This is a genomic window from Pantoea sp. BS_8, assembly GCF_041954965.1.
Lineage (GTDB): Bacteria > Pseudomonadota > Gammaproteobacteria > Enterobacterales > Enterobacteriaceae > Pantoea > Pantoea stewartii.
In genome coordinates this window covers 1-57671 of sequence record NZ_JAVAXU010000004.1, presented here as the reverse complement: position 1 = coordinate 57671, position 57671 = coordinate 1, and the positions used below count along the sequence as shown (strand labels likewise).

50 protein-coding genes (1 of these 50 running past the window's edge) are annotated in these 57671 nt (G+C 54.6%); 34 read left to right on the top strand and 16 right to left on the bottom strand.

Annotation, left to right across the window (positions count from 1 at the left end):
* The 6 genes from hrpB to fhuB all read left to right on the top strand — a co-directional run.
* A protein-coding gene (gene hrpB, locus RAC65_RS10665) for an ATP-dependent helicase HrpB (protein ID WP_375096678.1) crosses the window boundary here: on the top strand, positions 1-2469 show its 3' portion. 27 nt of this gene lie to the left of the window's left edge; the window shows 2469 of its 2496 coding nt (coding positions 28-2496); its start codon lies beyond the left edge, outside the window; its stop codon occupies positions 2467-2469.
* 83 nt (positions 2470-2552) lie between these two features.
* The gene (mrcB, locus tag RAC65_RS10660) at positions 2553-5084 is read left to right on the top strand and encodes a bifunctional glycosyl transferase/transpeptidase (protein WP_039338694.1); all 2532 of its coding nucleotides are present in this window, start codon (positions 2553-2555) and stop codon (positions 5082-5084) included.
* Between the two features lie 197 nt (positions 5085-5281).
* On the top strand, positions 5282-7483 hold the full coding sequence (gene fhuA, locus RAC65_RS10655) for a ferrichrome porin FhuA (RefSeq protein ID WP_375096677.1): 2202 nt from the start codon (positions 5282-5284) through the stop codon (positions 7481-7483).
* A gap of 39 nt (positions 7484-7522) precedes the next feature.
* The gene (gene fhuC, locus RAC65_RS10650) at positions 7523-8317 is read left to right on the top strand and encodes a Fe3+-hydroxamate ABC transporter ATP-binding protein FhuC (RefSeq protein WP_039338691.1); all 795 of its coding nucleotides are present in this window, start codon (positions 7523-7525) and stop codon (positions 8315-8317) included.
* Positions 8318-8327: 10 nt separating this feature from the next.
* The gene (gene fhuD / locus RAC65_RS10645) at positions 8328-9206 is read left to right on the top strand and encodes a Fe(3+)-hydroxamate ABC transporter substrate-binding protein FhuD (protein ID WP_039338689.1); all 879 of its coding nucleotides are present in this window, start codon (positions 8328-8330) and stop codon (positions 9204-9206) included.
* Positions 9206-11185: a Fe(3+)-hydroxamate ABC transporter permease FhuB gene (gene fhuB / locus RAC65_RS10640; RefSeq protein WP_110267837.1), complete on the top strand. Its 1980-nt coding sequence runs from the start codon at positions 9206-9208 to the stop codon at positions 11183-11185. The genes fhuD and fhuB overlap by 1 nt, the downstream gene beginning before the upstream one ends.
* Positions 11186-11216: 31 nt before the next feature.
* On the opposite strand, the gene hemL is transcribed toward fhuB, so the two are convergent.
* The gene (gene hemL, locus RAC65_RS10635) at positions 11217-12497 is read right to left on the bottom strand and encodes a glutamate-1-semialdehyde 2,1-aminomutase (protein ID WP_033740299.1); all 1281 of its coding nucleotides are present in this window, start codon (positions 12495-12497) and stop codon (positions 11217-11219) included.
* A gap of 200 nt (positions 12498-12697) precedes the next feature.
* On the opposite strand from hemL, the gene erpA reads away from it, so the two are divergent.
* A complete protein-coding gene (gene erpA / locus RAC65_RS10630; RefSeq protein ID WP_006117744.1) occupies positions 12698-13045 on the top strand; it encodes an iron-sulfur cluster insertion protein ErpA in 348 nt (115 codons plus the stop codon).
* Between the two features lie 29 nt (positions 13046-13074).
* Here the strand turns inward: erpA and RAC65_RS10625 are convergent, their stop codons facing one another.
* The 3 genes from RAC65_RS10625 to mtnN all read right to left on the bottom strand — a co-directional run bounded on the left by RAC65_RS10625 (position 13075) and on the right by mtnN (position 14951).
* Entirely contained in the window at positions 13075-13326 is a 252-nt protein-coding gene (locus tag RAC65_RS10625; RefSeq protein ID WP_006117745.1) for a hypothetical protein, read from the bottom strand.
* A gap of 121 nt (positions 13327-13447) precedes the next feature.
* Complete coding sequence (gene btuF, locus RAC65_RS10620; protein WP_375096676.1) at positions 13448-14260, bottom strand: vitamin B12 ABC transporter substrate-binding protein BtuF; 813 nt, start codon at positions 14258-14260, stop codon at positions 13448-13450.
* Positions 14253-14951: a 5'-methylthioadenosine/S-adenosylhomocysteine nucleosidase gene (mtnN, locus tag RAC65_RS10615; protein WP_006117747.1), complete on the bottom strand. Its 699-nt coding sequence runs from the start codon at positions 14949-14951 to the stop codon at positions 14253-14255. Before mtnN ends, btuF begins: the two co-directional genes overlap by 8 nt.
* Before the next feature lie 92 nt (positions 14952-15043).
* Between mtnN and dgt the strand changes: the two genes are divergently transcribed.
* From dgt to RAC65_RS10595, 4 genes are all read left to right on the top strand, one after another.
* The gene (dgt, locus tag RAC65_RS10610) at positions 15044-16534 is read left to right on the top strand and encodes a dGTPase (RefSeq protein WP_006117749.1); all 1491 of its coding nucleotides are present in this window, start codon (positions 15044-15046) and stop codon (positions 16532-16534) included.
* 133 nt (positions 16535-16667) lie between these two features.
* A complete protein-coding gene (gene degP, locus RAC65_RS10605) occupies positions 16668-18116 on the top strand; it encodes a serine endoprotease DegP (protein WP_033740303.1) in 1449 nt (482 codons plus the stop codon).
* Positions 18117-18295: 179 nt separating this feature from the next.
* A complete protein-coding gene (locus RAC65_RS10600; RefSeq protein ID WP_133745547.1) occupies positions 18296-19453 on the top strand; it encodes a CdaR family transcriptional regulator in 1158 nt (385 codons plus the stop codon).
* A gap of 31 nt (positions 19454-19484) precedes the next feature.
* On the top strand, positions 19485-20702 hold the full coding sequence (locus tag RAC65_RS10595; protein ID WP_375096675.1) for an alginate lyase family protein: 1218 nt from the start codon (positions 19485-19487) through the stop codon (positions 20700-20702).
* Between the two features lie 73 nt (positions 20703-20775).
* Here the strand turns inward: RAC65_RS10595 and RAC65_RS10590 are convergent, their stop codons facing one another.
* The 4 genes from RAC65_RS10590 to map all read right to left on the bottom strand — a co-directional run bounded on the left by RAC65_RS10590 (position 20776) and on the right by map (position 25799).
* Complete coding sequence (locus tag RAC65_RS10590; RefSeq protein WP_006117754.1) at positions 20776-21168, bottom strand: DUF3461 family protein; 393 nt, start codon at positions 21166-21168, stop codon at positions 20776-20778.
* Between the two features lie 217 nt (positions 21169-21385).
* Positions 21386-22210 (bottom strand): 2,3,4,5-tetrahydropyridine-2,6-dicarboxylate N-succinyltransferase, encoded by an 825-nt coding sequence (gene dapD / locus RAC65_RS10585; RefSeq protein ID WP_033740308.1) that lies wholly within the window; start codon positions 22208-22210, stop codon positions 21386-21388.
* 80 nt (positions 22211-22290) lie between these two features.
* Positions 22291-24939 (bottom strand): bifunctional uridylyltransferase/uridylyl-removing protein GlnD, encoded by a 2649-nt coding sequence (gene glnD / locus RAC65_RS10580; protein ID WP_039338672.1) that lies wholly within the window; start codon positions 24937-24939, stop codon positions 22291-22293.
* A gap of 65 nt (positions 24940-25004) precedes the next feature.
* Positions 25005-25799 (bottom strand): type I methionyl aminopeptidase, encoded by a 795-nt coding sequence (gene map / locus RAC65_RS10575; RefSeq protein WP_033740309.1) that lies wholly within the window; start codon positions 25797-25799, stop codon positions 25005-25007.
* A gap of 316 nt (positions 25800-26115) precedes the next feature.
* Here map and rpsB point away from each other — a divergent pair, with 316 nt between their 5' ends.
* The 21 genes from rpsB to RAC65_RS10470 all read left to right on the top strand — a co-directional run bounded on the left by rpsB (position 26116) and on the right by RAC65_RS10470 (position 50019).
* The gene (gene rpsB, locus RAC65_RS10570; protein ID WP_006117758.1) at positions 26116-26841 is read left to right on the top strand and encodes a 30S ribosomal protein S2; all 726 of its coding nucleotides are present in this window, start codon (positions 26116-26118) and stop codon (positions 26839-26841) included.
* A 183-nt stretch (positions 26842-27024) separates the two neighbouring features.
* Positions 27025-27876, top strand: coding sequence for a translation elongation factor Ts (gene tsf / locus RAC65_RS10565; protein WP_006117759.1), 852 nt, complete (start codon positions 27025-27027; stop codon positions 27874-27876).
* Between the two features lie 154 nt (positions 27877-28030).
* On the top strand, positions 28031-28756 hold the full coding sequence (pyrH, locus tag RAC65_RS10560; RefSeq protein WP_006117760.1) for a UMP kinase: 726 nt from the start codon (positions 28031-28033) through the stop codon (positions 28754-28756).
* A 143-nt stretch (positions 28757-28899) separates the two neighbouring features.
* Positions 28900-29457, top strand: a complete 558-nt coding sequence (gene frr / locus RAC65_RS10555) for a ribosome recycling factor (RefSeq protein ID WP_006117761.1) — start codon at positions 28900-28902, stop codon at positions 29455-29457.
* A gap of 110 nt (positions 29458-29567) precedes the next feature.
* Positions 29568-30764 (top strand): 1-deoxy-D-xylulose-5-phosphate reductoisomerase, encoded by a 1197-nt coding sequence (ispC, locus tag RAC65_RS10550; RefSeq protein ID WP_006117762.1) that lies wholly within the window; start codon positions 29568-29570, stop codon positions 30762-30764.
* A gap of 177 nt (positions 30765-30941) precedes the next feature.
* Complete coding sequence (ispU, locus tag RAC65_RS10545) at positions 30942-31694, top strand: (2E,6E)-farnesyl-diphosphate-specific ditrans,polycis-undecaprenyl-diphosphate synthase (RefSeq protein ID WP_006117763.1); 753 nt, start codon at positions 30942-30944, stop codon at positions 31692-31694.
* An 18-nt stretch (positions 31695-31712) separates the two neighbouring features.
* Positions 31713-32570, top strand: a complete 858-nt coding sequence (cdsA, locus tag RAC65_RS10540; protein WP_006117764.1) for a phosphatidate cytidylyltransferase — start codon at positions 31713-31715, stop codon at positions 32568-32570.
* A gap of 12 nt (positions 32571-32582) precedes the next feature.
* On the top strand, positions 32583-33932 hold the full coding sequence (rseP, locus tag RAC65_RS10535; RefSeq protein WP_033740312.1) for a sigma E protease regulator RseP: 1350 nt from the start codon (positions 32583-32585) through the stop codon (positions 33930-33932).
* A gap of 51 nt (positions 33933-33983) precedes the next feature.
* Complete coding sequence (gene bamA, locus RAC65_RS10530; RefSeq protein WP_033740313.1) at positions 33984-36395, top strand: outer membrane protein assembly factor BamA; 2412 nt, start codon at positions 33984-33986, stop codon at positions 36393-36395.
* 51 nt (positions 36396-36446) lie between these two features.
* Complete coding sequence (locus RAC65_RS10525; protein WP_191091151.1) at positions 36447-36992, top strand: OmpH family outer membrane protein; 546 nt, start codon at positions 36447-36449, stop codon at positions 36990-36992.
* Between the two features lie 3 nt (positions 36993-36995).
* Positions 36996-38021 carry a UDP-3-O-(3-hydroxymyristoyl)glucosamine N-acyltransferase gene (gene lpxD, locus RAC65_RS10520; protein ID WP_033740314.1) on the top strand — a complete coding sequence of 342 codons (1026 nt, stop codon included), beginning with the start codon at positions 36996-36998 and terminating at the stop codon, positions 38019-38021.
* 151 nt (positions 38022-38172) lie between these two features.
* A complete protein-coding gene (gene fabZ, locus RAC65_RS10515; RefSeq protein ID WP_006117769.1) occupies positions 38173-38628 on the top strand; it encodes a 3-hydroxyacyl-ACP dehydratase FabZ in 456 nt (151 codons plus the stop codon).
* 3 nt (positions 38629-38631) lie between these two features.
* A complete protein-coding gene (gene lpxA / locus RAC65_RS10510; protein WP_006117770.1) occupies positions 38632-39420 on the top strand; it encodes an acyl-ACP--UDP-N-acetylglucosamine O-acyltransferase in 789 nt (262 codons plus the stop codon).
* 3 nt (positions 39421-39423) lie between these two features.
* The gene (gene lpxB / locus RAC65_RS10505; RefSeq protein WP_058702031.1) at positions 39424-40572 is read left to right on the top strand and encodes a lipid-A-disaccharide synthase; all 1149 of its coding nucleotides are present in this window, start codon (positions 39424-39426) and stop codon (positions 40570-40572) included.
* A complete protein-coding gene (gene rnhB / locus RAC65_RS10500; protein WP_375096674.1) occupies positions 40565-41191 on the top strand; it encodes a ribonuclease HII in 627 nt (208 codons plus the stop codon). Before lpxB ends, rnhB begins: the two co-directional genes overlap by 8 nt.
* Positions 41192-41219: 28 nt before the next feature.
* Entirely contained in the window at positions 41220-44702 is a 3483-nt protein-coding gene (dnaE, locus tag RAC65_RS10495) for a DNA polymerase III subunit alpha (RefSeq protein WP_033740316.1), read from the top strand.
* A gap of 12 nt (positions 44703-44714) precedes the next feature.
* Entirely contained in the window at positions 44715-45671 is a 957-nt protein-coding gene (gene accA / locus RAC65_RS10490; protein WP_033740317.1) for an acetyl-CoA carboxylase carboxyl transferase subunit alpha, read from the top strand.
* Positions 45672-45792: 121 nt separating this feature from the next.
* Positions 45793-47949: a lysine decarboxylase LdcC gene (locus RAC65_RS10485; protein ID WP_054634462.1), complete on the top strand. Its 2157-nt coding sequence runs from the start codon at positions 45793-45795 to the stop codon at positions 47947-47949.
* A 20-nt stretch (positions 47950-47969) separates the two neighbouring features.
* Positions 47970-48359: a VOC family protein gene (locus RAC65_RS10480; RefSeq protein ID WP_033740319.1), complete on the top strand. Its 390-nt coding sequence runs from the start codon at positions 47970-47972 to the stop codon at positions 48357-48359.
* 47 nt (positions 48360-48406) lie between these two features.
* On the top strand, positions 48407-49714 hold the full coding sequence (gene tilS / locus RAC65_RS10475; RefSeq protein WP_058702029.1) for a tRNA lysidine(34) synthetase TilS: 1308 nt from the start codon (positions 48407-48409) through the stop codon (positions 49712-49714).
* Positions 49711-50019 carry a cytochrome c gene (locus RAC65_RS10470; protein WP_033740321.1) on the top strand — a complete coding sequence of 103 codons (309 nt, stop codon included), beginning with the start codon at positions 49711-49713 and terminating at the stop codon, positions 50017-50019. The genes tilS and RAC65_RS10470 overlap by 4 nt, the downstream gene beginning before the upstream one ends.
* Positions 50020-50059: 40 nt before the next feature.
* Here the strand turns inward: RAC65_RS10470 and rof are convergent, their stop codons facing one another.
* Positions 50060-50320, bottom strand: a complete 261-nt coding sequence (rof, locus tag RAC65_RS10465) for a Rho-binding antiterminator (protein WP_033740322.1) — start codon at positions 50318-50320, stop codon at positions 50060-50062.
* Positions 50307-50507: a YaeP family protein gene (locus RAC65_RS10460; protein ID WP_033740323.1), complete on the bottom strand. Its 201-nt coding sequence runs from the start codon at positions 50505-50507 to the stop codon at positions 50307-50309. The genes rof and RAC65_RS10460 overlap by 14 nt, the downstream gene beginning before the upstream one ends.
* Positions 50508-50724: 217 nt before the next feature.
* Between RAC65_RS10460 and arfB the strand changes: the two genes are divergently transcribed.
* Complete coding sequence (arfB, locus tag RAC65_RS10455) at positions 50725-51135, top strand: alternative ribosome rescue aminoacyl-tRNA hydrolase ArfB (RefSeq protein WP_058702028.1); 411 nt, start codon at positions 50725-50727, stop codon at positions 51133-51135.
* A gap of 90 nt (positions 51136-51225) precedes the next feature.
* Here arfB and proS read toward each other — a convergent pair whose 3' ends face one another.
* The 6 genes from proS to metN all read right to left on the bottom strand — a co-directional run bounded on the left by proS (position 51226) and on the right by metN (position 56782).
* On the bottom strand, positions 51226-52944 hold the full coding sequence (gene proS / locus RAC65_RS10450) for a proline--tRNA ligase (RefSeq protein WP_033740325.1): 1719 nt from the start codon (positions 52942-52944) through the stop codon (positions 51226-51228).
* 89 nt (positions 52945-53033) lie between these two features.
* Entirely contained in the window at positions 53034-53738 is a 705-nt protein-coding gene (tsaA, locus tag RAC65_RS10445) for a tRNA (N6-threonylcarbamoyladenosine(37)-N6)-methyltransferase TrmO (protein ID WP_033740326.1), read from the bottom strand.
* Positions 53735-54133 carry an Rcs stress response system protein RcsF gene (gene rcsF, locus RAC65_RS10440; RefSeq protein ID WP_006117786.1) on the bottom strand — a complete coding sequence of 133 codons (399 nt, stop codon included), beginning with the start codon at positions 54131-54133 and terminating at the stop codon, positions 53735-53737. Before rcsF ends, tsaA begins: the two co-directional genes overlap by 4 nt.
* Positions 54134-54259: 126 nt before the next feature.
* Positions 54260-55075, bottom strand: a complete 816-nt coding sequence (locus RAC65_RS10435; protein ID WP_033740328.1) for a MetQ/NlpA family lipoprotein — start codon at positions 55073-55075, stop codon at positions 54260-54262.
* 29 nt (positions 55076-55104) lie between these two features.
* Positions 55105-55758, bottom strand: a complete 654-nt coding sequence (locus tag RAC65_RS10430; protein ID WP_006117788.1) for a methionine ABC transporter permease MetI — start codon at positions 55756-55758, stop codon at positions 55105-55107.
* Entirely contained in the window at positions 55751-56782 is a 1032-nt protein-coding gene (gene metN, locus RAC65_RS10425; RefSeq protein ID WP_033740329.1) for a methionine ABC transporter ATP-binding protein MetN, read from the bottom strand. Before metN ends, RAC65_RS10430 begins: the two co-directional genes overlap by 8 nt.
* 188 nt (positions 56783-56970) lie before the next feature.
* Between metN and gmhB the strand changes: the two genes are divergently transcribed.
* The gene (gene gmhB / locus RAC65_RS10420; protein ID WP_058702025.1) at positions 56971-57531 is read left to right on the top strand and encodes a D-glycero-beta-D-manno-heptose 1,7-bisphosphate 7-phosphatase; all 561 of its coding nucleotides are present in this window, start codon (positions 56971-56973) and stop codon (positions 57529-57531) included.
* Positions 57532-57671: the final 140 nt, after the last annotated feature.

Sequence of the window (57671 nt, the reverse complement as noted above, 5' to 3'; positions counted from 1 at the left end):
GCGGAGTTTTTGGTGAGTGATCTCCCCGTCAGCGCGGTGTTGCCTGACCTGCTGAGCGCCCTTGATCAGGCCTCGAACGTCCTGCTGGCTGCGCCTACCGGCGCAGGTAAATCCACCTGGTTACCGCTTCAGCTGTTACAGCACAAGGCGCTGTCAGGGCGCATTATCATGCTGGAGCCACGCCGACTGGCCGCACGCAACGTGGCGCAGCGGCTGGCTGAGCTACTGGGCGAACAGCCCGGCGCCACGGTGGGTTACCGCATGCGCGGCGAAAACTGCAGCGGACCCATGACCCGGCTTGAGGTGGTGACCGAAGGTATTCTGACGCGCATGTTGCAGCAGGATCCGATGCTGGATGGCGTGTCGCTGGTGATTCTGGATGAATTTCATGAGCGCAGCCTGCAGGCGGATCTGGCGCTGGCGCTGTTACTGGATGTTCAGCAGGGATTGCGTGACGATCTGAAAATTTTGCTGATGTCAGCCACGCTCGATAATACTCGCCTGGCGACGCTGCTACCGGACGCGCCGCTGATCGCCTCAGAAGGTCGCAGCTATCCGGTCGAACGGCGTTATGCTCCGTTGAGTCCGAGCCTGCGTTTTGACGAGGCGGTAGCGCGTGAAGTCGCGCAGTTGCTTCGACAGGAAAGCGGCTCGCTGCTGCTTTTTCTGCCCGGCGTGGCAGAGATAGCGCGCGTAAAACGCGAGCTGGAAACCCGTGTCGATGAGGATGTCGATTTAACGCCGCTTTATGGCGCGCTTCCGCTGGCCGCTCAGCAGCAGGCTATTTTGCCTGCCGCCCCCGGACGCCGCAAAGTGGTGCTGGCGACCAATATTGCCGAAACCAGCTTAACGATCGAAGGTATTCGTCTGGTCGTGGACAGTGCCCAGGAGCGGCGCGCGCTGTTTGATGCACGCAGCGGCGTGACGCGGTTGCAGACTCAGCGCATCAGCCAGGCGTCGATGACGCAGCGCGCCGGACGTGCCGGACGACTGATGCCGGGCATCTGCCTGCACCTGACTTCACAGGAGCAGTCGGAACGGGCGCCTGCACAGGGCGAAGCCGAAATCCTGCACAGCGATCTCGCGTCATTGTGGCTGGAACTGCTGCAGTGGGGCTGTACAGACATCGACCAGCTACAGTGGATCGATCGGCCACCCGAAAAGCACTTACGGGCAGCGCAGCAGCAGCTGATGCGCCTTGGAGCGCTGGATGAATCAGGACGACTGAACACACAGGGCAGACGCATGGCGCAGCTCGGCAGTGATGCCAGGCTGAGCGCTATGTTATGTGCCGCAGGGCGTGATGCCGATGCGGTGGCCAGCGCGGCACTACTCGTCGCCGTGCTGGAGGATCCGCCCCGCGCGGGCAGTGTCGATCTACGTGATGTTCTCTGTCGGCCTTTACCGCACTGGTTGCGGCGCGCGCAGTACTGGCAAAAACGCCTTGGCGTCACAGGCGGACGGGTCGATGACGCGCATTTTCCCGCGTTGTTAACGGCGGGATTTCGCGATCGTCTGGCGCGCCGACGTGATAACAGCGGACGCTATCAGTTAGCCAACGGACTGGGGGCAGGGCTGGACGAACAGCAGGCGCTCACGCGTTACGAATGGCTCATTGCGCCTGTCTTATTACAGGGCAGCAGCGCCCCCGATGCACGTATCCTGCTGGCCCTTCCCGTCGACCTTGCGGCATTGACGCAGGCCTGTCCACAGCTTGTCGAACAGCGTACCGACGTGGAATGGGATGACGAGAAGGGCACGTTGCGCACCTTACGCCGTGAGCAGATTGGCGAACTGATACTGAAGACTCAGCCGCTTGCCCGACCAGATGCCGAGGCGTTACAGGCCGCGCTGCTACGCTGGGTCGCTAAAAAGGGGTTATCGGTACTGGGATGGACGCCGGAGGCTGAGCAACTGCGGTTACGTATCCAGTGTGCCGCCCAGTGGCTGCCCGAAGAGAACTGGCCCGCCGTCGATGAGGCCAGCCTGCTTGACTCGCTGGATCGCTGGCTGCAACCGCAGATGAGCGCCGTGCGGGATCTGAAGAGTCTGCAGTCGGTCAATCTGGTCACTGCGCTCTTACATTTGCTCACATGGTCACAACGTCAGCGGCTGGATACTGTGCTGCCAACTCATTACACTGTGCCCACCGGAAGTCGGCTGCCGATTCGCTATGATGCAGATAAACCGCCCGCGCTGGCGGTGCGTATTCAGGAAATGTTTGGCGAAGCCAGTAATCCTGCTGTCGCAGAAGGTCGCGTGCCGCTGGTGCTGGAGCTGTTATCGCCCGCCCAGCGTCCCTTACAGATCACCCGCGATCTGGCGGCGTTCTGGCGCGGTGCCTATAAAGATGTGCAAAAAGAAATGAAAGGGCGTTATCCCAAACATCCCTGGCCCGACGATCCGGCCTCCGCAATACCGACCCGGCGGACGAAAAAGAATACGTCACAGGGCGGGCCCGCTGTTTAATTCAGAGGGTTCTGCCATGCGACAGTGAAGAAAGCAGTTAGAGTAGCGGCGCAGCCGTAAGCTATGCCTGGAGAATGAAACCAATGTCTGGGAACGATCGCGAACCTATTGGGCGCAAAGGAAAACCGTTGCCACCGCGCAACAGCGCCCGCCGTGGGCGGCGCAGAGACATCGATAGTGATGTCGCTCAGGACGATTTTGATGATGATTACGAGGAGGAAGCGCCGGTGCCACGTAAAGGTAAAGGTGGAAAACCGCCGCGCGGCAAACGCCGTTGGCTGGGATGGTTTATTAAGCTGTTCCTGGTATTTGTAGTGGTCATGGCCGCGTGGGGCGTATACCTCGATTCGGAAATTCGCAGCCGCATTGACGGTAAAGTGTGGCAACTGCCCGCTGCTGTCTACGGTCGTATGGTCAGCCTCGAACCTGGCATGGCCTACAATAAAAGCGAAATGATTGCCCTGCTGGAAGGCACGCAGTACCGCGAAGTCTCGCGCATTACGCGTCCGGGAGAATTCTCGGTCAAAGGTAACACCATTGAACTGCTGCGTCGTCCGTTTGATTTCCCGGACAGCAAAGAAGGGCAGATTCATGCCCGAATGACATTCAGCAAAGATGAGCTGAGTGAGATTAAGAACGTCGAAACCGGGCGTGATTTTGGTTTCTTCCGGCTTGATCCTCGTCTGATTACGATGCTGCAGTCACCCAATGGTGAACAGCGCTTGTTCGTTCCCCGTGCCGGTTTCCCTGATCTGTTGGTGGATACCTTAATCGCAACGGAAGATCGCCACTTTTATGAGCACGACGGCATCAGCCCGTACTCCATTGGCCGTGCCTTCCTGGCGAACATCACCGCCGGAAAAGCGGTGCAGGGCGGCAGTACGCTTACCCAGCAACTGGTCAAAAACCTGTTCCTGACTAATGAGCGTTCGCTGTGGCGTAAAGCCCGTGAAGCCTATATGGCCGTGATCATGGATGCCCGTTACAGCAAAGATCGTATTCTGGAGCTTTACCTGAACGAGGTGTATCTCGGTCAGGCAGGTAACGATCAGATCCGCGGTTTCCCTCTGGCCAGCCTCTACTATTTTGGCCGCCCGGTTGACGAGCTGAGTCTCGATCAGCAGGCGATGCTGGTGGGCATGGTGAAAGGGGCGTCGCTCTATAACCCATGGCGTAACCCGAAACTGGCCCTGGAACGACGTAATCTGGTGCTGCGCCTGCTGCAGCAGCAGAAAGTGATCGATCAGGAACTGTACGACATGCTGTCGGCCCGTCCGTTGGGCGTGCAGCCGAAAGGCGGTGTGATTACGCCACAGCCTGCCTTTATGCAGATGGTGCGTAATGAGCTTCAGGCAAAACTGGGCGACAAAGTCAAAGATCTGTCGGGCGTGAAAATTTTCACCACCCTGGATCCGGTTTCTCAGGATGCGGCCGAAAAAGCCGTTGTAGACGGTATTCCCACCCTGAAAAAACAGCGCGGTCTGAAAGATCTGGAAACCGCAATGGTGGTCGTTGACCGCTTTACGGGTGAAGTTCGCGCGATGGTCGGTGGGGCTGATCCGCAGTTTGCCGGGTATAACCGCGCGTTGCAGGCGCGCCGATCCATCGGCTCGCTGGCGAAACCGGCCACCTATCTGACCGCGCTGAGTCAACCCAACACTTACCGCCTGAACAGCTGGATTGCGGATGAGCCTATCGCGCTGAAACAGCCGAATGGCAGCATCTGGAAACCCATGAACGACGACCGGCGCTTTAGTGGCAAAGTGATGCTGGTCGATGCGCTGACGAACTCCATGAACGTGCCAACGGTTAACCTGGGCATGACGCTGGGACTGAATGCGGTGGTGGACACCTGGACGAAGCTGGGTGTGCCTAAAGATCAGCTGAATCCGGTTCCGGCGATGTTACTGGGCGCACTCAACCTGACGCCTGTGGAAGTGGCTCAGGCCTTCCAGTCCATTGCCAGCGGCGGGAATCATGCAGAGCTGTCAGCCGTGCGTTCGGTCATCGCGGAAGACGGTACCGTGCTGTACCAGAGCTTCCCGCAGGCGCAGCGCGTAGAACCGGCACAGGCGGCTTACTTAACGCTGTATACCATGCAACAGGTCGTCGATCGCGGTACCGCCCGGGCGCTGGGGGCACGTTTCCCGAATGCGCACCTGGCAGGGAAAACCGGCACCACGAACGATCTGGTCGACAGCTGGTTTGCCGGGATTGATGGTAAAGAAGTGGCGATCACCTGGGTTGGCCGTGATAACAACCAGCCGACCAAACTCTATGGTGCCAGCGGGGCGATGCAGATTTACCGCCGCTACCTGGACAATCAGGCTCCGATGCCGCTGCAGCTTACTCCGCCGGAAGATGTGACGATGATGAACATCGATACTGCGGGTAACTTTGTTTGCGGTTCAGGAAGCAGCACATGGCGCACGCTGCCTGTCTGGACGCTGGATCCGAATGCGCTCTGCCAGCAGCAGCAACAGCAGGTTCAGCAAATGCAGCAACAGCAGCAGATGCAGGACCAGCAACAACAGCAGTTACAGCAGCAGCAACAGCAGGAACAAAAAGACAGCAACGGCGTTGCCGGCTGGATAAAAGATATGTTCGGCAAATAACCCGTCAAACGCGGATGAAAAAGGCACTTCGGTGCCTTTTTTATTCCACATCAAAACCCCTTGTTATCGCCCGTGACACGACGCCACGCCGGGGAATTCTGCTTGCAGAAATTGCGAGACTTCGCATATTATCCAATCGTTATAATAATCATTATCGTTTCGATTCGCTTAATCATCCCCATTTGAGAGACACCTTCATGACAGCGCGTGCTTTCCCTTTTGCTTCTCCATCCGGCGTATTTACGCGTCGGCCTCTGGCTTTGATGATTGCCCTGGTGACCAGCGGCGCAAGCGTAATGGCTTACGCTGAACAAACGGTGGTGGTATCTGCAAATGGCGGTGGTGCGGTAGCGCAGGAAAACGCGTGGGGCCCGGCGGCCACCATCGCCGCAAAACACAGCGCCACCGGCACCAAAACGGACACGCCGATTGAAAAGAATCCGCAGTCGGTTTCTGTGGTGACACGTGAAGAGATGGAGATGCGCAGCGTCACCAGCGTGAAGCAGGCCTTTAATTACACGCCGGGTGTGCTTACCGGTAACCGCGGCAGTTCAGGCGTCTATGATGCGTTGTCAATTCGCGGTTTTAGCGAAACCAACACCAACCAGTATCTCGATGGGTTGAAGCTGCAGGGCGACAACTACTCGGAATTCGCTATTGATCCCTATTTCCTGGAGCGGGCTGAGCTGCTGCGCGGGCCGGTGTCGGTGCTGTACGGTAAGAGCAACCCGGGCGGTGTGGTCGCACTGGTCAGTAAACGTCCCACCCAGGAAACGCTGCGTGAAGTGCAGTTTCAGATGGGCAATCACAATCTTTACTCCACCGGCTTTGATTTTGGCGGTGCGATCGATGACGCAGGCGTTTACAGCTACCGTCTGACAGGCCTGGCGAGCAGCCAGGATGCCCAGCAGGCGAACAACAAGCAAAAGCGCTACACCATCGCGCCGTCCTTCAGCTGGCGACCAGACGAAAACACCCGTCTGGATCTGCTGACCTACTTCCAGAATGAACCGGACACGGGTTATTACGGCTGGTTACCGCGTGAAGGCACTGTCGTGCCCATTACGCGTCCTGATGGCAGTCAGTACAAACTGCCCACCAACTTTGATGAAGGGGAGAAGAGCAATCGCATCTCCCGTAACACCAAAATGGTCGGCTACAGCTTTGAACACCGTTTTGATGAGACCTGGACGGTACGCCAGAACCTGCGTTATGCCGAGTTAACGACGGATTACCGCAGCATTTATGGCAATGGATTTAACGCCGCCACACAGGAAATCACGCGAGGTTATGCCACTTCAGACGAAAAACTGAATGAGTTCGCCGTCGATAACCAGGCACAGGCAAAATTTGCAACCGGTCAACTCGACCATACGCTTTTGCTTGGTGTGGATTATCAACGCATGCGTAATGATATCAACGCAGCGTTTGGTTCAGCATTTCCTTTGAATGCGGTTGCTCCTCAGTACGGTAATGATTCGCTTAACGGCACGCCTTTCCCCTATCGTTATCTGAACAAACAGGAACAAACCGGCCTTTACGCGCAGGATCAAATGGCGTGGGATCGTTGGGTGCTGACGTTAGGCAGCCGTTATGATTACGCGATGACATCTGCGTTAAATCGCGACACCAATACCGAAGTCAAAAATCATGATCAGGCCTTCACCTGGCGTGGCGGCGTAAACTACGTTTTCGATAACGGTATCGCGCCTTATTTCAGTTATAGCGAATCCTTTATCCCAACGGCCGGGACGACAGTGAGCGGGCAACCTTTCGACCCATCGCGCGCTAAGCAGTACGAAACGGGGGTGAAATATGTGCCGAAAGATCGTCCTGTCGTGGTTACGGCTGGGATTTATGAACTGACTAAGTCCAAAAATTTAACAGCCGATCCTGACCATACCCTTTTCCGCATCCAGAGCGGCGAAATCCGTTCTCGCGGTGTCGAACTGGAAGCCAAGGCGGCCCTCAATGCCAACGTCAACCTGACCGCGTCTTATACCTACACCGATGCTGAATATACGGAAGATACACAGCTCAAAGGCAAAACCCCGGTGCAGGTGCCTAAGCACATGGCCTCGCTGTGGAGCGACTATACCTTCCATGAAACGGCGCTGTCCGGCGTAACGTTGGGCGCGGGCATCCGTTATGTGGGCGAAACACAGGGATTATACAGTGCGGGTCCCGACGTGAACCAAAACTTCACCGTCGCGGGTTACACTACCGTCGATGCCGCGTTGAAATATGATTTAGGCCGTTTTGGTTTGCCTGGCTCAACGGTTGGCGTTAACGTTAACAACCTGTTTAACCGTGACTACGTTGCCAGTTGCTACCGTGAATACGCGTGCTACTGGGGCGCAGAGCGACAAATTGTCGGCACCGCCACGTTCCGGTTCTGATCGATGAGGGCGCTTCGGCGCCCGTTTACAGGGATAACCATGCAGCTTCCGCAGTACCAACAGACCGCCTTCCGACTGGATAACGCCAGCTTTCGCGTACCGGGCCGTACGCTCCTTCATCCCGTTTCTCTCGCTTTTACGCCAGGTAAAGTCACCGCGCTGATTGGGCACAATGGTTCAGGGAAATCCACGCTGTTAAAAATGCTGGGGCGGCATCACGCGGCCAGTGAAGGGCGGGTTCTGCTCAACGAACAGCCTGTTGATCGCTGGAGTAGCAAAGCGTTTGCCCGTGAGGTCGCCTATTTGCCGCAGCAGTTACCGGCTGCGGAAGGCATGACGGTACGTGAGTTGGTGGCCATTGGGCGTTATCCCTGGCATGGTGCGCTGGGGCGCTTTACGCAGGACGATCGCGAGCGGGTCGCGCAGGCAATCGCGCGGGTTGGACTAACGCCATTCGCCTCGCGGCTGGTCGACAGCCTCTCTGGTGGTGAGCGCCAGCGTGCATGGCTGGCAATGATGGTCGCTCAGAACAGCCGCTGCCTGTTGCTGGATGAACCTACCTCTGCGCTGGATATTGCCCACCAGGTGGATGTGCTGGCGCTGATTCAGACGCTGAGCCATGAACATGGCTTAACGGTCATTACCGTCTTACACGATATTAATATGGCGGCTCGCTATTGTGACCATCTGGTCGCCTTGCGCGGCGGCAAACTGATTGCAGAAGGTGGACCAGAACACATTATGCAGGCAGATGTGTTGCAGGCGATTTACGGTATCCCAATGGGCATCTTCCCCCATCCTGGCGGCGGCGCGCCGGTGAGTTTTGTGTGTTAAGGATACGATAATGCCGGATTTATATCGCCGTCGCCTGCTGATGGCAATGGCGTTGTCGCCTCTCATCCCGTCTTTCCCATCGCCTGCGGCACAGCCTGACAGCGACCGCGTTATTGCGCTGGAGTGGCTGCCCACCGAGTTACTCCTGGCGCTGGGCGTGAACCCGTTGGGTGTGGCGGACGTGCATAACTACAACGTCTGGGTCGGACAGCCGCCATTGCCTGCGGGCGTGGTGGATGTCGGGTTACGTACCGAGCCAAATCTTGAGCTGATGACCCAGATGCATCCCTCGCTGATTCTCTGCTCGAACGGTTACGGTCCACCGAAAGATAAGCTGCGGCGCATTGCGCCGATCATGGGGTTTGACCTGCACAATGGCGATGGCAAACCGCTGAGTCGCGCACGGGCCTCATTGCGGGCGTTGGCGGCCCGACTGGGACGGGAGGCGCAGGCTGAGGCGCATCTGCAACAGGTGGATGCGGAGATTGCGGCGGCGCGTCAGCGTCTGGCGCCGCACGCCGGTCGGGCCATTTTGCTGATGTCGCTACTCGACAGCCGCCACGCTATTACCTTCGGTAAAAACAGCTTATTCCTGGAAGTGATGGCGCTTTTGAATCTGAAAAATGCCTGGCAGGGCGAAACCAGTTTTTGGGGCAGCGCCGTGATTGGACTGGAACGGCTGGCCGTTTTCCATGACGTAGAGGCGATCTGCTTCGATCATGACAATGATGCCGTGATGCAGCAGCTGTCGCGAAGTCCGTTATGGCAGTCCATGCCGTTTGTTCACAGCGGCCATTTCCAGCGCGTTCCGGCGGTGTGGTACTACGGTGCGACCTTGTCAGCCCTGCACTTTATTCGCGTGCTGGAACGTGCGCTGGAGAAATCGTAATGCGTCATCGTTTTTTCCCGTTAGCCGTGACAGGTACGCTGTTCTTCCTGGCGCTGGTGTTAACCGCGATCAATCTGCAACAGGCGCTGCCCACGAACCAGTGGTTGCAGGCGCTGTGGACACCGGACAGCAGCAACATTGAGCAAATGGTCTTTCACTACAGCTTACTGCCGCGCTGGTCACTGGCGCTGCTGGTGGGGGCAGGGCTGGGGTTAGCCGGATTACTGTTTCAGCAGGTGTTGCGCAATCCGCTGGCCGAACCGGGCACGTTAGGCGTTTCATCCGGCGCGCAGTTAGGAATGACCGTCGCGACCTTATGGCACCTGCCGGGTGGGGCGCTGGCTCATCAGTTCGCCGCGTCGGGTGGCGCGCTGTTGGTCGGTGCGCTGGTGTTCAGCGTGGCCTGGCGCAAACGTCTGTCGCCCGTTACGCTGATTCTGGCAGGGCTGGTTCTCAGCCTGTACAGCGGCGCAGTGAACCAAATATTTGCCATCTTTAACCACGATCAACTGCAGAATATGTTTCTGTGGAGCACCGGCACGTTGAATCAGATGAGCTGGGACAGCGTTACCCAACTCTGGCCACGTCTGGTGCTGGCGCTGGTGCTGTCTCTGGCACTACTGAGACCGCTTACGCTGATGGGGCTGGACGATGGCGTCGCCAAAAATCTTGGGTTAGCGCTGTCTGCTACGCGGCTGGCCGTCCTGGTTCTGGCCATCTTGCTGAGCGCTCAGTTGGTGAGCGTAGCGGGGATCATTGGCTTCATTGGTTTATTTGCACCGCTGCTGGCAAGGCTGCTGGGTGGACGGCGGTTACTGAGCCGCATGCTGCTGGCACCTCTGATTGGTGCACTGCTGCTCTGGCTGGCGGATGCCTGCGTACTCTGGCTCACGGCGCACTGGCGCGAGGTCTCCACCGGAACCGTGACGGCGCTGCTGGGCGTGCCCATTCTGTTGGCGCTGTTACCTCGCCTGCGAACCGGATCCGTTCCGCCTGCGCTGGATCAGGGGGACAACGTGCCGGTCGAGCGATACCGTTACGGGCGCTGGACGCTGGTGGGATTGCTGATGCTGGGCGGGCTGACATGGCTGTGCCTGGCCTTTGGGCGCGATGCGCATGGCTGGGTTTGGACGTCTGGCGACATGCTGCAACAGTTATTACCCTGGCGCGCGCCGCGTGTGCTGGCGGCACTGGAGGTCGGCCTGATGCTCGGTGTGGCGGGCAGCCTGATCCAGCGCCTCACCGGTAATCCCATGGCCAGTCCTGAAGTGCTGGGCATCAGTTCCGGCGCGGCCTGCGGTGTGGTCGTGATGCTGTTCTTTGTTCCCGGCAACGCGCTGGCATTTCTGTTGCCGGCAGGTGCGCTGGGGGCGGCGATAACGCTGGCGGTTATTATGCTGGTCGCCAGTCGTGGTGGTTTCTCACCGGAACGTATGCTACTGGCGGGTATGGCACTCAACAGCGCCTTTGTCACCATTCTGATGCTGTTGATGGCAAGTGGCGATCCGCGCATGGCAGGGTTACTGACCTGGATATCCGGATCAACTTACAACATCAGTGCTACGCAGGCGCTGCAAAGTGCAGGCTGTGCGGCTGTTTTAGTGGCATTAGCGCCACTGGCCAGCCGCTGGTTAACCATTCTGCCACTTGGCAGCATGACCGCACGGTCTGTCGGTATGGCACTGACGGGTTCACGACTCGCCCTGTTGTTGTTAGCGGCGGCTTTAACGGCTTGCGCCACGCTGACGATTGGGCCGCTGAGCTTTGTCGGCTTAATGGCACCCCATATGGCCCGTATGTTGGGCTTTCGCCGCGCGCTGCCACAGGTTTTATTGTCTGGCGTGCTGGGGGCCGGGTTAATGGTGGCCGCAGACTGGTGCGGGCGCATGCTGGCCTTTCCCAGTCAGATTCCGGCGGGCCTGATGGCGACCTTTTTGGGCGCACCCTATTTTATCTGGCTACTGCGCCGTTCACGTTAAAAAAAAGACCGGCTCAGCCGGTCTTTTCTCATCAGAGCTTCGCGAAACAGCGCCGGGCCGCCTCGATGGTGTGCTGAATATCCTCATCAGTGTGTGCCAGCGACATAAACCCGGCCTCAAATGCGGACGGCGCAAAATACACGCCTTCTTCGAGCATCAGGTGGAAGAAGCGCTTGAAGCGTTCCACGTCGCACTGTGTCACGTCCTGATAGCAGGTGACGCTGTCGGCATCGGTAAAGAACAGGCCAAACATGCCGCCAACCTGATTCACCACCACGGGAATATTTTCCTGTCTGGCTGCCTCAACCAGCCCCTGAGCCAGTTGTTCAGTCAGACGGTTCAGCCTGTCATGCATACCTGGCTGCGCAATCTGCGTCAGGCAGGCATAACCGGCGGCCATGGCTACGGGATTACCGGACAACGTACCGGCCTGATAAACCGGCCCGGTCGGAGCCAGCGCGGACATGACCTCGCGACGGCCACCGAACGCACCCACTGGCATGCCACCGCCGATGATTTTGCCCAGGCAGGTGAGATCCGGCTTCACGTTATAGTGTGCCTGTGCGCCGCCCAGCGCCACACGGAAGCCTGTCATCACTTCATCAATAATCAGCAGCGCACCGAACTCATCGCACAGGGCACGCAGGCCCGGCAGGAAGTCAGGCTGCGGAGGGATACAGTTCATATTGCCGGCAACAGGCTCAACGATAATGGCAGCGACAGCCGCGGGATACTGTTCAAAGGCCGCACGAACAGAATCCAGATCGTTATAGGTGCAGGTCAGCGTATGCTTAGCAAAATCGGCGGGTACGCCCGGCGAGTTGGGTTGGCCCAGCGTCAGCGCACCTGATCCGGCTTTCACCAGCAGGTGGTCGGCATGGCCGTGATAGCACCCTTCGAACTTGATGATCTTATCGCGTCCGGTAAACCCGCGCGCCAGACGAATCGCACTCATGGTCGCTTCGGTGCCGGAGTTGACCATGCGCACCATTTCCATACTCGGTACCAGGTCACATACCAGCTGCGCCATGGTGACTTCCATTTCGGTCGGCGCACCAAAGCTCAGGCCGCGCTGGGCTGCCTCAATCACAGCCTGACGAATGCCTTCGTTGTTATGTCCCAGTACCATTGGCCCCCATGAGCCAACATAGTCGATATAGGCTTTGCCATCGGCGTCATACAGACAGGCGCCATCAGCATGCTCAATGAACAGCGGAACGCCGCCGACACCGGTAAACGCACGGACCGGCGAGTTCACACCGCCGGGGATCAGGCGTTGTGCTTCGGCGAACAGTTTTTCAGACTTACTCATTTTCGGCTCCAGCAGTTCATATAATTTCGGGCTATTCTACGGAAGAGGGGCGGCCGACGAAAGCCAGATATCCCTGCGTACGACTTCTCCGCGTCAATCCGGCACAGAGTGCGAAGCTGAGCGCTTGATTGCGGCGGGTCGCTGGCAGATAATAGCAACATTGAGGTCGTTTTCTGACCCGGACGTTTACGGAGTAACTCATGAGTGATGAAGTAGTAGCACTGCCGTTGCAGTTTACCGACGCAGCAGCCAACAAAGTGAAAAATCTGATTGCTGACGAAGATAACCCGGCGCTGAAGCTGCGTGTGTATATCACTGGTGGTGGTTGCAGCGGCTTTCAGTATGGTTTCACCTTCGACGATCAAATGAACGACGGTGATATGACCATTGAAAAGCAGGGCGTTTCGCTGGTGGTTGATCCAATGAGTCTGCAGTATCTGGTAGGCGGTTCGGTGGATTACACCGAAGGTCTGGAAGGGTCGCGCTTTATCGTAACCAACCCGAACGCCAAAACCACCTGCGGTTGCGGGTCTTCTTTCAGCATCTGATCATCAGGCCGCTCTCTCCGGGCGGCCTCTTACCATTCTATTGTCACCAGTCTGTCGTTCGTTGTGCGGCTTCCCTGACGCTTCAGCACCGTTTGCGTCACGCGCGGCTGTGCGCTGCTCTGGCGACCGCAGTCAACCTGTGGCGAAGACGGGCTTCGCACGCTGTTGACTTCGCAACGTGAATAGATAACAAGTCTGGCATTGATAGAGCCGGTCGTGGATCCCGCGAACGCCTGCTGCGCGATCACAAGCCCTATGGCCAGAAGCAGGGCTTTAGTCATAGTGAATTCCTGGTGTAGTCAAAAGCGCATCGCGCAGAAGGACGGCGGGCTTACATGGCACGCGTCTCTTAAATAACGTTAACGGCAGTGAAAATGATTACTTTAATTGGCAGGGCAATATTCAGTAGCCTGAAGATGCCTTCGGGGCGGGATGCAGTGCCTCACAGAGCTGCTCTGCGGCTAACAGGATACGCGGGCCCGGACGGCTGAGCCAGTCCTCGTTAATGGCAATGATGCGTACGTTGAGCTGCGGCCGCCAGAACTGCGCAAGCGTTTCAGCCTGTTGCGAACCGCCCGTTGTCACAATGACCTGAGGGTGGCGCATCAGGACCTGCTCCCGGCTCACCTGAGGCCAGCTCACCGGACTTGCGGCAAAAATATTTTGCCCGCCACACAGGCCGATAATGTCATTTTGCAGCGTCGCTTTAGCCGCCGTATAGATGGGGGAAAGACCAAACTGCACAAAAACGCGTACGGGGGGTTGCGGACGGTAGCGTTGGCGCAAGGCTGCGACCTGCTGGCGTAGTTGCGTAGCGGCCTGTGTAGCACGCTGGGGGGACGGGCTCCATCGGGCTAATCCAGCCAGCGAATGAATCATGTCATCCAGTGTCGAGGTGGCGACCCATTCCACATGAATCCCTGAGTGCACTAACTGCGCCACCTGACGGGATGAGGTGCCGCCGGGCCATGCCAGCACAACATCGGGCTTAAGCTGTAAAATGCGCTCAAGGTTCATCCCCTGCCAGGTCGCGACCTGCTCAATCTTTTGTGCTTCAGCGGGATAACCCGACCAGGCACTGACCGCAACCGGCGTGATGCCGGCGGCAAAAGCCAGTTCAGTCAGGTGAGGAGCCAGGGTGATGACGCGGGGCGGTGCAGCAGGCAGGCTGCTGCAAAACAGCAGCAGCCAGCAAAACAGCAGGGATTTAGCCATGTGCCAGGCGGGCCAGCAGATTTTCCACCATCAGGGAGGACTGCTTAGCGGCAACGCTCAGGAACTCATCGAAACTCAGGTGCGATTCCTGATCGGCCACATCGGAGATCGCGCGGACAACTACAAACGGCACGTTAAACTGGTGGCAGACATGGCCGATAGCGGTGGCTTCCATCTCAACGGCAATCGCCTGTGGGAACGTGGCGCGAATGCGGGCCAGAGGGGCTGCGCCATTGATAAACGCGTCACCGCTGACCACCAGGCCGCGAACCGCGTTGAGATTCAACTGCTGAATACAGGCTTCTGCGGCGGCGATCAGCTTACTGTCTGCGGTAAAGGCCGCAGGGCAGCCCGCCATCTGGCCCGGTTCATAACCAAAGGCTGTGACATCGGCATCGTGATAGCGCACTTCATCGGACACCACAATATCGCCTACCTTTAACGAAGAGGCTAAGCCGCCCGCTGAGCCGGTGTTAATCACCAAATCGGGTTTGCACAATTGCAGTAACAATGTGGTGCCCATAGCGGCCGAGGTCTTACCAATGCCGGATTTCAGCAACGCAACGTCCACACCATTCAGTGTGCCAGTGTAAATTTCACAACCAGCCAGAGACAGGGTCTGGCGATTTTCAATTTTGTCTCGCAGCAGGGTAACTTCCTGCTCCATTGCGCCAATGATGCCTGCTTTCATTTTACGTCTCGCTAATGTAATGGATGTCAATATCAGGCATAGTCTATCATGGCAGTGACGGGATTATTTCACGAAAAAATAAGGGGACAGCTATGGCGACGATCAATTTCAGGAAGAAGATCAGCTTCACTCGCCCTTATAGCAACCGTAAAGATCCACAGGGGGAATATTTTATTACCCGCCATTTCGAAAGCGATCGTGGGCGGATCATTAATTCAGCGGCAATTCGTCGACTGCAACAAAAAACCCAGGTATTCCCGCTTGAGCGCAACGCCGCCGTACGTTCCCGTCTGACGCATTCGCTTGAAGTGCAACAAACCGGCCGGTATATCAGCAAAGAAATTCTGCAGACGCTAAAGATGCAGGGTGGACTGGCAAAATATGGTCTGGATGACATGGAAGGGGCGTTCGAAAGCCTCGTCGAAATGGCCTGCCTGTTACATGATGTAGGTAACCCACCGTTTGGGCATTTTGGCGAAGCCGCCATTAATGACTGGTTTGAAGATAACCTGCCCGCTGAACTGGTCGATCCGCTGGTTGCGGGTGTTGAAAACGAGGCGCAGCGCGCGGACTTTGATCGCATGAACGCCATGATTCGTCAGGATTTGTGCCACTTCGAAGGGAATGCTCAGGCTATTCGCATGGTGCATTCGCTGCTGCAACTCAACCTGAGCTATTCTCAGGTAGCCTGCATCCTGAAATATACCGCGCCCGCATGGTGGCAGGGGGAAAAACCGGCTCAGTTTAGCGTATTAATGAAAAAGCCGGGCTTCTATTTATCTGAGCGGGAATATATCGATGAGCTTCGCACCGCCACAAATTTGACGGAACACCATCGCTTTCCGCTGACCTATATCATGGAAGCCGCTGACGACATCTCCTATTGTATTGCCGATTTAGACGATGCCGTTGAAAAAGCCATATTTAACGTGGACAGTCTGTATGAATATCTCAGCAAGGCCTGGGGAACAATAAATAATAACGATGCCTTCAGTCGTACAGTGGGGGAAGCGTGGCGCGAAGCGGGCAGTAAAAAACGCCGTAGCCGTAGCGATCAGTTTTTTATGTCGCTGCGGGTCAATGTTCAGAATGTTTTGGTCACCTACGCGGTGAAACGTTTTATTGATAATCTGCCTGCCATATTCGAGGGGCACTTCAACCATGCTTTATTAGAAGACGAAGGTGAAGAGGGCCGTTTATTACAGATTTTTAAAACCGTGGCGCGCCAGCAGGTGTTTAATCATTCCGAAGTTGAGCAACTGGAACTGCAGGGTTATCGGGTAATTAAGGGCTTGCTGGAAATATATCAGCCGCTGATGTCGCTCAATTATGAAGCGTTTACCACACTGATAAATGAAGACTTTTTACGCCATCATCCCATAGAGACCCGACTGTTCCATAAACTGTCTGGTAAACACCGAAAAGCCTATTTGTATAAAATGCGTACATTGGTTGTTGAGCATAAATATGAGCGTTTGTTATGGGAACGTTATTATCGTTTTCGCCTGATTCAGGATTACATTAGTGGCATGACGGATCTCTATGCCTGGGATGAGTATCGTCGCTTAATGGCGGTGGAATAACCCGAGAATTGTAAAGAGCGCGAATAAATTTTTACTTTTGCCTAAAACTTTTAGAGGAACTTCGCGCTAAAACATTTATCTCAACATTCGACCACAGCAATGGTCAGTATATCCATCATTGTGAGATACCAAAATGAAAAAAACCTCGTTAATGTTAAGCGCCCTGGCGCTTAGTCTTGGCATGGCACTGACCCCTGTGAGTGCTTTCGCTGCGGAAACGTCCTCTTCCGTGTCATCCACCAACAGCCAGCAGTTGCCGAGCCTTGCGCCAATGCTGGAAAAGGTTATGCCTTCAGTCGTGAGTATCAGCGTTGAAGGAAGTACGACGGTCAAAACGCCACGGATGCCGCAGCAGTTTCAGCAATTTTTTGGCGATAATTCGCCTTTCTGCCAGGACGGTTCGCCGTTCATGGGCTCACCGCTTTGCCAGGGCGGTGACGGTGGCGGTGCCCCTGCCGCGCCAGATACGCAGCAGCAAAAATTTAGAGCGCTGGGCTCTGGTGTCATCATTAACGCTGAAAAAGGCTATGTGGTCACCAATAACCATGTGGTAAACGACGCGACGAAAATTCAGGTAAAACTGAGCGATGGTCGCAGTTACGATGCCAAAGTGATTGGTAAAGATCCCAGCTCGGATATCGCATTAATTCAGCTGGAAGGTGCTAAAAATCTTACCGCGATTAAGATGGCCGACTCTGACAATTTACGGGTGGGCGATTACGCCGTGGCGATTGGTAACCCGTATGGTCTGGGTGAAACCGTTACGTCTGGTATCGTGTCCGCGCTGGGACGCAGTGGCCTGAATGTTGAAAACTATGAGAACTTTATTCAAACCGATGCGGCCATCAACCGGGGTAACTCGGGTGGCGCTCTGGTAAATCTCAACGGCGAGCTGATTGGCATCAACACCGCTATCCTGGCACCGGACGGCGGCAACATTGGTATTGGTTTCGCCATCCCGAGCAACATGGTGAAAAACCTGACGGCACAAATGGTGGAATACGGTCAGGTTAAACGCGGTGAGCTGGGCATTATGGGAACCGAGCTTAACTCTGAGCTGGCGAAGGCGATGAAAGTCGATGCGCAACGCGGTGCATTCGTCAGTCAGGTCGTACCGAACTCCGCGGCGGCGAAGGGCGGTATTAAAGCGGGTGACGTCATTGTGTCGATGAACGGTAAGCCGTTAACCAGCTTTGCTTCACTGCGTGCCGAAGTCGGCTCGTTGCCGGTAGGAACCACGCTGAAACTTGGCATACTGCGTGACGGTAAACCGCTGGATGTGACGGTTCAGCTGCAGCAGAGCACGCAGGACAAGGTGCAGTCCGCCACCATTTACACCGGTATTGAAGGCGCGGATCTGAGCAATAATTCAGGTAAAGAGAAAGGCGTTCGGGTTGACAGCGTGAAAGCGGGCAGCGCGGCGGCCAGAATTGGCCTGAAAAAAGGCGACCTGATTCTTGGCGTCAACCAGCAGGCCGTCAGCAATCTGGGCGAACTGCGTAAAATCCTCGATACCAAACCACCGGTACTGGCGTTGAACGTGCAGCGCGGAGACAGTTCACTGTATCTGCTGGCGCAGTAATCATAGGCAGGGGTTTATCACAGGCGGACTTCGGTCCGCCTTTTTTATGGCGACGCGCACAAATGTGATGGTCGCCGCATTTCTGTTAATGCCTGCCAGGCCTTGTGCAGATGCACAATGTTCTCCCGGTATCGCGCGTCTATGCTGTTTTCCCCCTCTTTATGACTCAGGAGTACAGGATGGCAACCTGTCATCTCGACGCACGACTGGCGCAGGAAATTGTCGCGCGCACTATGAAAATCATTGATGGCAATGTCAACGTTATGGATGCACGAGGACGGATTATTGGCAGCGGTGACCGGGAGCGCATCGGCGAATTACATGAGGGTGCATTGTTAGTGCTGTCTCAGGGACGTATTGTGGATATTGACGATGCGGTGGCCCGGCATCTGCATGGAGTCAGGCCGGGAATTAATCTGCCGTTGCGTATCGACGGGATGATTGTTGGAGTGATTGGTCTGACGGGCGAGCCGGGTGCGCTGCGTCACTATGGTGAATTAGTCTGTATGGCCGCAGAGATGATGCTGGAGCAGGCGCGGCTGTTGCACATGCTGGCGCAGGACAGCCGTCTGCGGGAAGAGTTGGTGCTCAATCTCATTCGCAGTGACGCGATCTCCCCGCAACTCACCGAATGGGCGCAGCGCCTCGGCATCGATCTTAATCAGCCCCGAATCGTGGCGGTGATCGAAGTGGACAGCGGGCAGCTTGGCGTTGACAGCGCGATGTCAGAATTACAGCAGTTGCAGACGTTATTGACGACACCGGCGCGGGATAACCTGATTGCCATCGTCTCACTAACCGAAATGGTCGTGCTGAAACCGGCATTAAATGCACACGGACGTTATGATCAACACGATCACCGCAGGCGGATCGAACAGCTCATGCAGCGCATGAAGGAAAGTGGTCATCTGCGCATGCGTATCGCGCTGGGCAATTTCTTTACGGGCATGGGCAGCATTGCACGTTCATATCGTACTGCGCGAACAACGATGGCGGTGGGAAAGCAGCGTATGCCCGAGGTTCGCAGCTATTTTTATCAGGATTTGATACTGCCGGTCCTGCTCGACAGCTTACGGGGTGGCTGGCAGTCAAATGAACTGGCGCGTCCGCTGGAAAAGCTAAAAAGCATGGACAGCAACGGTTTGCTGCGACGCACGCTGAGTGCCTGGTTCAGCAACAACGTGCAGCCCGGCGCGACGTCGCGTGCGCTTTTTATTCATCGAAATACCCTGGAATACCGTTTAAATCGTATCGCTGAATTGACGGGACTCAACCTGGGCAAGGTCGACGATCGCCTGCTGTTGTACATCGCGATCCAACTGGATGAGCAGGGCTGACAGGGCCCGAAAAAACGAAGAGGACAGACTGATGCGCGCACTGAGTTGGGGATGTGGCTTACTGATACTTGCGTTCACCTGCCAGGCGGCGGCGGCGGACACACTGATTTTTCTCTCGACAAAGACTTTGCTCACTACACGGCAGACCATCCAGAATCAGCAGGCAAGCCCACGTACGCAGCAAGCCTGGCAACAGCTGAAACAGCAGGCGGATAAGGCGCTTAAGCAGCCCGATCCCAGCGTCATGGACAAAGGTCTGGTGCCCCCCAGCGGCTCGCGACACGATTATCTCAGCCTGAGCGCGTACTGGTGGCCGGACGCCCGGCAGAAAACGGGGCTTCCGTGGAGGCGTCGGGATGGCGAGGTGAATCCCGACACAAAAAACAACCAAACAGACGGGCTGCGTTTTGCGCGTTTTAGTGCCGATGTGCAGGCACTGACGCTGGCCTGGTTCTTTTCGGGCGATGTACGCTATGCCAGTAAAGCCCAATCGATGATCCGTCACTGGTTTATCGATCCTGCCAGCCGCATGAACCCCAACCTTAACTTTGCGCAAGGCGTGCCGGGCATCAGCACGGGTCGGCATGATGGCGTACTGGATGGGCGTTATTTTGCCACCCGCATTGTTGATGCGTTGATATTGCTGCGTCAGTCACCTGGCTGGCGTGCAGGCGACGAGGCCGCGCTACAGCGCTGGTTCCACGACTACCTTACCTGGCTGCAAACCAGTAAGCTGGCGCGCCAGGAGCGGCATGCGGCCAACAATCACGGTAGCTGGTATTGTGTTCAGGTGGCCGGGATTGCCGCTTACCTGCATAACGACGCCGTTATGAGGGACATGATGGCGCTGGCTAAAACGAAGATCGGTGGGCAGATAGCGCGTGATGGCACGCAGCCGCTTGAACTGGCCCGCACCCGCTCTTTTCACTACAGTTTTTTTAATTTACAGGCGCTGACTGCGATAGCGGCCTTGTCGTCTCAGCGCGGTGAGGACGATCTCTGGCACTACTCTGACAAACAGGGCGGCTCGCTGCTGGCTGCGTTGGATTATATGGCACCGTTTAGTGATTCTGCGCGCCGCTGGCCGTGGAAGACGCGCGACCGTAACAGCGGGCGCGTCATTCCCCTGCTTATGCTGGCGGATAATGCGCTGGGTTCTGCACGCTATCAATCCTGGATTGACCGGTTTGACTGGCGTGAGGCGACTGAAGATGTCTTGCGTGAAGGGGCGTTGCTGCGGCAGGAGTAGCAGGGCATAAAAAAGGCCCGCCGCACAAAGTGACGCTCACTCAGGACGGCAGGCCGTAGTACGTTTGAAGGGATTAACGGCCGCTGCGGGTCAGTTTTTCCAGATCGGATTCAATTTCCGCGATCTTGTGTGACACCACGCCTTCCAGATGACGCAGATCGTCCAGAATTTTACGTTTCAGATCGACTTCAACCTGATCGCGCTGGCAAATTTGATCCAACTCATCGATGACATAGCGCAGGTTAGGGCTGATTTCCTGCACTTCACGGTAGCCCTGCGACGCATTATCGGCGACGACCGTTTTACGCTGACGAGGGTATTTAAATTTCACGCTTTTAGCGAAAAATTCGCCTTTATCTTTGCGGAAATAAATTTTCAAAATATCGTTATTCGCTTCCTGACGCAGGCTGTAGCGATCGATATCGTCGGGGTTACTAATGCCTAAGCTCTTAATATTGTCATACATAACGTTTTTTCCACCAAATGATAAGCGCGCAGAATTGTTCATGACTTAATGACTGTAGACATAAATAACATGAATCAGTGCGCAACAGGATTTAACTGGCGCGAATTATGACCTGGATGAAAAGTAAACGCACCCGTTGGTTCGCGTTGAAAAACAACATTACCCGTAACAGCTGTAAACAAAAGATGACGGGCTGTCAGGCAGCCCGTCCACAAGCTTAGTCGATCGTGCGCAGCAATTCATTAATGCCGGTTTTGGCCAGTGTTTTGGCATCCACTTTTTTCACGATAACCGCGCAATACAGGCTGTAGCTGCCATCTTTTGACGGCAGATTACCCGAGACGACGACCGATCCGGCAGGTACGCGTCCGTAATGAATTTCACCGGTTTCGCGGTCATAAATTTTGGTGCTTTGACCAATATAAACGCCCATTGAAATAACGGAACCTTCTTCAACAATCACGCCTTCAACAATTTCAGAACGTGCGCCGATGAAGCAGTTATCTTCAATAATGGTCGGATTAGCCTGCAGGGGCTCAAGCACCCCACCGATGCCTACGCCACCAGATAAGTGGACATTTTTACCAATTTGCGCACAGGAGCCCACGGTGGCCCAGGTGTCCACCATCGTTCCTTCGTCAACAAAGGCACCGATGTTCACATAGGAAGGCATCAACACGGTATTACGTGCAATAAAGGCACCTTTACGCACGGCGGCGGGCGGTACGACGCGGAAACCGGCGGCTTTGAAGCGCGCATCGTCCCAGTCAGCGAATTTCATTGGCACTTTGTCGTAAAAGCGTGTTTCTGCGCCTTCCATGACCTGATTGTCATTGATGCGGAAAGAGAGCAGAACGGCTTTTTTCAGCCACTGATGCGTTACCCATTCACCGTCGATTTTTTCAGAAACGCGCAGCTCACCACTGTCCAGTTTGGCGATAACCTGATTAATCGCGTCGCGGGTTTCAGTATCCACACTGGTCGGGGTGATATCAGCGCGACGTTCGAAGGCAGATTCAATAACACTCTGTAACTGTTGCATATTTTTTCCTGATCTGTCATTTGTGGTGCCGGTCAGCGACCAGCACAGGTAAAAAGTGAAAGTTCACAAATTGAAGCGGGTCACACTTTATCGTTTGGATTAAGGGCCTCTGTCAACCGTTGTTGCAGGGTCTGGCGCATTTCCTCATCCAGTGCCCGGCGTTCGCTATTGGCCAGAATAAACAAATCTTCGACACGTTCCCCAATGGTACTGATGCGCGCGCCATGCAGTGATACGCCGAGATCGGCAAACACCTCGCCGACGCGCGCCAGCAAGCCCGGCTGATCGAGCGCCACCAGTTCCAGATAACTCCGGCGATCGGTATGCGTCGGCAGAAAGTTTACTTCGGTATCCACGCTGAAATGGCGGAGTCGGGCAGCCTGACGGCGGGTACGTGGCGGCACCCAGTCTGACTGCGTAATCGCCTGTTCCAGCGCCTGAATGATCAGCGCATGACGATCGGGAGCCAGCGGGCTGCCATCCGGCTCCAGCACGATAAACGTATCCATCGCCATACCATCGCGGCTGGTAAAAATCTGCGCATCATGCACGCTGAGATTGCGGCGATCCAGCTCACCGGCCACGGCGGCAAACAGGTGGGGCCGGTCCGGGCTCCAGATAAAAATTTCTGTACCGCCTCGTGTAGCCTGTGGGCTTACCAGCACCAACGGTTTACGCAGATCGTGTTCCAGTAAATGGCGCGCATGCCAGGCGATCTGATTCGGCGTGTGACGCAGGAAGTAGTCGGCACGGCACCGGTTCCAGATGTGGTGCAGGCGGGCTTCATCGATGTTGTCCATGCGCAACAGTGCCAGCGCCTGTAAACGGTGATGGCGGACACGCTCACGCAGATCCGGGCTGTTCTCCATGCCGCGGCGCAGCTGTTTTTCAGTGGCAAAGAACAGTTCTCGTAGCAGACTTTGCTTCCAGCTGTTCCACAAGCTTTCATTAGTGGCGCAGATGTCGGCAACGGTCAGGCAAACCAGATAACGCAACCGGTTCTCGTTCTGCATGACTTCGGCAAACTGTTGAATGACCGTAGGATCCTGAATGTCGCGGCGCTGCGCGGTAACTGACATCAGCAGATGATGACGAACCAGCCAGGCCACTAACTGGGTTTCACGTGAGTTAAGACCGTGCATCTCCGCAAACGCCAGCGCGTCCTGCGCACCCAGCACGGAGTGATCGCCGTTACGCCCTTTCGCGATGTCGTGTAACAGCGCAGCCATTAACAGTAATTCCTGTTGTGGCAGGCGAGGCCAGAGTTCAACGCACAACGGATGTTGCGGGCGCGTTGCTTCATTGGCAAAGCTCTCCAGTTTCTGCAACACCCGGATAGTGTGCTCATCGACGGTATAAGCATGAAATAAATCAAACTGCATCTGCCCGACAATGTGGCCCCAGAGCGGCGTATAAGCCCAGAGCACGCTGTGGCGATGCATCGGGACCAGCGCGCGACTGACCGCACCGGGATGACGCAGAATCGACATAAACAGGCGACGCGCTTCAGGCAACTGGCATAAGGGTTGCTCAAGATGACGTCGTGTATGACGCAGGCGGCGCAGTGTAGTGGAGTAGATCCCTTTGATGTTTTCATTGCGTACCATGACATAGAACATACGCAAGATCGCCTGGGGTTCCCGATCAAACAGGGTTTCATCACGCAGATCGATCAGGTTACCGCGCAGCTGGAAATCGTCATCAATGGCATAGGGTTTTTCATTGGTGGAGAGCGCCAGAATGGCCTCATCGAACAGTTGCAACAGCATCTGGTTAAGCTCACCGATGCGCCGCGTGACGCGGTAAAAATCTTTCATCATGCGTTCGACCGGTTCGTTGCCTTCTCCCTCATAATTCAGGCGCCGGGCAACGCTGAGCTGGCGGTCAAACAGCAGGCGGTTATCGTACCGTGGCAGAGACAGGTGCAGGGCAAAGCGAATGCGCCAGAGAAACGCCTGGCACTCATTCAGCTCGCTGCGCTCTGCGTCCGTCAGGAAACCAAAGCCTGACATCTCATCCAGCGTGGTCGCGCCAAAGTGGCGACGGGCAACCCATTGTAAGGTATGAATGTCACGTAACCCGCCGGGGCTGCTTTTGATATCCGGTTCCAGGTTATAGCTGGTACCGTGATAACGTGTATGGCGTTCCTGCTGCTCGTCGATTTTGGCGGCAAAAAAGCGGGATGATGGCCAGAAGCCATCGCTGAAGACATTTTTTTGTAATTCCAGAAACAGCGCGACATCGCCGGTCAGCATTCGGGCTTCAATCAGATTGGTCGCCACGGTCAGATCGGACAGCCCTTCCAGCAGGCACTCTTCGAGGCTACGTACACTGTGGCCGACCTCCAGCTTGAGATCCCACATCAGCGTCAGTAGCGCGCTGGCGCTCTGCGCCGCCTGCTCATCCAGCGGCTGACGGCTGAGAATTAAGATATCGATATCGGAAAGGGGATGCAGTTCACCGCGACCGTAACCGCCGACGGCGACAAGCGTGATGGCTTTCATGCTGTCGAAGCCAAAAAAACGCCACAAACGGCGCAGCAGGCGATCGATAAACAGCGTTCGGGCGTGAATCAGATCTTCGACAGGCTCACCGGCATCAAACGCCGCCGCCAGGTGCTGCTGGAAGCCCTCCAGACGTTGCTTTAAGACGTCGCGTGTCAGCGTATCGTCTTGCCACTCGCCAGGGGAATCATTCAGGCCGTTTTTCACTTCTTGCGACAGGCTCATGCAACGCTCTCATCATTAACCATAAAAAAACCGGCAGAGCGCCGGCTTTTTTATTCGTGGTGGAATTACTCCTGGTTAACTAACACCGCAGGCAGGGTGTCGTCTTTTCGCAGGGTTAAAATCTCACAGCCGTTATCCGTCACCACAATAGTATGCTCGTACTGCGCCGACAAGCTGCGATCTTTGGTTTTCACCGTCCAGCCGTCTTTCATGGTACGAATGCGGTAATCACCGGCGTTCACCATCGGTTCAACGGTAAAGGTCATTCCTGCCTGCAGGACCACTCCGCCGTCATCCGCGTCGTAATGCAGCACCTGAGGCTCTTCATGGAAGCCTTTGCCAATGCCGTGACCGCAGTATTCCCGCACGACAGAGAAGTCATTCGCTTCGACGTATTTTTGAATCGCGCGGCCCAGCTCGCGCAGCCGAATGCCCGGCTTAACTAAACGCAGTGACAGATAAAGGCTTTCCTGCGTCACGCGGCACAGACGTTCGCCCTGAATGGTGGGTTTACCCACGATAAACATTTTGGACGTATCGCCATGGTAATCGTCTTTAATCACGGTCACGTCAATGTTAACGATATCCCCGTCTTTTAACGGGCGATCGTCACTGGGAATGCCATGGCAAACCACTTCATTCACTGAGATACAGACAGATTTAGGAAAACCGTGGTAACCCAGGCAGGCAGACACCGCCTGCTGCTTCTCGGTAATGTGCGCATGACAAAGGCGATCCAGTTCGCCCGTCGTCACGCCAGGCTGCACGTGCGGTTCGATCATTTCAAGCACTTCCGCAGCCAGCCGACCTGCGACGCGCATTTTTTCGATTTCTTCGGGAGTTTTTATTGAGATTGCCATTAAATTATTCCGCTGTTGCTGAAATTTTCAGCAATAATGAACGCTGTGCTGTCATGTTAACAGCAAGCCAAAAGGGCTGCCAAACGGAGAACGCATCGCGCGCCATAAGCGAACAATTATTGGCGTCCAGAGCCTGATTGTGGTATAAAGCGCGCCGACGATTCTCTGTGGGCTGCAAGGTCAACGGGAACCGCAATAATCTCACTATGTGTACTAAAACACACATGTATCGACACATACGCCGGGGTGCCTTGAAAGAGGTCGGTTGTATGGGATACATGGAGGCCCAACCCCAATTAAACTAGAGGTAGTAATCATGGCAACTGTTTCCATGCGCGATATGCTCAAGGCTGGTGTTCACTTCGGTCACCAGACCCGTTACTGGTGCCCAAAAATGAAGCCATTCATTTTCGGTGCGCGTAACAAAGTTCACATCATCAACCTTGAGAAAACCGTACCAATGTTCAACGAAGCTCTGGCTGAGTTGACCAAAATCTCTTCCCGTAAAGGTAAGATTCTGTTCGTTGGTACCAAGCGCGCTGCTGCCGAAGCGGTAAAAGAGTCTGCACTGAGCTGCGACCAGTTCTTCGTAAACCACCGCTGGTTGGGTGGTATGCTGACTAACTGGAAAACCGTTCGTCAGTCTATCAAACGTCTGAAAGAGCTTGAGACTCAGTCTCAGGACGGCACTTTCGACAAACTGACCAAGAAAGAAGCGCTGATGCGCGCTCGTGAGCTGGCCAAGCTGGAAAACAGCCTGGGCGGTATCAAAGACATGGGCGGTTTGCCGGATGCACTGTTTGTTGTCGATGCTGACCACGAACACATCGCAATCAAAGAAGCAAACAACCTGGGCATCCCAGTATTTGCTATCGTTGATACTAACTCTGATCCGGATGGCGTTGATTACGTTATCCCAGGTAACGACGATGCGATCCGTGCTATCAACCTGTACCTGACTGCCGTTGCGACTACCGTTCGCGAAGGCCGTTCTCAGGATCTGGCTGAGCAGGCTGAAGAAGCGTCTTTAGAAAACGCTTAATTAAGGTTTGCTCTGTAGAAGAGCCCTTAGCATTCAGATGTGATCTGTAAGGGGCCAAACATGGCCCCTTTATTTTATCCAAGTCTGTAACGCCCCTGTTCAGGTCGGCGGGACAGAGTAAATTTTCCGCAAATAAGTACCTGTTGATGCACCCGTGCTCAGGTACGAACCGAGGATTCTGGAATGGCTGAAATTACCGCTGCACTGGTAAAAGAACTGCGTGAGCGTACTGGCGCAGGCATGATGGACTGCAAAAAAGCGCTGACTGAAGCGAGCGGCGACATCGAGCTGGCGATTGAAAACATGCGTAAGTCTGGCGCAATCAAAGCAGCGAAAAAAGCAGGTAACGTTGCTGCTGACGGCGTGATCAAAACCAAAATCGTTGGTAACTACGGTGTGATTCTGGAAGTAAACTGCCAGACTGACTTCGTTGCAAAAGATGGCGGCTTCCAGGCATTTGCTGACAAAGTGCTGGACGCGGCTGCGGCTAACCGCATCACCGACGTTGAAGCGCTGAAAGCACAGTTTGAAGAAGAGCGCGTTGCACTGGTTGCCAAAATCGGTGAAAACATCAACATTCGTCGCGTTGCAGTGCTGGAAGGCGAAGAGCTGGGCAGCTACCTGCACGGCGCACGTATCGGCGTTCTGGTTTCAGCGAAAGGCGCTAACGAAGATCTGATCAAACAGATCGCGATGCACGTTGCGGCAAGCAAGCCTGAGTTTGTTAAGCCAGAAGACGTTTCTGCCGAAGTGGTTGAGAAAGAGTACCAGGTTCAGCTGGATATCGCGATGCAGTCTGGCAAGCCAAAAGAAATCGCAGAGAAAATGGTTGAAGGCCGCATGAAGAAATTCACCGGTGAAGTTTCTCTGACCGGTCAGGCATTCGTTATCGATCCAGCCAAAACCGTTGGCCAGGCGCTGAAAGAGCAGGGCGCTGACGTGATCAACTTCATCCGCTTCGAAGTGGGCGAAGGCATCGAGAAAGTTGAGACTGATTTTGCTGCTGAAGTTGCAGCGATGTCCAAACAGTCTTAATAATCTGAAAGAACCGCCAGATGGCGGTTCTTTTTTGTCTGCCACAGGCAAAAGATACGTTTTCAGTTTCATCCCAATAGCAATTCTTTTGCTGTAAGCGGATGATTGATCGGAATTACTTCTCACTCATCATATCTTCCAGGAAGAACTGACCATGGCGACCAACGCAAAACCTGTTTATCAACGTATCCTGCTAAAACTCAGCGGTGAAGCACTGCAAGGTGCAGAAGGTTTTGGTATCGACGCGAGTGTGCTTGACCGCATGGCTCAGGAAGTTAAAGAGCTGGTCGAACTGGGTATCCAGGTGGGCGTTGTGATTGGCGGGGGCAACCTGTTCCGTGGAGCGGGTCTGGCACAGGCGGGCATGAACCGCGTTGTCGGCGACCACATGGGGATGCTGGCCACCGTAATGAATGGCCTGGCAATGCGTGATGCGCTGCATCGTGCCTATGTTAACGCCCGTCTGATGTCGGCCATTCCCCTGAACGGCGTGTGCGACAACTACAGCTGGGCAGAAGCCATCAGCCTGTTACGCAATAACCGCGTTGTCATCTTCTCCGCAGGTACCGGTAACCCCTTCTTTACGACGGATTCTGCCGCCTGTCTGCGCGGTATCGAAATCGAAGCCGATGTGGTGTTGAAAGCCACCAAAGTTGACGGCGTTTATTCTGCGGACCCGGTGAAGCACCCCGATGCAACACTGTACGAAAAACTGACCTATGCGGAAGTGCTGGATCAAGAGCTAAAAGTGATGGATCTCGCCGCGTTTACGCTGGCGCGCGATCACAAACTGCCTATCCGCGTTTTCAACATGAACAAGCCTGGCGCATTGCGTCGCGTAGTGATGGGTGAAAAAGAAGGCACCCTGATTACGCATTAATACCCGAGGCGAGATAAAATAGGGTATATTCTGTCAGTGCGGCGCGGTATTGCCGCACGCCATTCAGGATTATCGATGCTTATCGATCCCGCTTCCGGTAATGCCGGAACTGGCCAGGTCAAACCGAATCCAAGGGTTTTAACGTGATTAACGACATTAAAAAAGATGCTGATACGCGCATGGATAAATGCGTGGAAGCATTCAAAACCACTATCAGCAAGGTGCGCACAGGTCGTGCTTCACCTTCACTGCTCGACGGCATCATCGTTGAATATTACGGCACGCCGACGCCACTGCGTCAGCTGGCTTCCGTCACTGTTGAAGATTCCCGCACGCTGAAAATCAACGTGTTTGATCGCTCTCTCGGCCCGGCCGTTGAAAAAGCGATTATGGCGTCTGATCTTGGGCTGAATCCCAGCTCTGCCGGTTCGGACATTCGTGTTCCGCTGCCTGCACTGACCGAAGAACGTCGTAAAGACCTGATTAAAATCGTGCGCGGCGAAGCCGAGCAGGGCCGTGTGTCGGTACGTAACGTCCGTCGCGATGCCAACGATAAGATCAAAGCGCTGCTGAAAGATAAAGAGATCAGCGAAGACGACGAACGTCGCGCGCAGGATGAAATCCAGAAAATGACCGATGCGCACATCAAGAAAGTCGATGCAGCATTGGCCGAAAAAGAAACGGAGCTGATGGATTTCTAATTCCATCTTCGCCGACGAAAACGCCGTACAGGGAGGCCTTCTGACTGAATGCCATCTCTGGCGGCGTTTTACGTTGTGCCCCACGCTTTTACCGATACAGGGACAGCATTATGAAGCGATTAACTCTGCTGGGTTCGACCGGATCAATCGGCACCAGCACGCTGGCCGTCGTTAAAGCCAATCCGGCGCTTTACCAGGTCACGGCGCTGGTGGCGGGCAAAAATGTAGCCCTGATGGCAGAACAGTGTGCACAGTTTCAACCGCGCTACGCCGCCATGGCAGATGAAGACGCTGCCGCCGCGCTACGTGAGCGACTGAGAGCATTGAAGATCAGGACTGAAGTGCTCTCCGGCGTTCAGGCAGCCTGTGAACTGGCCGCGCTGGATGAGGTTGACCAGGTGATGGCCGCGATTGTGGGTGCATCGGGGTTATTACCCACGCTGGCCGCCATTCGCGCCGGCAAAACGGTCTTGCTGGCGAACAAAGAATCGCTGGTCACCTGCGGCCGTTTATTTATGGAGGCGGTACGTCAACATAACGCGCAGTTGTTGCCGGTCGATAGCGAGCACAATGCCATTTTTCAGAGTTTGCCCGCTTCCATCCAGCATCAGTTAGGTTACGCTGACCTGCAGAATAACGGCATTGAGTCGATTATTCTTACGGGATCGGGTGGCCCTTTTCGTGACACAAATTTAGCAGATCTGAGCAATATGTCGCCAGATCAGGCTTGTGCACATCCGAACTGGACAATGGGGCGTAAAATCTCTGTTGATTCGGCCACCATGATGAATAAAGGTCTTGAATACATTGAAGCGCGCTGGCTGTTTAATGCCAGCGCAGCGCAGATGGAAGTGATTTTGCACCCACAATCGGTGATCCACTCCATGGTGCGGTATTGCGATGGCAGCGTGCTGGCCCAGTTAGGTTCGCCTGACATGCGGACACCAATCGCCCACAGTATGGCCTGGCCCGCACGTATTGAGGCTGGGGTCACACCGCTGGACTTTACCCGCATGTCGGCACTGACCTTCTCGGCACCTGATTTTGGTCGTTACCCCTGTCTCAAACTCGCGATTGATGCCTGCGAAGCCGGACAGGCAGCGACCACCACGCTCAATGCGGCCAATGAGATTGCCGTGGCGGCTTTCCTGGATAAGCAGATCCGTTTTACGGATATTGCCGCGTTGAACAGCGCAGTGCTGTCGGCGCATCACTGTCAGGAGCCGGACTCCGTGGATGCGGTCATTGACATTGACCGAAGCGCACGCGCGGCGGCAACAGAAATGTTGTCCCATTTCACGTCGTAATAACGATTACGCTGAGGCTATTTGTTCGCTTCGGGTGAAAATGTTATAGTCGCTGGCTCGCGTTTAACGGTCTGTCACCGAATTCGGTGTGGCCCGGCAGGCAATGTCGGGATTTGTACCGGGCGCAATGTATTCAGAAACCACAGCATTTCTGATGAAAGGAATTGATTACGCGTTATGTCGTCTGAAAATCACAACAACACCGATGACCAACAGGGTACCGGTCCGCGCCACGTCGCTATCATCATGGATGGCAATGGCCGCTGGGCTAAAAACCAGGGAAAACTGCGTATTTCCGGCCATAAAGCGGGCGTGAAATCAGTACGCCGCGCCGTTAGCTTTGCTGTCAATAATAATCTGGAAGCGTTAACGCTTTACGCCTTTAGCAGCGAAAACTGGAGCCGTCCTGCGCAGGAAGTGACAGCCTTAATGGAACTGTTTGTCTGGGCGCTGGATAGCGAAGTGAAGAGCCTGCATAAACACAATGTCCGCTTACGCATTATTGGCGATATCAGTCGATTCAGCCCGCGTATTCAGGAACGTGTCCGTCGGGCCGAGGCGCTGACGGAAAATAACGATCGCCTGACGTTAAACATCGCCGCTAACTACGGCGGACGTTGGGATATCATCGAAGGTGTTAAAAAGTTGGCTGAACAGGTACAGGAAGGCTTGTTACGCCCTGATCAGATAACCGAAGAGAGTCTGACGTCGCAGCTGTGTATGAACCAGCTGGCGCCAGTGGATTTAGTGATAAGGACCGGGGGAGAGCATCGGATTAGCAACTTCCTGTTGTGGCAGATTGCCTATGCGGAATTCTATTTTACTGATGTGCTCTGGCCGGATTTTGATGAACACGTTTTTGAAGGTGCACTGAATGCATTCTCTCTGCGGGAGCGACGCTTTGGCGGCGCTGCACCAGGCGGCGCCTGAGCAATCTGGGGGTAACCTTTGCTGAAGTCTCGTCTGATCACCGCGCTGATCCTTATTCCGCTGGTGATCGCTGCATTGTTCTGGTTACCGCCTGTTGGCTTTGCAATTGTTACGATTATCATCTGCATGCTTGCCGCCTGGGAATGGGGGCAGCTCTCCGGTATGGCATCGCGTCAGCAACGTATCTGGCTGGCCGTGATCTGTGGCCTTGTGCTGACGCTTATGCTCCTTACCCTTCCCCCTTACGAACATAACGCCTATCTGCCGCAGGTTACAGGCTGGCTGTGGGCTTCGCTGGCCTGGTGGACGGGCGCGCTGCTGTTGGTTCTGTTTTATCCAGCCTCTGCGACACTCTGGCGTCATTCCCGGCTTCTCCGCCTGCTGTTCGGTGTCTTAACCATTATTCCTTTCTTCTGGGGCATGATGGCGCTCCGCCAGTATCACTACGAATCTGATCATTTTGCCGGTGCATGGTGGCTGTTGTTTGTCATGTTTCTGGTCTGGGGGGCCGATTCAGGTGCTTATATGTTCGGTAAGCTGTTTGGCAGGCATAAGCTGGCCCCCAAAGTATCACCCGGTAAAACCTGGGAAGGATTTTTGGGCGGACTGGTCTCTTCCGCGCTTATTGCTGTGCTGTTTGCCAGCTTTGCGCCGCTGACCATCCCGACGGGCACGCTGGTCATGTGTGCGGTGATTTCGACGCTCGCATCAGTCCTGGGCGATCTCACGGAAAGCATGTTTAAACGTGAAGCCGGTATCAAAGACAGCGGTAACCTGATCCCGGGACATGGCGGCATCCTCGACCGCATTGACAGCCTGACAGCAGCCGTACCGGTCTTTGCCTGCCTGTTACTGTTGGTGTTTCAGACACTCTAAGGGCAAACGACGATGTTAAGCGTAATCTGGAGTTTTGCCGCATTCATCATTGCACTGGGCATATTAATTACGGTGCATGAATTTGGCCATTTTTGGGTGGCGCGGCGCTGCGGGGTCAGAGTCGAACGTTTTTCAATCGGTTTTGGTAAAGCGTTATGGCAACGCCGTGACCGCCATGGGACCGAATTTGTTCTTGCCCTCATTCCACTTGGCGGTTACGTCAAAATGCTGGATGAGCGGGTCGAAAGCGTCCCTGCGGAACTCCGGCACCAGGCGTTTAACAATAAAGCCATCTGGCAGCGCGCCTCCATTATCGCTGCTGGTCCTGTCGCCAATTTCCTGTTCGCCATCTTTGCCTACTGGGTCGTCTTCATTCATGGCGTGCCGGGTGTGAAACCTGTGGTTGGTGAAATTCTGAACGGTTCGGTAGCGGCGGAAGCGCAAATTACACCCGGAACGGAACTTAAGGCCGTCGACGGTATCGAAACGCCTGACTGGGAAGCTGTGCGCATGGCGCTGGTCGGTAAAATCGGTGACAGCAGCACGACGCTGACAGTGGGTCGCTTTGGCGAACAAGGGACGCAGCAAAAGCACGTTGATTTGCGGAACTGGCAGTTTGAGCCTGATAAGCAGGATCCGGTGGTGGCGCTGGGGATACGTCCTCGCGGTCCACAGATCGAAACGACACTGGCTGAAGTGCAAAAGAATTCACCCGCCAGTGAAGCCGGTTTGCAAGCGGGCGACAGGATCGTTAAAGTCGATGGTCAGTTATTAACGCAATGGCAGCTTTTTGCGACTCAGGTTCGGGATAACCCCGGAAAAAGTATGGCCCTTGAGGTCGATCGCAACGGTGAAGCGGTGAAGTTGACCCTGACGCCGGAAGCGAAACCTGGAAATAAAGCGGAAGGGTTTGCGGGCGTCATTCCGCGAGTTGTTCCTCTGCCAGACGAGTACAAAACGGTAAGACAATATGGCGCGTTCCCGGCCATTGGTGAGGCCAGTGTAAAAACCTGGCAACTGATGAAGCTGACCGTCTCCATGTTGGGCAAGTTAATAACCGGTGATGTGAAGTTGAACAACCTGAGCGGCCCAATCTCGATTGCGCAAGGTGCAGGTTTGTCAGCCGAGTACGGAATGATTTACTACCTGATGTTCCTGGCGTTGATTAGCGTCAACTTAGGAATCATCAATCTGTTCCCGCTGCCGGTTTTAGATGGTGGGCACTTGCTCTTCCTGGCGATCGAAAAGATCAAAGGGGGACCGGTGTCCGATCGAGTTCAAGACTTTAGTTATCGCATCGGCTCAATACTGCTGGTGATGTTAATGGGGCTTGCACTTTTCAATGATTTCTCACGCCTGTAACCGCTGGAACGCGAGCTTGCGTGGGATGTGTTAGGAAAACGCATAATAACGATGGCGATGAAAAAGTTGCTCATAGCGTCGCTGCTGTTTAGCAGCGCCACCGTTTACGGTGCAGACGATTTCGTGGTGAAGGACATTCATTTCGAAGGGCTGCAGCGAGTCGCCGTCGGCGCGGCTCTGCTGAGCATGCCAGTTCGGGTTGGCGATACGGTGAATGACGATGACGTCAGAAATACCATTCGCTCCCTGTTCGCGACTGGCAACTTTGAGGATGTTCAGGTCCTGCGAGATGGTAATACGCTGATTGTTCAGGTTAAAGAACGTCCTACCATCGCCAGCATTACCTTCAGCGGTAACAAAGCGGTTAAGGACGATCAGCTCAAACAGAACCTTGAAGCCTCAGGTGTGCGCGTCGGCGAAGCGCTGGACCGCACCACAATCTCTTCAATCGAGAAGGGACTGGAAGACTTCTACTACAGCGTGGGTAAATATACCGCCAGCGTAAAAGCCGTTGTCACACCGCTGCCGCGTAACCGCGTCGATCTGAAACTGGTCTTTACCGAAGGTGTTTCTGCCAAAATTCAGCAGATCAACATTGTAGGTAATAAAGCCTTCAGTTCAGACGAACTCATTTCCCGTTTCCAGCTGCGTGACGAAGTGCCGTGGTGGAACGTGGTGGCTGACCGTAAATACCAGAAACAGAAACTGGCGGGTGACCTTGAAACCCTGCGCAGCTTCTATCTGGATCGCGGTTATGCCCGTTTCAATATTGATTCGACGCAGGTGAGCCTGACGCCGGATAAGAAAGGCATCTACATCACCGTTAACATCACCGAAGGCGATCAGTACAAGATTGCCGGCGTTATTGTTAACGGCAGCATGGCCGGCCATTCGGCGGAAATCGAACACCTGACCAAAATCCCGGCGGGCGAGCTGTATAACGGCGCAAAAGTCACGTCGATGGAAGATGATATCAAGAAGCTGTTAGGCCGCTACGGTTATGCCTATCCGCGCGTCGTGACGCAGCCTGAAATTAACGATGCCGATAAAACCGTTAAGTTGCATATCAACGTGGATGCGGGCAACCGCTACTACGTGCGTAAAGTGCGCTTTGAAGGTAACGACACCTCGAAAGATGCCGTACTGCGTCGCGAAATGCGCCAGATGGAAGGTGCCTGGCTGGGCAGCGATCTGGTCGATCAGGGTAAAGAGCGCCTGAATCGTACAGGTTACTTCGAAACCGTTGACGTGGATACGCAGCGTGTACCGGGCTCACCGGATCAGGTTGACGTGGTTTACAAAGTTAAAGAGCGTAACACCGGTACCTTTAACTTCGGCGTCGGCTACGGTACGGAAAGTGGCGTCAGCTTCCAGGTCGGCGTGACCCAGGATAACTGGCTGGGTACCGGGAATACCGTCGGTATCAGCGGAACCAAAAACGACTACCAGACCTATGCAGAGTTCTCCCTGACCGATCCTTACTTTACCGTTGATGGTGTGAGTCTGGGCGGCCGGGTGTTCTACAACAACTTTAAGGCCAGCGACGCCGATCTCTCCGGCTATACCAACAGAAGTTACGGTACAGACGGGACATTGGGCTTCCCAATCAATGAGAACAACTCGCTGCGCGTCGGTCTGGGTTATGTACACAACGACCTGTCGGATATGCGTCCTCAGGTTGCGATGTGGCGCTATCTGGACTCGGTTGGTAAGCCACAGCAGTTAAACCGCAATGGCGATTTCTCGGCTGACGACTTCACCTTTAACTATGGCTGGACGTATAACACGCTGGACCGCGGTTTCTTCGCGACTTCGGGTAACCGTACCAACCTGAACGGTAAGGTGACGATCCCGGGTTCCGATAATGAGTTCTACAAAGTCACCCTGGACAGCCAACAGTATGTGCCGATCAATAAAGATCACACCTGGGTTGTGCTGGGCCGTGGCCGTGTCGGCTATGGTGACGGGCTGGGCGGTAAAGAGATGCCGTTCTATGAGAACTTCTACGCCGGTGGTTCCAGTACCGTGCGTGGCTTCCAGTCCAACACCATCGGTCCGAAAGCGGCCTACCTGAATGATGGCTCATCGTACTGTAACCTGAGCGATCCTAACGGTATCTGTAAATCGAGTGATGCGGTGGGCGGTAACGCGATGGCAATTGCCAGCCTTGAGCTGATTACGCCCACGCCGTTCCTGAGTGAGAAATATTCGAACTCGGTGCGTACGTCGCTGTTTGTCGACGCCGGTACCGTCTGGGATACCAAATGGCAGAACACCGCTGAAACGCGCGCTGCTGGTATTCCTGACTACAGCGATCCAAACAACATTCGCGTCTCGACCGGTGTGTCTTTACAGTGGATGTCACCGCTGGGGCCGTTAGTGTTCTCCTACGCCCAGCCGGTTAAGAAAGTGGACGGAGATAAGTCAGAGCAGTTCCAGTTTAACATTGGTAAAACCTGGTAACGTTCTGTACAGGGATGTGAAAAAAATAGCTTGCAGCTGTGGAGCATTGTTATGCTCCGCACTGCAAACATACATGTTGAGGGTAAGGAGTTTATAGTGAAAAAGTTGTTATGTGCAGTTACTCTGGGTGTTGCATTGGCTGCTTCTGCTGGCGCACAGGCGGCCGATAAAGTCGCAACTGTTGATCTGAGCCAGGTTTTCCAGAAATCACCTCAGCGCGCTGCTATCTCCAAACAGCTTGAGAGTGAGTTCCAGGGCCGCGCCACTGAACTCCGTTCTCAGCACGACAAAATTCAGCAGGAAATGCAGGATCTGCAGCGCAATGCGCCAACCATGAAGGCGAGCGAGCGCAACAAGAAAGAGAAGCAGATCGAATCTGAGCGTAATGCCTTCCAGGCGAAAGCAGACGCGTTTGAGAAAGACAACCAGACCCGTCAGGTTCAGGAACGTAACAAGCTGCTGGAAAAAATCCAGACTGCCGTTCAGTCAGTTGCCAAAAGCGGCGGATATGACCTGGTCCTGAATTCTCAGGCTGTGCTTTATTCTGGTTCTGATGTGAAAGACATCACTGATGAAGTTGCGAAGCAGGTTAAATAATCGATGTCATCAATTCGACTGGCTGATTTAGCCCAGCAGTTGGATGCAGAATTGCACGGAGATGGCGATATCGCCATCTCCGGCATTGCTTCTATGCAATCCGCCACAACTGGTCAAATCACATTTCTTGCCAACAGCCGCTACCGCGAGCAGCTCGCGCTGGTCCAGGCATCAGCCGTGGTGCTGACGGAAGCGGATCTGGAATGGTGTAAAACCGCCGCGCTGGTGGTGAAAAATCCTTATCTCACCTATGCGAGAATGGCGCAGCTGCTCGACACTACGCCACAGCCCGCGCAGGATATTGCGCCAAGTGCTGTGATTGATCCCAGCGCGAGACTCGGTGCCAATGTCTCTGTCGGGGCCAATGCGGTTATTGAATCTGACGTTGAGCTCGGTGATAACGTTGTCATTGGCGCAGGCTGTTTTGTGGGTAAAAAAACCCGTATCGGCAGCGGTACGCGTTTGTGGGCTAACGTCTCGGTTTACCATGAAGTAGTCATTGGTCAGCATTGCCTGATTCAGTCCGGCACCGTCATCGGTTCTGATGGCTTCGGCTACGCGAACGATCGGGGTAACTGGGTGAAAATACCGCAGTTGGGCTCGGTGATTATTGGCGATCGGGTAGAAATTGGTGCCTGTACGACCATTGATCGTGGCGCGCTGGATAACACTCTGATCGGCAATGGTGTTATCATAGATAACCAATGTCAGATTGCCCACAACGTAGTGATTGGCGACAATACTGCGGTTGCTGGCGGTGTGATCATGGCGGGTAGTTTAAAAATTGGTCGTTATTGTATGATTGGCGGTGCCAGCGTCATCAACGGCCATATGGAAATCTGTGACAAAGTAACCGTAACCGGTATGGGCATGGTTATGCGTCCGATAACAGAACCTGGTGTATACTCCTCAGGAATTCCATTACAGCCCAACAAAACCTGGCGCAAAACTGCAGCGTTGGTGATGAATATCGACGACATGAGCAAACGCTTAAAAGCAATCGAGCGCAAAGTCGGCAAAGACGACTAAACGCCATCCCATGACTGACCGGCTTTCATAATAACAGTGTAAGCAGGGAAGCCAGGCGCCACGGAAACTATTTGCGGCCTGCCAACGATCATGATGATCGGTGCAGGCCGTGTTATTGATGTCATCAGATTTTTAGGACAGGAAGAGTATTTTGACTACTGAAACTCATACTCTGCAAATTGAAGAGATTTTAGAGCTGCTGCCGCACCGTTATCCGTTTCTGCTGGTAGACCGCGTGCTGGATTTTGAAGAAAACAAATATCTGCGCGCGGTAAAGAACGTCTCCTTTAACGAACCGTTTTTCCAGGGGCATTTCCCTGGTAAACCGATTTTTCCCGGCGTTCTGATTCTGGAAGCGATGGCGCAGGCCACCGGTATTCTGGCATTCAAAAGCGTGGGGAAACTGGAGCCAGGCGAGCTCTATTATTTTGCAGGCATTGATAATGCCCGTTTCAAGCGTCCGGTCGTACCGGGCGATCAAATGATTATGGAAGTGACTTTCGAGAAAACCCGCCGTGGTCTGACGCGCTTTAACGGCGTAGCGACCGTGGACGGTAAAATCGTTTGTGAAGCGACCATGATGTGTGCCCGTAGCCGGGAGGCATAATTCGTGATTGATCCAACCGCCAACATCCATCCCAGTTCTGTCATTGAAGACGGGGCCATCATCGGCCCTGGCGTTCATATCGGCCCGTTCTGCTTTATCGGGGCGAATGTTGAAATTGGTGAAGGAACCGTACTCAAGTCACACGTTGTGGTGAATGGCCATACACGTATCGGTAAAGACAATCAGATCTATCAGTTCGCCTCCATTGGTGAAGTGAATCAGGATTTAAAATACGCGGGCGAACCTACCCGGGTTGAGATTGGCGATCGTAACCGAATCCGTGAAAGCGTCACCATTCATCGCGGCACGACGCAGGGCACGAATGTCACGGTTGTCGGCAGCGACAACCTGCTGATGGTTAACGTCCACATCGCCCATGACTGTGTGATCGGCAACCGCTGCATCATGGCCAACAACGCCACGCTGGGCGGCCATGTCACGGTGGATGATTTCGCCATCATTGGCGGTATGACCGCTGTGCACCAGTGGTGCACCATTGGCGCGCATGTGATGGTTGGCGGGTGTTCAGGCGTTGCTCAGGATGTGCCGCCCTATGTTATTGCACAGGGGAATCACGCGACGCCATTCGGAATCAATATTGAAGGCCTGAAACGTCGCGGCTTCAGCAAAGAGTCACTGCACGCGATTCGTAATGCCTATAAGTTGCTTTACCGCAGCGGCAGAACGCTGGATGAGGTTAAGCCAGAAATCGAAGCGATTGCTCAGCAACACAGTGAAGTGCAGCCTTTCTATGACTTTTTTGCCCGTTCAACTCGTGGATTAATTCGCTAATTCATGTCAGCGCGTCCCCTTACGATAGCCGTCGTCGCCGGAGAAACCTCTGGCGACATCCTTGGTGCAGGCCTGATTCGTGCCTTAAAAGCGCGTCATCCTGATGCCCGGTTTGTTGGCGTCGCAGGCCCATTGATGCAGGCCGAAGGCTGTGAAGCCTGGTACGAAATGGAAGAACTGGCGGTGATGGGCATTGTGGAAGTGCTGGGACGATTGCGCCGCTTGCTGGCTATTCGTCGCGATCTGACACAGCGCTTTATCTCGCTGAAACCCGATGTGTTTGTCGGTATTGACGCACCGGATTTCAATATCACGCTGGAAGGTAATCTTAAGCGCGCAGGCATTCGCACGATTCATTACGTCAGTCCCTCTGTCTGGGCCTGGCGGCAAAAACGGGTGTTCAAAATCGGTCGCAACACCGATCTGGTGCTGGCATTTCTGCCGTTTGAAAAAGCCTTTTACGATCGTTTCGGTGTCCCGTGCCGTTTTATCGGCCACACCATGGCGGATGCTATGCCGCTACAGCCCGACAAAGCCGCCGCCCGTCGCCATCTGGGCATTGACGACAATGCCCAGTGTCTGGCGTTATTGCCCGGCAGTCGCGGTGCCGAAGTTGACATGCTGAGTGCTGACTTTCTTAAAACGGCGCAGATACTTCGTAAGCGCTATCCGGCGCTGGAAATTGTGGTACCGCTGGTTAACCCGAAGCGCCGCGAGCAGTTTGAGCAAATCAAAGCGCAGGTTGCGCCGGAGCTGCCCGTGCATCTGCTGGACGGGCAGGGCCGTGAAGCGATGGTGGCCAGTGATGCTGCGCTGCTGGCGTCCGGCACCGCGGCGCTTGAATGCATGCTGGCGAAATGCCCCATGGTCGTGGGCTACCGAATGAAGCCGTTTACCTTCTGGCTGGCAAAACGACTGGTCAAAACTGACTACGTTTCGTTGCCTAACCTGCTGGCCGGGCGAGAGCTGGTCAAAGAACTGCTGCAGGATGAGTGCCAACCTGAAGCGCTGGCTGCGGCGCTGGATCCGCTGTTACATGCCAGTCATGAACGCGAAACGTTATTGCAGACCTTCTACGAACTGCACCAGCAGATTCGCTGGAATGCGGACGAACAAGCCGCAAATGCGGTACTGGAGCTCGCCAATGGCTGATTTTATCTATCCCAACGCCCGACTGATTGCCGGTGTGGATGAAGTGGGGCGCGGCCCGCTGGTTGGTGCGGTGGTGACTGCGGCGGTAATTCTCGATCCGGCGAAACCCATTCCGGGCCTGGCCGATTCGAAAAAGCTCTCAGAGAAACGTCGCCTGGCGCTGTTTGATCAGATTAAAGAGCATGCGCTGGCCTGGAGTCTTGGCCGTGCCGAACCGGAAGAGATCGACAGCCTGAATATTCTGCATGCCACGATGCTGGCGATGCAGCGCGCGGTGGCCGGCCTGGCGATCACGCCTGATTATGTGCTGATTGACGGCAATCGCTGTCCGGTCTTGCCTGTACCATCACTGGCCGTAGTAAAAGGCGACAGCCTGGTTGCTGAAATCAGTGCGGCCTCGATCATCGCCAAAGTCACGCGCGATCGTGAAATGGCAGAGCTGGATTTGTTGTTTCAGCAGTATGGTTTTGCGCAACATAAAGGTTATCCTACGGCGTTACATATGGAAAAGTTAACGCAGTATGGCGCAACACCACATCACCGCCGCAGCTTTGCGCCGGTGCGTAATGCGCTCATCGATGCCGAAGTGCTGGCGAGCAGCGCCTCCACGCTGCGCTAATCCGCCCCTGTTTTAACCGGAAACTGATATGGCCGAACCCCGTTTTATACATCTGCATGTTCACAGCGACTATTCCATGATCGACGGCCTGGCGAAAACCGGCCCGCTGATTAAGAAAGCGGCTGCGTTAGGCATGCCAGCCATGGCGATTACCGACTTCACCAACCTGTGTGGTCTGGTGAAATTTTACGGTGGTGCGCATGGGGCGGGGATCAAACCGATTATCGGGGCGGATTTTAACGTTGCCAGTGAGCTGATGGGGGATGAACTGACCCAGATTACGGTGCTGGCGGCCAACAACACCGGCTATCAAAACCTCACGTTACTCATTTCCCGCGCGTATCAACGCGGTTACGGTGTGGCCGGTCCGATAATCGATCGTGACTGGCTGGCTGAATTACAGGAAGGTCTGATCCTGCTGTCAGGTGGCCGTCGTGGAGATGTGGGGCGCAGTCTGCTGCGCGGTAACAGCGCACTGGTTTCAGAGTGCCTTGCGTTTTATCAGCAACATTTTGCCGATCGCTATTACCTGGAACTGGTACGTACCGGACGACCCGACGAAGAAACCTATCTGCACGCCGCCGTTGAGCTGGCGATTGCCGAAGGCATCCCGGTTGTGGCCACGAACGAGGTCTGCTTCCTGAATGAAGAGGACTTTGATGCGCATGAAATTCGCGTCGCCATTCATGATGGTTATACGCTGGACGATCCTAAACGGCCCCGTAATTACAGTCCTCAGCAATATATGCGCAGCGAAGACGAGATGTGCGAGTTGTTCGCAGACATCCCTGAAGCGCTCGAAAACAGCGTAGAGATTGCTAAGCGTTGTAACGTCACCGTCAGACTGGGTGAGTACTTTCTGCCGCAGTTCCCGACGGGCGACATGACCACCGAGGATTTCCTGGTAATGAAATCCCGTGAGGGGCTGGAAGAACGTCTGGCGATGCTGTTCCCGGATGAAGCCGTGCGGGCGGAAAAACGGCCGGAATACGATGAACGTCTGGACGTTGAACTGAACGTAATCAACCAGATGGGATTCCCCGGCTACTTCCTGATCGTAATGGAGTTTATACAGTGGTCGAAAGATAACGGCGTACCGGTAGGGCCGGGACGCGGTTCGGGGGCCGGTTCGCTGGTGGCCTATGCGCTCAAAATTACCGATCTCGATCCCCTTGAGTTCGACCTGCTGTTCGAACGTTTTCTTAACCCTGAACGCGTTTCCATGCCCGATTTCGACGTCGATTTCTGTATGGAAAAACGTGACCAGGTGATTGAACACGTGGCCGATATGTACGGCCGCGAAGCGGTATCCCAGATTATTACCTTCGGTACGATGGCGGCCAAGGCGGTCATTCGTGACGTGGGTCGCGTGCTGGGCCATCCCTATGGTTTTGTCGATCGTATTTCAAAACTGGTGCCGCCCGATCCGGGCATGACGCTGGACAAAGCCTTTGCCGCGGAACCGCAGCTGCCTGAAATTTATGAGGCGGATGAAGAGGTTAAAGCGCTTATCGATATGGCGCGGAAGCTGGAAGGGGTAACCCGAAACGCCGGTAAACATGCGGGTGGCGTGGTGATCGCGCCAACCAAGATCACCGATTTTGCACCGCTGTATTGTGATGAAAACGGTCAGTATCCGGTAACCCAGTTCGATAAAAATGATGTGGAATATGCGGGCCTGGTGAAGTTTGACTTCCTGGGGTTGCGAACGCTCACCATCATTGACTGGGCGCTGAAAATGATTAACCCGCGCCGCGAAAAGCAGGGCTTACCGCCGATCGATATCGCAACCATTCCGCTTGAAGACAAAAAGAGCTTCGACATGCTGCAGCGCGCGGAAACCACCGCGGTTTTCCAGCTTGAATCGCGCGGCATGAAAGATCTGATTAAGCGCCTGAAGCCTGACTGTTTTGAAGATATGATCGCGCTTGTGGCCCTGTTCCGTCCGGGGCCCTTACAGTCGGGCATGGTTGATAACTTCATTGACCGTAAGCACGGTCGGGAAGCCATTTCTTACCCGGATATTCAGTGGCAACACGAAAGCCTGAAGCCGGTACTGGAGCCGACCTACGGTATTATCCTCTACCAGGAACAGGTCATGCAGATTGCCCAGGTCCTGTCCGGCTACACGCTGGGCGGGGCGGACATGCTGCGTCGCGCCATGGGTAAGAAGAAGCCTGAAGAGATGGCCAAACAGCGCTCTGTTTTTAAAGAGGGCGCGGAGAAGATGGGCATCGATGGCGAACTGTCGATGAAAATCTTCGATCTGGTGGAGAAATTCGCGGGTTATGGCTTCAACAAGTCGCACTCCGCCGCTTACGCGCTGGTGTCTTATCAGACCTTATGGCTGAAAGCGCACTATCCAGCGGAATTCATGGCGGCTGTGATGACGGCGGATATGGACAACACAGAAAAAGTGGTGGGTCTGGTAGATGAATGCTGGCGCATGGGCCTGAAAGTCCTGCCGCCGGACATTAACTCAGGTCTGTATCAGTTCCACGTTAATGATGAGGGCGAGATCGTTTACGGTATCGGCGCCATCAAAGGTGTGGGTGAAGGGCCGATCGAGGCGATCATCGATGCGCGTAACGAAGGCGGTTACTTCCGCGAACTGTTCGATCTCTGCGCGCGAACGGATACCAAAAAGATCAATCGCCGCGTGATGGAAAAGTTGATCATGTCCGGCGCCTTTGATCGTCTGGGCCCACATCGTGCCGCCCTGATGAGCGCACTGAACGATGCGCTGAAAGCGGCAGATCAGCATGCTAAAGCGGAAGCGATCGGTCAGGCCGACATGTTTGGCGTGCTGGCCGATGAGCCTGAACAGGTCGAACAGTCTTACGCCAGCGTCACGCCATGGCCGGAACAGGTGCAACTGGACGGTGAACGGGAAACCCTGGGTTTGTATCTGACCGGCCACCCGATTAACCAGTATCTGAAAGAAATTGAGCGTTACGTGGGTGGGATGCGTTTGAAAGATATGCATCCGACCGATCGTGGTAAGATTACCGTCGCGGCAGGCCTGGTGATTGCTGCGCGTGTAATGGTGACCAAACGCGGCAACCGAATTGGTATTTGTACACTGGACGACCGCTCTGGCCGTCTTGAAGTCATGTTATTTACCGATGCGTTAGATAAATACCAGCAACTGCTGGAGAAAGACCGTATCCTGATCGTCAGCGGACAGGTCAGCTTTGATGACTTTAGTGGTGGCCTTAAAATGACCGCCCGTGAAGTCATGGACATAGATGAAGCGCGTGAAAAATACGCGCGCGGACTTGCTATCTCGCTGACAGACAGGCAAATTGATGACCAGCTATTAAACCGACTCCGTCAGTCCCTTGAGCCTCATCGTTCAGGGACAATTCCGGTGCATCTCTACTATCAGAGAGCCGACGCGCGAGCGAAGCTACGCTTTGGTGCAGCGTGGCGAATATCGCCCAGCGATCGTTTACTCAACGATTTGCGGTCGTTAATTGGATCGGAGCAGGTAGAACTGGAGTTTGACTAAAACAGGAACATTATGAGTCTTAATTACCTGGATTTTGAACAGCCAATCGCAGAACTGGAAGCAAAAATTGATTCGCTTACCTCGATTGGTCGTCAGGACGATAAACACGTCAATCTCGACGAAGAAGTTAAGCGTCTGCGCGAGAAAAGCGTTGAGCTGACACGTAAAATCTTCGCCGATTTGGGCGCATGGCAAATCGCCCAACTGGCGCGACATCCATTACGTCCTTATACCTTTGATTATGTGCGCAATGCGTTTGACGATTTCGATGAGCTTGCGGGTGACCGCGCTTATGCGGATGACAAAGCGATTGTCGGCGGGATTGCCCGCCTCGACGGCCGTCCTGTGATGATCATCGGTCACCAGAAAGGGCGCGAAACCAAAGAGAAGATTCGCCGTAATTTTGGTATGCCGGCACCGGAAGGCTATCGCAAAGCGTTGCGCCTGATGGAAATGGCCGAACGCTTTAAAATGCCTATCATCACCTTTATCGACACGCCGGGTGCGTATCCGGGCGTGGGCGCGGAAGAGCGAGGTCAGTCTGAAGCTATCGCACGCAACCTGCGCGAAATGTCAGGCCTGAAAGTACCGGTCATCTGTACCGTTATCGGTGAGGGCGGTTCGGGTGGCGCACTGGCTATCGGCGTGGGCGACAAAGTGAACATGCTGCAGTACAGCACCTATTCGGTCATTTCACCGGAAGGCTGTGCCTCTATTCTGTGGAAAAGCGCCGATAAAGCGCCGCTGGCCGCAGAAGCGATGGGCATTACCGCGCCGCGTCTGAAAGAGCTTAAGCTGATTGATTCGGTCATCCCTGAGCCACTGGGCGGCGCGCATCGCCATCCGGTAGAAATGGCGCAGACGCTAAAACAGCAACTGCTGGCCGATCTGGCTGACCTGGAAGGGTTAAGCACCGAAGAATTATTAGATCGCCGTTATCAGCGTCTGATGAGTTATGGCTACGCCTGATTCAGTGCTGTGACGTAAAAGCGGACTCCGGTCCGCTTTTTTTATGCCACGAATCTGACTGCGGTTTCGTGGCGTAATTCGCTATGCTTACTCAATGCCTCAACAATCAGGGAGATGTGCATTGAATATTCTGGCGATCATGGGCGCGCATGGCGTGTTTTACAAAGATGAACCGTTACGCGAGTTGGATGTAGCACTGAGTCAGCAAGGTTTTCAGCTCATACGGCCTAAAAACACAGACGATCTTCTCAAACTGATTGAACACAATCCCCGTATCAGCGGTGTGATTTTTGACTGGGATGAGCACAACAGCCCTGAGCTGTGCGGTGAAATTAATCAGCTCAATGAATACCTGCCCCTGTATGCCTTTATTAATACCCACTCGCAAATGGATATCAGCATCAATGAGATGCGGCTACCGCTGCATTTTTTTGAGTACGCGCTGAATGCGGCCGACGATATCGCCTTGCACATCCGCCAGTACACGGATGATTACCTCGACCACATTACACCACCGTTAACCAAAGCGTTGTTCACCTATGTGAAAGAGGGAAAGTACACGTTCTGCACTCCGGGCCATATGGCCGGGACGGCCTTCCAGAAAAGCCCGGTGGGCTGTTTGTTCTATGACTTCTTTGGCGCGAATACGCTTAAGTCGGATATTTCGATTTCGGTGACTGAGCTGGGCTCGCTGCTGGATCATACCGGACCACATCTTGAGGCCGAAGAGTACATCGCCCGCACGTTCGGTGCGGAACAGAGCTATATGGTGACTAACGGCACCTCGACTTCGAACAAGATCGTGGGCATGTATGCCGCGCCGGCAGGCAGCACGATTCTGGTTGACCGCAACTGCCACAAGTCGCTTACCCACTTGCTGATGATGAGCGATCTGATCCCTGTCTGGCTAAAACCCACACGCAATGCCTTAGGCATTCTGGGCGGCATTCCGCAAAAAGAATTTACCCGTGCCAGCATTGAACAGAAAGTGGCTGCCACGCCGCGCGCCAGCTGGCCCGTTCATGCAGTAATTACTAACTCGACCTACGACGGTTTGCTTTATAACACGCAGTACATCAAGCAAACGCTCGACGTCCCCTCGATTCACTTTGATTCGGCCTGGGTGCCTTACACCAATTTTCACCCTATCTATGAGGGGAAAAGCGGCATGAGCGGTGAGCGGATACCGGGCAAGGTGATTTATGAAACTCAGTCCACGCATAAACTGCTGGCTGCCTTTTCGCAGGCCTCATTAATTCACATCAAAGGCGAGTACGACGAACAAACCTTTAATGAAGCCTACATGATGCACACCACCACATCGCCCAATTACGCGATTGTTTCCTCTATTGAAACAGCCGCCGCCATGCTGCGGGGGAATCCGGGGAAAAGGCTCATCAATCGGTCAGTCGAGCGCGCGTTACATTTTCGTCGTGAAATACAGCGGTTGCGCGAAGAGTCGGACAGCTGGTTCTTTGATATCTGGCAACCAGAGCATGTGGATGAAGCGCAGTGCTGGCCGATCCAGCCGGGAGACGAAGCGTGGCATGGATTCACCCAGGCCGATCGCGATCATATGTATCTCGATCCGATCAAAGTCACCATCCTTACACCGGGCATGAGCGAGTTAGGAGAAATGGCCGAAGAGGGGATCCCCGCTGCGCTGGTGGCGAAATTCCTTGATGAGCGTGGGATTGTGGTGGAAAAGACCGGTCCGTATAACCTGTTGTTCTTGTTCAGTATTGGCATCGACAAGACCAAGGCGATGAGCGTGCTGCGTGGATTAACCGAATTTAAGCGCGCCTACGACCTGAATCTGCGCGTAAAAAACATGCTGCCGGATCTGTATGCGGAAGATCCCGACTTTTACCGCACGATGCGCATCCAGACGCTGGCGCAGGGGATTCATCGCCTGATTCAGCAACATGACCTGCCGCGTCTGATGCTGAAAGCCTTTGATGTCTTACCTGAGATGAAAATGACGCCGCATCAGGCGTTCCAGCAGCAGGTGAAAGGCAATATTGAGACCGTAAACATAAATGAGCTGGTGGGCCGTATCTCTGCCAACATGATATTGCCTTATCCTCCCGGTGTACCGCTGGTGATGCCTGGCGAAATGATCACAGAACAAAGCCGCGCCGTGCTCGACTTCCTGCTCATGCTGTGTAGCATTGGGCGCCACTATCCTGGCTTTGAGACAGATATTCACGGCGCGACGCTAACCGATGAAGGTGAATATCGGGTACGTGTGCTGAAACAGAGCGGGGAACAGGAATGAAGGACCAACAGGGAGCAAACATGCTACAGCTAACGCACATTCACCATATCGCCATCATTGCGTCAGATTATCATCGCAGTAAAGCCTTTTACTGCGACATACTGGGATTTGAACTGCAAAGTGAGCACTACCGCGAAGCGCGCGATTCGTGGAAAGGCGATCTGGCGTTAAACGGTCAGTACACCATTGAGCTGTTTTCCTTTCCACACCCGCCCGCCCGGGTCAGTCAGCCGGAAGCCTGTGGCCTTCGCCATCTGGCTTTCAGCGTGCCGGACGTGGAAGCCGCGGTGCGCTATCTGGACACGCAGGGCGTGACATGTGAACCCATTCGCATTGACGCGCTTACCGGGAAACCCTGTACCTTTTTTGCTGACCCGGATGGTTTGCCGCTTGAATTGTATCAGGCGTAAACTGGCGGCTTTATGGCTCGTCCCACTGCCTGAGTTATGGAATTATCATGTCTGATTTTGACGCACTGCTGAATGAAAACGACGCGCTGGTAGTGGCGTTTAGCGGTGGCCTGGATTCTACCGTCCTGCTGCATAAGCTGCGGGACTGGCAACAGCACCATCCGGCCTCGCGGTTGCGTGCGCTGCATGTCCATCATGGCCTCAGTGCTAATGCCGACCACTGGGCGGCGCATTGCCAGACCCTGTGCGCAACATGGCAGATCCCCTGCGAGATCCTGCGCGTGCAGGTAACCGATCAGGGCGATGGCATTGAAGCGGCGGCGCGGCAGGCGCGTTATCGGGCATTGCACCAGGCGCTCCATGCGGATGAGAAACTCCTTACCGCACAGCACCTGGACGACCAGTGTGAAACCGTCCTGCTGGCCCTGAAACGCGGCAGTGGCCCGGCCGGTCTGGCGGCCATGCCGGTGGCGGGCTCTCTGGGTAAAAACCCTCTGGTTCGCCCGCTGTTAAGCTGTTCCCGGCAGTCATTAGAGCTGTATGCCCAAACGCATCAGTTGCAATGGGTTGAAGATGAGAGCAATCAGGATGTGCGTTACGACCGCAATTTTCTTCGTCAGCAACTCTTACCGGCCGTCGTGGCACGCTGGCCCCATTTCGCCAGTGCGACGGCGCGCAGTGCGGCACTCTGTGCTGAGCAGGAGCAACTGCTGGATGAGTTGCTGGCGGAACAACTCGCTGCGCTGATTCAGCCGGACGGTAGCCTGTGTTTCTCCGCGTTACTGACCATGAGTGAAGTGCGCAGTAATGCTTTGCTGCGTCGCTGGCTGGCCGGACAGGGCGCGCAAATGCCCTCGCGCGATGCGTTGCGCCGCATTCGTCAGGAAGTGATGCTGAGTCGTGAAGATGCCCAGCCACGGCTACGGTTAGGCCACAGCGAAATTCGCCGTTATCGCCAGCGGCTTTATATTTTGCCGATCAGAGACTCGTTACGCGACTGCGAAATCGCCTGGAAGAATCTCAACCAGACATTGCCCCTGCCGCAGCATATCGGCACGCTGCAGCCCGATTATACAATGCCTTCACTACGACGACCGACGCCGGAGGAACAGGTATTTGTGCGTTTTCACGCGACAGGGTACGTGCATATTGTGGATCGCGCGGGCGGGCGCGAGATGAAGAAAATCTGGCAGGCGTTGAATATCCCGTCATGGCAGCGGGAACGTATTCCGCTCATTTATTATAATCAAACGCTTATTTGTGCGCCCGGCCTGTTCGTGACCCGTGAAGGCGCAGCAGGGGAGGCACAGGGCTGGCAGATTCACTGGCACAAACCTACAGGAGTATCGTTGTGAGGCAATGGATAGTGGCATTAACGTTTTTTACGTTGTTTCCGGCTTGTGCTGCAGGCGATATTCACGCGGGCGAACAGCGTTCGGCGGCCTGTACGGCGTGCCATGGTCCGAAAGGCATTGCGACGGTTCCCCTTTATCCCAGCCTGGCGGGCCAAAACGCCGCTTATCTCGCGCACGCGCTACAGGCCTATAAGAAGGGAGAGCGCAACGGTGGTCAGGCAGAGGTGATGAAAGCGTTTGTTGCGGGGCTCAGCGATGAGGAGATAACAGATTTAGCGGCGTACTACAGTTCGTTAAAGCCCTGATGAGATGGGCGGGAATGCATCCCGCCCGACGGGAAGTGAATTACTCTTCGCTGACCACGACGGTGCCGAGTTCAGGATGGCTAAAACTGGCAATATGATCGAGACGTAACTCGCGCGTTTCACCGGACAGTTCAATGGCCAGATACTCCACGTTTTTACGTGAAAGGATGTCCCTGGCCTTTGCCTTTAGCTGCTCGCCATCTTTTAACGCCAGCGACAGCATCCAGTTTTTTTGGCAGGCGAGTTCCAGATTATCGTAGTCATCGCAATTGATGGGTTTATAAGCTTCATTCATCAACATAGTCGCTCACCAATAAGTTTGCGGCGGCATAAGCCGCCTGTTCCCTGAGAGAAGAGTTTAGCGCAGCATTCGCGGCAATAGCATCAAGCGCGTTAAGCGCGCAGCCGATGGCATCGGGAATATAGCCCAGATCTCCGCTGCCAATTTCGGCATATTTTTGGCGAACTAACTCACAATATTTTTGCACGGGCACCTCCTCAGCAGAGCATAAATACTCTGGTTGATTTGCGACTATATCACAGGCATTTCAAGAAAATCAGCCAGGCGAAAGCAGGAACAGCGAGCAAATCACTGCTAAAGTAGCGGACTACGCCGTATCAGACGTTTCAGGATAAAGCACGAAAGGTTAAGTTGATGAACAGGTCAGAGCGAAAAAACGGGAACCGGACAAAGGCGGGTGGACGATGATTGCGCTGTCACGGAATGTCGAGCTGCCAGACAATGAAATTGAACTGACGGCCATTCGGGCGCAGGGGGCAGGGGGCCAGCACGTCAACAAAACCAGCACCGCTATTCATCTGCGTTTTGATATCGCCGTGTCTTCCCTGCCGCCGTTTTATAAAGAGCGGTTGCTCAGTGCCAGCCATCATTTAATTACCGGCGACGGGACGATTATCATCAAGGCGCAGGAATACCGCAGCCAGGAGATGAACCGCGAAGCGGCGCTGCAACGGCTGGTGAATTTGATTCAGGAGCTCACGAAGGTAGAGAAAGTCCGGCGCTCAACACGACCGACACGCGCGTCGAAAGCGCGCAGGCTGGAAGGGAAATCACGGCGCAGCCAGACCAAAGCATTGCGCGGTAAAGTTCTGTAAGACGTGGCCAGAGAATTACCTGTGGTCGTCAGGAGAACGGAGTCGACCATGCGTAAAAAAAACGCCCCATGAAGGGGCGTTATGGCAGGCTTACTTGTTCAGTGCCTTGAGCAGGAAATCGACAATCTCATCCTGCTTAATCATCTGCTTTTCACCGGCACGACGGGCTTTGTATTCGATCTCCTGGTTATCAAGATTGCGATCGCCAATCACGATGGTGTGCGGGACGCCAATCAGTTCCATATCGGCGAACATAACGCCTGGACGTTCTTTACGGTCATCCAGAATCACCTCGACGCCTTTCGCGCGCAGCGTGTTATACAGTTCTTCCGCTAACTCTTTTACGCGGAATGATTTCTGCATGTTCATTGGCAGAATCGCTACATCGAACGGGGCCAGTGCCGCAGGCCAGATGATACCGCGATCGTCATGGTTCTGCTCGATCGCCGCCGCCACTACACGGGTAATACCGATGCCGTAGCACCCCATCGTCATGACCTGATTACGACCATCTTCACCCTGAACGGCCGCTTTCATCGCTTCGGAGTATTTGGTGCCCAACTGGAAAATATGGCCTACTTCGATACCACGTTTGATCTGCAATGTGCCTTTGCCGTCCGGGCTCAGATCGCCTTCTACCACATTACGGATATCGGCAACCTCGGCCATGGGCAGATCGCGTTCCCAGTTAATGCCAACGTAGTGTTTACCGTCCACATTTGCACCGGCGCAGAAATCACTCATCTTCGCCACGGTACGGTCTGCGATAATCGGCATCGTCAACCCGACCGGCCCCAGCGAACCAAAGCCAGCACCCACCACGGCACGAATCTCTTCTTCGGTCGCGAAAACCAGCGGTGACGCAACCAGCGGCGATTTTTCAGCCTTAATTTCGTTCAGTTCGTGATCGCCGCGGACCAGGAAGGCAACCAGAGCATGACCGCTTCCCTCTGCACCCTTGACCATCAGCGTCTTCACGGTTTTCTCAATCGGCATCTGGAACTGATTCACCAGATCGGCGATGGTTTTGGCATTCGGTGTATCGATCTGACGCATCGTTTCCTGAGGCGCAGGGCGTTCGCCCGCCGGTGCCACGGCTTCGGCCAGTTCAATGTTCGCCGCATAGTCAGAGTCGGTTGAGAAGATCACATCATCTTCGCCGCTCTGTGCCAGCACCTGGAACTCATGTGAGGCACTGCCACCAATCGAGCCGGTGTCCGCCTGCACGGCACGGAAATCCAGACCCATACGGCTGAAGATCTGACTATAAGCGCGGTACATCGCGTCATAGGTTTCCTGCAATGATTCCTGCGTGGTATGGAAGGAGTAGGCGTCTTTCATGATGAACTCGCGCGAACGCATCACGCCAAAACGTGGGCGCACTTCATCACGGAATTTGGTCTGAATTTGATACAGATTCAGCGGCAGCTGTTTATAAGAGCTCAGCTCATTACGAATCAGATCGGTAATCACTTCTTCATGCGTTGGGCCGAGCACAAACGGACGTTCATGACGATCGGCAACACGCAGTAATTCTGGACCGTACTGCTCCCAGCGGCCGCTCTCCTGCCACAGGTCTGCGGGTTGGACCACAGGCATTGAAATCTCAATGGCACCGGCGTTGTTCATTTCTTCGCGAACGATGTTTTCGACTTTTTTTAATACGCGCAGTCCGGTTGGCAGCCAGGTATATAACCCTGAGGCCAGTTTACGGATCATGCCAGCACGCAGCATCAGCTGGTGGCTGATCACTTCCGCGTCAGACGGTGTCTCTTTCTGAGTAGAGAGCAGATATTGAGTAGTACGCATTGATTACAATTCCAGTTGATCGGAAATTCACGGACAAAAATAGGCTGGCGGCTAGTGTACCAGTGAGATCACCGGCTAAAAAGCGGGTTTTAACGCGGATCGATGGCCACGACTTCCGTGCCTGCGTGATCAACGCGCCAGCGCACAGTAAACTCAAGCAGCGAGGCGGCATAAATGCGATCCTTTTCCTCACCTTTACGGTAAGCGGGGCGCGGATCCTGCGCAAGAACCTCACGGATAAAGCGGGCAAGATAGGGATAGCGCGCATACTGCTGCAACTGCTGCCCGGCCAGCGGCGAAAACCGCACAGGCATGCTGCTTTCCGGCGCGGACTGCGCAAAACCCGCTCTCGCCTCAGGCAGGGCTTCGGCGAAGGGCAGATAGGGCTTGATATCGACCACCGGCGTGCCGTCCACCAGATCCAGACTGCCCAGCTCCAGAATGACCTGTTGCTTCGCGCAACGGATGCCTTTGAGCTCAATCAGCGACATCCCAATCGGATTAGGGCGAAAGGTCGATCGCGTAGCAAAAACGCCCATGCGCGCGTTACCGCCCAGGCGGGGCGGGCGAACGGTCGGACGCCAGCCGCCTTCCAGGGTCTGATGAAAAACAAACAGCACCCAGAGATGGCTGAAGTCTTCCAGGCCGCGCACGGCCTCTGCCTGATTATAAGGCGGCAAAAGATGCAGTTCGCCGCCGCCGTCCTGAACCAGACCAGGCTGACGCGGGACAGCGAACTTCTCTTTCCACGGCGAACGGATTACGCCGATCTGCGCAAAGGCAAAATCACTCATTGACTGGTGACTTTCAGCGCCGAACCCTGGCAGACAGCCTGACGGTAGCAGCCCGGGGTGCTGCTCACGATTTCACATTTGTGAAGCAGTACCGCATTAGCTTTCATCTGCGCGGCTTTAATCTGCATACGTTTACGCGCGGTAGCGATGTTGGGCGGTGAACTCTGATTGCTCATCTGGCAATCCTCTGCGGAGACTTCACCCAGATCGCGGAAGGGCTTGCTCACCAGATCGGCAGCATCGGTGTACACCTTAACGGGGGCGGGACGATACGTTGGCTTACGTGTCGGTTCGCTGGATTGCTGCGGATGAGAAGGTGCGCTGCTTATTGGGTGGTATTCCCGAACACACCCTGTCAGCATCAATGCTAACAAGCAGAGCGGTAAAAAACGCATAGCAACATCCTCAAGTGTCAAAAAGTGGCGTTATTGAAACAAGGACACGGATAAATAACAAGTCAGCAAATGGCAATAACAGAAAGGGCGGCTAAAAGCCGCCCTGAGGGAAGAGATCAGACGACCTTACCAGCCTTTAACGGCACCACCGTTAAACACTTTATTGGCCGCGTCAGCCACTTCGTCAGACTGATAAGCCTGCACGAATTTCTTCACATTTTCCGCGTCTTTGTTGTCTTCACGCGCCACAATCAGGTTCACGTAAGGGGAGTCTTTATCTTCCACAAAGATGCCATCTTTCGCCGGCGTCAGGCCAATCTGGCTGGCGTAAGTGGTGTTGATCACGGCCAGGGCGATTTGCTGATCGTCCAGTGAACGTGGCAGCTGTGGCGCTTCCAGCTCAACAATCTTCAGGTGTTTTGGATTCTCAACGATATCCAGCGAGGTTGGCAGCAGGCCCACACCGTCTTTCAGCTTGATCAGGCCCACTTTCTGCAGCAGCAGCAGCGAACGGCCCAGGTTGGTTGGGTCGTTAGGAATGGCAACCTGTGCGCCATCCTGCAGTTGATCCAGCGATTTGATTTTTTTCGAATAGCCTGCAATCGGATAAACAAAAGAGTTACCTACAGAAACCAGCTTGTAACCGCGATCTTTGATCTGTTGATCCAGATACGGTTTGTGCTGGAACGCATTCACATCGATATCGCCTTTGCTCAGTGCTTCGTTCGGCAGCACATAGTCATTAAAGGTCACCAGCTCAACATCCAGACCGTACTTATCTTTCGCCACTTTGGCCGCCGCTTCGGCAACCTGCTGTTCAGCGCCGACGATCACGCCCACTTTGATATGGTTGGGATCTTTGGCTTTTTGATCGCATCCTGCCAGCGCAATCGCGCCAATTAATGCACCCACAGCGGCAATGTTTTTAAATTTGAAAGACATATCCTTTCCTTAATAGTGATATTGCTTGCTTATTTATGGGACACAGCACGCACGATGCGGTCGCCACAGAATTGTATGAGATACACCAAAACGACTAATAACACTAATACCGTATTCATCACCGTCGCGTTATATCCGATATAACCATACTGGTAGCCAATTTGTCCGAGGCCGCCCGCGCCTACTGCGCCGCCCATCGCCGAGTAACCTACCAGGGTAATCAACGTAATGGTGGCCGCGTTAACAAGACCGGGCAGGGCTTCAGGCAGCAGGACTTTGCGCACGATTTGCATCGGCGTGGCACCCATCGCGCGTGATGCTTCAATTAACCCGGTCGGGAGTTCCAGCAGGGCATTTTCAACCATGCGGGCAATAAACGGTGCCGCACCGACAGTCAGGGGCACGATGGCCGCCTGTAAGCCAATAGAGGTTCCAACGATGACGCGGGTAAACGGAATCATCCACACAAGGAGGATAATGAAAGGGATCGAGCGGAAAATGTTAACCAGGGCGGACAGCACACGGTACAGCCCTTTGTTTTCAAGAATCTGTCCCGGACGAGTGACATACAGCAGTACGCCGACCGGTAAACCCAGAACGAAGCCGAAAAAGCCAGAGACAAAGGTCATCATCAACGTTTCCCAGACGCCGCGCCCCAGCAGCGCAATCATCGCTTCAGACATAACCTAATACCTCGACTTTGACATGATGTTCCTGCAGCCACTGAATGGCGGCTTGTGTATCGCTTTCGCTACCGTGAATTTCCGCCAGCATGATGCCAAACTTCACACCGCCGGCGTAATCCATCTGCGCACTGATAATGTTGTTATTGATATTGAAACGCCGCGCTGCTTCAGACAGCAATGGAGCATCGACGGACTGGCCGGTAAATTCCATACGCAGTAATGGCATGCTGTCAGGGCCCGCTTCGGGCGACAGGCGCTGCTGGTAGTCGTCTGGAATATCCAGATGCAGGGTTGACTGGATGAACTGTTGCGCCAGCGGGGTTTTGGGGTGCGAGAAGACTTCACTTACGCTGTCTTTCTCGATCAGCTCACCCTGGCTGATGACCGCAACCTGATCGCAGATGCGTTTCACCACATCCATCTCATGGGTAATTAACAGAATAGTCAGGCCCAGACGGCGGTTAATATCTTTCAGTAATTCCAGAATTGAGCGCGTGGTCGCTGGATCTAATGCGCTGGTGGCTTCATCACACAGCAGAACTTTCGGGTTACTGGCCAGAGCGCGGGCAATGGCAACACGCTGTTTTTGCCCGCCGGAGAGATTGGCAGGCCAGGCATCGTGCTTATCCGCCAGGCCGACCAGCTCCAGGAGCTCAGAGACGCGCTTTTTAATTTCATCACGAGAAAGGCTACCCAACTCTAATGGCAGCGCAACATTGCCGGCGACGGTGCGGGAGTTCATCAGGTTGAAGTGCTGAAAAATCATACCAATCTGACGGCGGGCCTGCGTCAGCTGTCGTTCGCTCAGCGCCGTTAAATCCGCGCCATCAACCAACACGCGGCCTGAAGAAGGGCGTTCGAGCAGATTCACGCAACGAATCAGCGTACTTTTTCCGGCACCGGATGCGCCGATGACGCCATAGATCTGTCCGGCCGGGACATGCAGGCTGACGTTAGATAACGCCTTTATCGTTCGCGAACCTTGCTGGAACACTTTGGTTATATTTTCTAATTTAATCATTACGTTATTTATTGCCGTCTTGCATTATCCGTGGTCTGGTGTGCTGCCATAAAGGACAGCATGCATAAGCTGGATGGATGTTAAGGCATCCAGACGTCTAAATCAATCGAAGTCATGTAAACGGGCATTCTCCCTTTTATGACAATCGTGCGATACTGAGCGGCAATTTTTATAGCAGGAGTTTCTACGTGGCGAATAAAGTCCCGGCCATTTTTCTCGATCGCGATGGCACCCTCAATGTTGATCACGGCTATGTCCACGAAATCGATCATTTTCAGTTTATCGATGGTGTAATTGAAGCGTTGCAGCAACTCAAAAAGATGGGCTTTGCGCTGGTTGTCGTGACAAACCAGTCTGGCATCGCACGTGGCACGTTTAGTGAAGATCAGTTTATGCAGCTTACCGAGTGGATGGACTGGTCGCTGGCCGATCGCGATGTCGACCTTGATGGGATCTATTTCTGTCCACATCACCCGGATGCAACGGTAGAAGCGTATCGCCAGCAGTGCGACTGCCGTAAACCGCAACCCGGCATGCTGCTGGCGGCGCAAGAAGAGCTGCATATCGATATGGCTGCGTCTTATATGGTAGGGGATAAGCTGGAAGATATGCAGGCCGCCCAGGCCGCCGGTGTCGGTAAGAAAGTGTTAGTGCGCAGTGGTAAGCCGGTTACGCCGGAAGGCGAGGCATTGGCTGACTGGGTAATAGAGAGTCTTGCGGCGCTCCCTTCCCGTATTAAAAAGGGTTAAAACAGCGCTTTTGTGCAAATTTCAGACGAACAGCAAAAAAGTTTAAATTTGCACTTGCGCTCTGCGAAAGCTTCCCTATAATGCGCCTCCACTGACACGGCACAACGGCTTACGTAACGCGGTGTTCAGCAGAGAACTCT

Bases quoted from the DNA above. Each gene is read 5' to 3' on its own strand.
- lpxB (WP_058702031.1), top strand. From the start codon at position 39,424: ATGTCAGCGCGTCCCCTTACGATAGCCGTCGTCGCCGGAGAAACCTCT.
- RAC65_RS10625 (WP_006117745.1), bottom strand. From the start codon at position 13,326: ATGACTAAAGCCCTGCTTCTGGCCATAGGGCTTGTGATCGCGCAGCAG.
- dnaE (WP_033740316.1), top strand. From the start codon at position 41,220: ATGGCCGAACCCCGTTTTATACATCTGCATGTTCACAGCGACTATTCC.
- dgt (WP_006117749.1), top strand. From the start codon at position 15,044: ATGGCGACGATCAATTTCAGGAAGAAGATCAGCTTCACTCGCCCTTAT.
- degP (WP_033740303.1), top strand. From the start codon at position 16,668: ATGAAAAAAACCTCGTTAATGTTAAGCGCCCTGGCGCTTAGTCTTGGC.
- fhuA (WP_375096677.1), top strand. From the start codon at position 5,282: ATGACAGCGCGTGCTTTCCCTTTTGCTTCTCCATCCGGCGTATTTACG.
- accA (WP_033740317.1), top strand. From the start codon at position 44,715: ATGAGTCTTAATTACCTGGATTTTGAACAGCCAATCGCAGAACTGGAA.
- rcsF (WP_006117786.1), bottom strand. From the start codon at position 54,133: ATGCGTTTTTTACCGCTCTGCTTGTTAGCATTGATGCTGACAGGGTGT.
- RAC65_RS10595 (WP_375096675.1), top strand. From the start codon at position 19,485: ATGCGCGCACTGAGTTGGGGATGTGGCTTACTGATACTTGCGTTCACC.
- rof (WP_033740322.1), bottom strand. From the start codon at position 50,320: ATGTTGATGAATGAAGCTTATAAACCCATCAATTGCGATGACTACGAT.
- lpxD (WP_033740314.1), top strand. From the start codon at position 36,996: ATGTCATCAATTCGACTGGCTGATTTAGCCCAGCAGTTGGATGCAGAA.
- ispU (WP_006117763.1), top strand. From the start codon at position 30,942: ATGTCGTCTGAAAATCACAACAACACCGATGACCAACAGGGTACCGGT.
- btuF (WP_375096676.1), bottom strand. From the start codon at position 14,260: ATGGCTAAATCCCTGCTGTTTTGCTGGCTGCTGCTGTTTTGCAGCAGC.
- fhuD (WP_039338689.1), top strand. From the start codon at position 8,328: ATGCCGGATTTATATCGCCGTCGCCTGCTGATGGCAATGGCGTTGTCG.
- arfB (WP_058702028.1), top strand. From the start codon at position 50,725: ATGATTGCGCTGTCACGGAATGTCGAGCTGCCAGACAATGAAATTGAA.
- rnhB (WP_375096674.1), top strand. From the start codon at position 40,565: ATGGCTGATTTTATCTATCCCAACGCCCGACTGATTGCCGGTGTGGAT.
- fhuC (WP_039338691.1), top strand. From the start codon at position 7,523: ATGCAGCTTCCGCAGTACCAACAGACCGCCTTCCGACTGGATAACGCC.
- mrcB (WP_039338694.1), top strand. From the start codon at position 2,553: ATGTCTGGGAACGATCGCGAACCTATTGGGCGCAAAGGAAAACCGTTG.
- bamA (WP_033740313.1), top strand. From the start codon at position 33,984: ATGGCGATGAAAAAGTTGCTCATAGCGTCGCTGCTGTTTAGCAGCGCC.
- mtnN (WP_006117747.1), bottom strand. From the start codon at position 14,951: ATGAAAGCAGGCATCATTGGCGCAATGGAGCAGGAAGTTACCCTGCTG.
- rpsB (WP_006117758.1), top strand. From the start codon at position 26,116: ATGGCAACTGTTTCCATGCGCGATATGCTCAAGGCTGGTGTTCACTTC.
- rseP (WP_033740312.1), top strand. From the start codon at position 32,583: ATGTTAAGCGTAATCTGGAGTTTTGCCGCATTCATCATTGCACTGGGC.
- dapD (WP_033740308.1), bottom strand. From the start codon at position 22,210: ATGCAACAGTTACAGAGTGTTATTGAATCTGCCTTCGAACGTCGCGCT.
- erpA (WP_006117744.1), top strand. From the start codon at position 12,698: ATGAGTGATGAAGTAGTAGCACTGCCGTTGCAGTTTACCGACGCAGCA.
- tsf (WP_006117759.1), top strand. From the start codon at position 27,025: ATGGCTGAAATTACCGCTGCACTGGTAAAAGAACTGCGTGAGCGTACT.
- hemL (WP_033740299.1), bottom strand. From the start codon at position 12,497: ATGAGTAAGTCTGAAAAACTGTTCGCCGAAGCACAACGCCTGATCCCC.
- RAC65_RS10430 (WP_006117788.1), bottom strand. From the start codon at position 55,758: ATGTCTGAAGCGATGATTGCGCTGCTGGGGCGCGGCGTCTGGGAAACG.
- tilS (WP_058702029.1), top strand. From the start codon at position 48,407: ATGTCTGATTTTGACGCACTGCTGAATGAAAACGACGCGCTGGTAGTG.
- glnD (WP_039338672.1), bottom strand. From the start codon at position 24,939: ATGAGCCTGTCGCAAGAAGTGAAAAACGGCCTGAATGATTCCCCTGGC.
- RAC65_RS10600 (WP_133745547.1), top strand. From the start codon at position 18,296: ATGGCAACCTGTCATCTCGACGCACGACTGGCGCAGGAAATTGTCGCG.
- metN (WP_033740329.1), bottom strand. From the start codon at position 56,782: ATGATTAAATTAGAAAATATAACCAAAGTGTTCCAGCAAGGTTCGCGA.
- RAC65_RS10480 (WP_033740319.1), top strand. From the start codon at position 47,970: ATGCTACAGCTAACGCACATTCACCATATCGCCATCATTGCGTCAGAT.
- tsaA (WP_033740326.1), bottom strand. From the start codon at position 53,738: ATGAGTGATTTTGCCTTTGCGCAGATCGGCGTAATCCGTTCGCCGTGG.
- ispC (WP_006117762.1), top strand. From the start codon at position 29,568: ATGAAGCGATTAACTCTGCTGGGTTCGACCGGATCAATCGGCACCAGC.
- map (WP_033740309.1), bottom strand. From the start codon at position 25,799: ATGGCAATCTCAATAAAAACTCCCGAAGAAATCGAAAAAATGCGCGTC.
- fhuB (WP_110267837.1), top strand. From the start codon at position 9,206: ATGCGTCATCGTTTTTTCCCGTTAGCCGTGACAGGTACGCTGTTCTTC.
- RAC65_RS10435 (WP_033740328.1), bottom strand. From the start codon at position 55,075: ATGTCTTTCAAATTTAAAAACATTGCCGCTGTGGGTGCATTAATTGGC.
- proS (WP_033740325.1), bottom strand. From the start codon at position 52,944: ATGCGTACTACTCAATATCTGCTCTCTACTCAGAAAGAGACACCGTCT.
- RAC65_RS10590 (WP_006117754.1), bottom strand. From the start codon at position 21,168: ATGTATGACAATATTAAGAGCTTAGGCATTAGTAACCCCGACGATATC.
- pyrH (WP_006117760.1), top strand. From the start codon at position 28,031: ATGGCGACCAACGCAAAACCTGTTTATCAACGTATCCTGCTAAAACTC.
- RAC65_RS10525 (WP_191091151.1), top strand. From the start codon at position 36,447: ATGCTCCGCACTGCAAACATACATGTTGAGGGTAAGGAGTTTATAGTG.